Source organism: Streptomyces odontomachi (assembly GCF_024435355.1).
GTDB lineage: Bacteria > Actinomycetota > Actinomycetes > Streptomycetales > Streptomycetaceae > Streptomyces > Streptomyces odontomachi.
Map to the genome: position 1 here is coordinate 1 of NZ_JAMJWG010000039.1, position 42,220 is coordinate 42,220.

The following is a 42,220-nucleotide window of genomic DNA, read 5'->3' on the forward strand; positions in this document are numbered from 1 at the left end:
ACTGGTGAGCACCAGGTGCCGCACCCCGTGAGCCGTCACCAGATGCCGGGCCAGCAACGCACCGAGGGCACCCGTGCCCCCGGTTACCAGGACCGTGCCGTCCGCACGGAACCGGGTCGCCGTGCCCTCTTCCGGGCCGGCGGCGACCAGTCGCGGCGCCGCGACCGTCCCGCCGCGCAGGGCGAGCTGGGGTTCTCCGAGGGCCAGGGCGGCGGGCAGGGCACGCAGGGACGCGGCGAGCGCGCCGTCAGCGGCATCACGCTCGCGACCGGTGCCGGGGTCCGCCGGGACGAAGTCGACGTCGGCCAGGACGAAGCGACCCGGCTGCTCGGACTGCGCGGTCCGGATCAGCCCCCACAGGGCGGCCGCCCCCAGGTCGTGCACGTCGTCGCCGTCGGCGGTGGCCACCGCGCCGCCGGTGAGGACCGCGACGGGGTAGGCGGCCGTCTCGTCGGTGGCCGTCTCGTCGGTGAGGAACGCCTGGATCACGCCGAGGGCGTCGGCGGTCACCGTGTGGGCACGTGCGGGCGTCGCGTCGTGCGCGCCGGTGACCGGTACGACGGCGAGGGCCGGTACCTGCTCGTCGGCGCGCAGGGCCGGCACGTCCGGGTATCCGACCGCGTCGACGCCCGCCGTGCGCAGCGCGTCGACCAGTGCGCCGTGCTCGGGCCGCCGGCCGACGACCGCCCAGCGTGGCCGGGCGGCGGCGGGCGTGTCGGTGCGCGCGGGCGTGACCGGTTGCCACTCCACCCGGTAGAGCTCCTGGGCCGCCGAGGTCTGCGCGGCGGCCATCTGGTCGGCGCCCACGGCACGCATCGCCAGCGAACCGATGGTGACCGCGGGCGCGCCGGTGTGGTCGACGATCGCGAGCGACACCGTGTCAGCGGTGGGCCGGGTCAGGCGCACCCGGAGCCGGGTCGCCCCCGTGGTGTGCAGGGCCACGCCGCTCCACGAGAACGGCACCCGGATGCTGTCGTCCGCCGGCCGCTCCCCGAGCACCAGCGCGGCGGGCTGCAACGCGGAGTCGAGCAGCCCCGGGTGCACGCCGTAGCCGCCGGGGTCGGCGCCGGCCGGCAGCTCCACCTCGCCGTAGGTGGTGTCGCCGTCCTGCCAGGCGGCACGCAGGCTGCGGAAGAGCGGGCCGTAGCCGAATCCCGCGTCGACGATGCGGGTGTAGAACTCCGTCATGTCGAGCGCGGTGGCGTCCTCGGGCGGCCAGACGGAGCCGTCGAACTCGTCGAACGAGCCCTCCGGTGCACCGGCGCCGAGGGACCCGGTCGCGTGCACGGTCCAGTCGGCGCCCGCCGGTGCCTCCTCCGGGCGCGAGTACACCACGAACGTCCTGCTGCCGGCGCCGTCCGCCGCGTCCACCGCCAGGCGCACCTGGAGGGCGCCCTGCTCGGGCAGGGCCAGGAAGACCTGGTGGGTGAGTTCCTCGAGCTGGTCGCAGCCGACGGTCCGTGCCACGTGCAGCAGCAGGTCGACGAAGGCGACACCGGGCAGGATGTACGCCCCGTGGACCTCGTGCTCGGCCGCCCAGGCCGGGTGGTCGGCCGAGATCCGGCCGGTGAACAGGTGTCCCTTGCCGTCGGGCAGTTCGGTGACGGCGGCCAGCAGCGGATGGCCGGCGGCGCTCAGCCCGAGCGTGCCGGCGCCGGCGATCCCGCCGCCCGCCGCCAGCCAGTAGCGGTCGCGCTGGAACGGGTACGTCGGCAACTCCGGCGTCACGCTGCGGCCGGCGGCCGGGACGAGGGGCGCCCAGTCGACGGGCACCCCGGCGACGTGGACGGCGGCCAGGGCCGTGAGGAAGGTGACGGTCTCGGGGTGGCCGGTGCGCAGCGCCGCGACGGCCACCACGTCCTCGTCCGCCGCGCCGGTCCCGCCGGCACCGTCGGCGTCGTCGAGTGTCGTGCGCACCAGCGCGGACAGCACCGGGTCGGGGCCCAGCTCCAGGTACGTGCGCGCCCCCGCGTCCCGCAGGGCACGCACGCCGTCCGCGAAACGCACCGGCCGGCGGATGTGCCCGCTCCAGTAGGCGGGGTCCGTCAGCTCGGCTGCGGTGGCCAGTTCGCCCGTCACGTTCGACACCACGGGGATGACCGGATCGTGGAAGGTGAGGGTGGCCGCGATCTCCTCGAACTCGGCCAGCACCCCGTCCATGTGCGCCGAGTGGAACGCATGGCTCACCGTCAGGGCGCGGGTCTTGCGGCCCAGCCCTGCGAAGTGGCCGGCCAGCTTCGCCACGGCGTCCGCGTCGCCGGAGAGCACCGTGGAGTCGGGGGAGTTGAGCGCGGCGATCGACACGCCGGGCGCGTCCGCGAGCAGCGGCAGCAGCTCCTCCTCGGTCGCCTGCACCGCGACCATCGCGCCACCCGGCTGCGCGGCCTGCATCAACCGGCCACGGGCCGCCACCAGCGCCCCCGCATCGGCCAGTGACAGCACCCCGGCCAGGTGCGCGGCGGTCAGCTCGCCCACCGAGTGCCCGGCGAGCACGTCCGCGCGCACCCCGAAGGACTCCACCAGCCGGTACGACGCCACTTCCAGCGCGAACAGGGCGGGCTGGGTGTACCGCGTCTGGTCGAGCAGCTCGCCGTCCTCGAACACCACCTGGCGCAACGGGCGCTCCAGATGCGGGTCGACCGCCGCGCACACCGCGTCGAAGGCCGTGGCGAACACCGGATGGGTCGCGTACAGCTCGCGGCCCATGCCCGGCCGCTGGGCGCCCTGCCCGGTGAACAGCACCGCCAGCCTGCCGCCCCGTGCCGCGCCCGACACCACGCGCTTTGCGCCGGTGCCGGCGCTGAGCGAGGTGAGGCCGGCGAGGAGGTCGTCGCGTCCGGTGCCGAGCAGCACGGCCCGGTGGTCGAAGGTGCCACGGCCGGCGAGGAGCGCATGCGCGATCTCGGCCGTGCCCGCCTCGGGGTGGCCGGTCGCGTACGCGTGCAGCCGGCCGGCGAGGTCCCGCAGGGCCGGTTCGGTCCTCGCGGAGAGCAGCCAGGGGGTCGGCGCCGCGGCCTCGGAAGTGTCCGTGGCCGCCGACGCGGAGGTGTCCGTGGCCGCCGACGCGGAGGTGTCCGTGGCCGCCGACGCGGAGGTGTCCGTGGCCGCCGACTCGGCCGGATCCAAGGTCGTCGACTCGGCCGGATCCACGGCCGCCCGCTCACTCGGTGCCGCCGCGGTCTGCTCGGTCGTGGGCTGCGGTCCGGCTTCCAGGATGAGGTGCGCGTTGGTGCCGCTGATGCCGAACGACGACACCGCCGCCCGCCGCGCACGACCCGCCTCGGGCCACGCACGCTCCTCCGTCAGCAGCTCGACGCCGCCGTCCGCCCACTCCACGTGCGGCGTCGGCGCGTCCACGTGCAGGGTCTTCGGCAGCACCCCGCGCCGCATCGCCTCCACCATCTTGATCACACCGCCGATGCCGGCGGCGGCCTGCGCATGCCCGATGTTCGACTTCAGCGATCCCAGCCACAACGGCCGCTCCGGGTCACGGTCCCGCCCGTACGTGGCGATCAGCGCCTGTGCCTCGATCGGGTCGCCCAGCTTCGTGCCGGTCCCGTGCGCCTCCACCGCGTCCACGTCGGCCGCCGCCAGGCCGGCGCTGGCCAGCGCCGCCCGGATCACCCGCTCCTGGGAGGGCCCGTTGGGGGCGGTCAGGCCGTTGCTGGCGCCGTCCTGGTTCACGGCCGAGCCGCGGATCACCGCGAGCACCGGGTGCCCGGCGGCCTCGGCGTCCGACAGCCGCTCCAGCAGTACGAGACCCGCGCCCTCGGCCCAGCTGGTGCCGTCCGACGCGGCGGCGAACGGCTTGCAGCGGCCGTCGGCGGCGAGGCCGCGCTGGTGGCCGAACTCGACGAACATGCCCGGGGTCGACATCACCGTCACACCGCCGGCCAGCGCCAGCCCGCACTCGCCCTGCCGCAGCGCCTGCGCCGCCAGGTGCAGCGCGACCAGCGACGACGAGCACGCGGTGTCGACGGTGACCGCCGGGCCCTCGAACCCCAGGGCGTAGGAGAGCCGGCCGGACGCCACGCTGGTGGTGGTGCCGGTCAGCAGATAGCCGCCGTAGCCGTCGGTGCCCTCGTGCAGGCGGGGGCCGTACTCGGTCGGCATCGCGCCGACGAAGACTCCGGCGCGGCTGCCACGCAGCGTCGCCGGGTCGATCCCGGCGCGTTCGAACGCCTCCCAGCCGATCTCCAGCAGCAGCCGCTGCTGGGGGTCCATGGCGGTCGCCTCGCGGGGGCTGATGCCGAAGAAGTCGGCGTCGAAGCGGTCGGCGTCGTACAGGAAGCCGCCGCGCCGGGCGTAGGTCTTGCCGGGGGTGCCGGGCTCCGGGTCGTAGAGGTCGGCGAGGTTCCAGCCGCGGTCCTCGGGGAAGTCGCCGATGGCGTCGACGCCGTCGGCGACCAGCCGCCACAGCTCCTCGGGGCTGCCGGCGCCACCGGGGAACCGGCAGGCCATGCCGACCACGGCGATCGGCTCGTCGCCGACCCTCGCGCCCTCGTCGGTGACCTTGCGGGCGGTGCCGAGGAGTTCGCCGGTCAGGTGCCGGGCGAGCACGTCGGGGGTGGGCTGGTTGTAGACCAGCGCGGACGGCAACCGCAGGCCGGTGGCGGTGGCGAGCCGGTCGCGGAGCTCGACGGCGCCGGGCGAGTCGAAGCCGAGCTCCTTGAAGGTGCGGGTGGCGTCCACCGCGTCGGCACTCAGGTGGCCCAGCACGATGGCCGCGTGGGAGCGCACCAGGTCCAGGACGACTTCGTACTGCTCCGTCCGCTCGAGACCGAGCAGCCGGGCGGCCCACGCGGTGGCCGGCGCGGGGCGCGCCTCGGCCGCCTCGTCCGAAGACGCGGTGGACGCGGTGGACTCGGCGGACTGTGCCGCGTCGTCCGGGCGGGCGGCGCCGGCCGCCGGCAGGACGGCGGCCGCGGTGTCGCCGTCCCCGGTCGTGGGCCAGAAGCGCTGCCGCTGGAAGGCGTAGCCGGGCAGCTCGACCCGGCGCTGTGCGGCGTCTTCGAGGAGCGCGGTCCAGTCGACGGCGACGCCCTGGACGTGCAGCCCGGCGGCCGCGGTCAGGAAGGACCGCCAGGAGTCCTCGCCGCGCCGCAGGGTGCCGGTGACCACGGTCGGGTCGGCCGCTCCGTCCCGGCCGGGGGTGTCCTGGACGGCGGCGTCCTGGACGGCGGTGTCCTCCAGCGTCTCGTTGAGCGCGAAGGTGAGCACGCCGTGCGGGCTGCTCTCGACGAACGTGCCGTGTCCCGCGGCCCGCAGGGCGCGCACCGCACGGTCGAAGCGCACCGGTCGGCGCAGGTTCGTGTACCAGTACGCGGCGTCCAGGGCCGCGGTGTCGAGCACGTCGCCGGTGACGGCGGAGTAGAAGGGGATGCTGCCGGTCCGCGGGGTGATGGGGGCCAGCTCGCACAGCAGCCGGTCGCGGATCGCCTCGACCTGCGGCGAGTGGGAGGCGTAGTCCACCTGGATCCGGCGGATCCGCACGGTGTCGTCGGCCGCGTGCGCGGCGACGAGTTCGCCGACGGCCTCGGCGTCGCCGGCCACCACGGTCGCCGACGAGCCGTTGACGGCGGCGACGGCGAGCCGGCCGTCCCAGGGGGCGATGAGGTCCTTGGCCCGGTCGGCGGGCACGGCGAGCGAGGCCATGCCGCCGCGCCCGGCGAGCGCCGTGATGGCCTGGCTGCGCAGGCACACCACGCGGGCGGCGTCGGCGAGCGAGAGCGCGCCCGCGATGTGCGCTGCGGCGATCTCGCCCTGGGAGTGGCCGACGACGGCGTCCGGGCGCACGCCCACGGACTCCCACAGCCGGGCGAGCGACACCATCACCGCGAACAGCGTCGGCTGGACGACGTCCACGGCGTCGAGTCCGGGGGCGCCCGCGCGGCCGTGCAGGACGTCGAGCAGGGACCAGTCGGTGTACTCGGCGAGGGCGACGGCGCACTCCTCCAGCGCCGCGCGGAACACCGGCGCGTGCTCCAGCAGCTCCCTGGCCATGCCGTCCCACTGGGTGCCCTGACCGGGGAAGACGAAGACGGTCGGCCCCGGCCGGCCGGTGCGGCCCCGTACGGTTGCGCGGGCGGCCTGGCCCTGTCCAAGCTGGTCGAGCCCGGCCAGCAGCTCGGTGGGGTCGGTGCCGATGACGACGGCGCGCTCTTCGAAGGCGGTGCGGGTGGTGGCCAGCGCGCGGGCGACGGCGGCCGGTTCGACGGCCGGCGCGCCCTGCACGGCGGCGTGCAGCCGGGCGGCCTGCGCGCGCAGCGCGGCCTCGGTGCGGCCCGACAACAGCCAGGGCAGCGCCCGGCCGGCCGGCCAGGACGGCTCCGGTGTCGCGGGGGCCCCGGACGTCTCGGGAGCGGGCGGTTCGGCGAGGACGACATGGCAGTTGGTGCCGCCGACGCCGAACGAGCTGACCCCGGCGACCAGCGGCTGCTCGGGTGCCGGCCACGGTCCGCCGCGCTGCTGGACCGTCAGCCGGAGCGCGTCGAGGTCGATGCGCGGGTTGGGGCGCTCGTAGTTGAGGGAGGCGGGCAGCCGGCGGTGGTGGATGCTGAGGGCCGTCTTGATCAGGCCGACGATGCCCGCCGCGCCCTCCAGGTGACCGACGTTGGTCTTCACGGAGCCGACGTGCAACGGGCGCTGCCGCGCGCCGTCCGAGCCGAGTGCCTCGCCCAGCGCTGCGGCCTCGATCGGGTCGCCCACCGGGGTGCCGGTGCCGTGCAGTTCGACGTACTGGACGGCCGCGGGCGCGAGACGGGACCGCTCGACGGCCGCCCGGACGACCTCGGCCTGCGCCCGGGTGCTGGGCACCGTGATGCCGTCGGTGGCACCGTCGTTGTTGGTGGCGGTGCCGCGGATCACGCAGTACACGAAGTCGCCGTCGGCCACCGCCTGCGCCAGCGGCTTGAGGACGACGACGCCGCCGCCCTCGCCGCGTACGTAGCCGTTGGCCCGGGCGTCGAAGGTGTGGCAGCGGCCGTCCGGCGAGAGCGCCCCGAAGCCGGCCGAGCGTGCCGTGCTGTCCGGGCCGATGACCAGGTTGACGCCGCCGACGAGGGCGGTCGTGGACTCGCCGCGCCGCAGGCTCTCCACAGCCATGTGGACGGCCAGCAGCGACGAGGCCTGCGCGGCGTCGAGGGTGAGGCTGGGACCGCGCAGGCCCAGGGTGTAGGAGACCCGGTTGGCGATGATGCCGCGCTGGACGCCGGTGAAGGCGTGCCGGCCGGGGTGCTCGCCGCTCTGCCGCAGGAGTGCCGCGTAGTCGTCCCAGATGGCGCCGACGAAGACGCCGGTGCGGGTGCCGTGCAGCCGGGCCGGTGGCAGCCCGGCGTCCTCCAGCGCCTCCCAGCTCAGTTCCAGCATCAGCCGCTGCTGCGGGTCCATCGCCACCGCCTCGCGCGGCGCGATGCCGAAGAAGGCCGCGTCGAACCGGTCGACCTCCGGCAGGTAGCCGCCGCGGCCACCGGGTCCGTCGGCGGCGGCGGCGCCGAACCGGTCGGCGGGCGCGTCCCCGATGGCGTCGCGCGCCTCGGACAGCAGCCGCCAGAACGCCGCGGGATCAGGTGCCTGCGGAAGCCGGCAGGCCAGGCCGATGACCGCCACCGCGTCATCCGCTGTGGGGGGCAGTTCGTGCTGGGGACCGAGAGCACTAGCCATCGCTTGCGCTGCCTCCTACGGGATGGGCCGGTCGCGTCTTCGGGTTCAGGACGCGCATCGTGACCACCGTCGTGGCGGTTCCTAAGCACGACCTTTGCGGGGTCTAAGGGCTGACCCGTCATCCGCAGCGGATCAGCGAGCGAGGTCAGATGCGGTCGATCGCAAGGCAGAGGATCGCCCTCTTGGCGGGTCGGCCCTTAGGGCGGTGGGCCCGTTTTCGGGCAGCACGGAGCCCGGACTGTGAGGGTCAGTCCGGGCTCCGTGACCTGCGGTGATGTGGTCGGGTGCGGTCCTAGCCGGCGGCGGGCCCGCTGAGGCGGATCGCGGCGGTGGGGCACTGGCTGACGGCCTCCCGCACGGCGTCGGGTGCCGCGTCGGGGTCGGCGCCGTCGACCACGATGACGAGCCCGTCCTCGTCCTGGTCGAAGACGTCGGGGGCGGCCATCACGCAGCTGCCGGTGCCCTGGCAGAGACTCTGGTCGGCGTGGACGCTCACAGCACGTCCTCCTTCGGGTCCCAGGCGATCGGGAGCGAGGTGAGCGCCTGGACGCCGGCCGAGTCGGACATCGGCAGGTCGGCCACGTCCGCGGTGAGCCGCAGCGAGGGCAGCCGGGTGAACAGGGTCTTGAAGGCGATCTCCAGCTCCACGCGCGCCAGCGACTGCCCGATGCAGTTGTGGACGCCGTGACCGAACGCCAGGTGGTGCTTGGCCGACCGGGTCACATCCAGCACGTCGGGGTCGTCGAAGACGGTCGCGTCCCGGTTGACCAGGCCGTTGGGGATGATGACGCCCTCGCCGGCGCGGATCACCTCGCCGGCGATCTCGATGTCGGCGGCGGCGACCCGGCGGGTGTTGAGGTCGGAGACCGACGTGATGCGGAGGATCTCCTCGATCGCGTTGTTCCACAGGTCGGGGTCGGCCTGGAGCTTCGCGAGCTGTTCGGGGTTCTCCAGCAGGCAGACGGTGCCGTTGGCGATGGTGGAGGCGGTGGTCTCCTGGGCGGCGACCAGCAGCACCAGCGCCAGGGTGATCATGTCGCGGGGCTCCAGCTCGCCCTTGGCGACCCGCTCGGTCGCCAGCACGCCCATCAGGCCGGGGCCGGGCTCCTTGATCTGCTGCTCGACGACCTTGCCGAGGTAGCCGAAGATCTCGCCGAGCGCCTGCTTGAGCTGCTGGTCGTCGAGGGTGGTGCGCTCCTGCGTGATCCGGTAGCTGAGCCGCTGGAAGATCTCCCGGTCCTCGTAGGGGATGTCCAGCACATCGCAGATGACCATCGACGGCACGTGCACCGCGAAGTCCTTGACCAGGTCGGCGCTGGGCCCGCCCTTCTCCATGGCGTCGATGAGGCCGTTCACCGTCTCCTGGATGAACGGGCGCATCTCCTGGATGCGGCGCACCGCGAACGCCGGGATCAGCATCCTGCGGTGCACGGTGTGCTCCGGCGGGTCCATCTCGGCGAGGGTCTTGAACGGGCGGGGCATCCGCTCCGGGGGCGTGTAGGCGGGGAACCCCTTGTGCTGCTTCTCCGCCGACAGCCGGTTGTCGCCGAGCAGGGCGCGCGCCTCGGCGTGCCGGGTGACGATCCACGCCGGCCCGTCGAACAGCGCGACCTTGCGCAGCACGGGCCCGTCGCGCAGCTCGGCGTATCCGTCGGGCAGCAGGTGGGGACAGGTGCGGGCCATCGGGAAGGCCGGCGCATCGGCCGTTTCGGGGATCGCCGTGGCATCCGTCGTCATGGGTGCGATGTCTCCTTGGTCGGGTCCGCGTTCAGCGGCGGTCAGCGGGGGTCCCCCAAGGGGGCCCTGCGCCGGGTGGATCAGGTGGGTCAGCCCGCGGCGCACAGCACCCGGTCGTCGGCGAGCAGGATCGCCTGGTGCAGCTCGCGCAGCGCGGAGCAGGGCTCCAGGCCCAGTTCGTTGATGAGCGTGCTGCGTGCCGCCTGGTACACCTTGAGGGCGTCGGCACGGCGGTCGGAGCGGTACAGGGCGAGCATCAGCTGCCGGTAGAAGGTCTCGCGCAGCGGGCTCTCCGCGGTCAGCGAGTACAGCGGGCCGACCAGTTCACGGTGCAGGCCCAGCTGGAGGCGTGCTTCCACCAGCATCTCGGTGCAGTCCATGCGCACTTCGGTGAGCCAGGTGGTGAAGGCGCTGAGGATGGGGCCGTGGCCGATGTCCCCCAGCACGGGGCCGCGCCACAGGGCGAGGCCCTGCTGGAAGCGGGCGACGGCCTCTTCGTGGCGGTGTTCCCGCATCAGGGCGCGGCCCTGCTCGGTCAGGTCGAGGAAGACCTGGTAATCGAGTCCGCCGTCCTCCAGGGTCAGCATGTATCCGGGCGAGCGGGTCACGATGGGGCTCTGTTCGGCGCCGGCCCGGTTCAGGAACTTCCGCAGTTCCGACACGTACACGTAAAGGGTGGCGGTGGCGCGCCGCGGCAGCCGTTCTCCCCAGATCTCCATCATGAGCTGGTCGGCCGTGACAATGCGATTGGCGCGTATCAGGAGGATGGCGAGGAGCATCTCCACCTTCGGTGCGCCGATGTGGGCGCTGCCGTTGTCAGCGCTGACCCGGAGCCGTCCCAGGACCTCGTACTTCACGAATGGCTCCCATCAGTGGACACGAAGCGAAGGGAATTGCGGATGATGCCGGAAATCATCTCGACGACTTCTTCCTGGTGTTCTTCGAGGTAGAAATGCCCGCCGGGGAAGACACGCTGCGCGAACGCGGCGGCGGTGTGCTCGCGCCAGGCGTCCGCCTGCGCGGCGTCGGTGTGCGGGTCCTGGTCGCCGACCAGCATGGTGATCGGGCAGTCGAGCGGCGGTCCCGGGCGGTACGTGTGGGTCTCGATGGCCCGGTAGTCGCCGCGCACCGTCGGCATGATCGCCGCGAGCAGGTCCGCGTCGTCGAGCCAGGCCGGATCGGTGCCGCCCACCTCGCGCAGCTCCCGTACCACGCCGGCGTCGTCGCGCAGGTGGACGGTGCCGGCCGGGATCCTGGACGGGGCGGGGTAGCCGGAGGCGATGAGGTGGACCGGGCCGCCGCCGAGGCGCTGCTGGCAGCGTCGGGCCACCTCGAAGGCGACGATGGAGCCCATGCTGTGCCCGAAGAACAGGTAGGGGCCGGGTGCGGTGAGCCGCGGCAGCAGCGCGTCATAGACGCCGTCCGCGAGGTCGGGGATGTTCTCGATGCAGGGTTCGGACCGCCGGTCCTGACGCCCGGGGTATTGCAGGGCAAGGACCTCGATGTCAGGAGTGAGCGCCTGCGACATGGGGTAGTAGTAGCTCGCGGAACCTCCGGCGTGCGGAAAGACCACAAGACGGATGGCGTTCTCCGAAGACGGGTGGAATTGCCTGACCCATTCGCCCTTCTTCCTTTGTTTCACAGCCATCCTGTGCTCCTTCCGAGCGGCGGGGAAGGTACGGCAGTTATGCCGGAAGTCCGCCGATTGGCCCTGTGAATACGGCGAGTCTAGGCAGCTGACAAGCGCTTTCGGTACCCCGATTCGCCCCCCTAGCAGGCATGAATCGGGGTACCGTCGCGACCCCCTACCGCAGCCCCTATTACCGCCGGGAAAGGCGGATAGGGGGATTCCCGTACCCGGGTTGCGGGCTGGTCAGCTGTCGCGGATGTGCTCGGCGAGTTCGGCCGGCGACGGCGCGGAGAACAGGTCGGCGAGCTTGACGGTGACCTGGGTCGACTCCTCGATCTTCTGGAGGAGTTGGGCACCGAGCAGCGAGTGGCCGCCGTGGGTGAAGAAGTTGGTGTCGGCGTCGATGTCGTCGCGCTTCAGCAGCTGACGGTACAGCGCGACGATGTCGCCGGTCAGCTGGTCGCAGGGCGCGCCGTCCCCGGCCGTCCCGCCGGGTTCGTCGTCGCTGCCGGTGCCGGCCAGCGCTTCCAGGGCGAGGTAGTCGACCTTCTCGTTGGCGTTGGTGGGCAGGGTGTCGATGACGGTGAACTCCTGTGGTAGGGCGGAGTGGGGCAGCTCGCCGCGTGCGTGCTCCCACAGTTCGTCGCGCATGTCGTCGGCGCCGCTGTCGGCGGGCACCACGAAGACGACCAGGCGGCCGTCCGCGCTGCGGTCGCCGACCACCACGGCCGCGGCGGCGCGCACCTTCGGGTGGGCGAGGACGGCGGCCTCGACCTCGCCCAGCTCGATCCGGTTGCCGCGCAGTTTGACCTGGCGGTCCGAGCGGCCGAAGATCTCCAGGTTGCCGTCGGGCCGCCAGCGGCCGGTGTCGCCGCTGCGGTAGTACCGGCCGTGCACCGGGTGGTCGCCGAACCGGGCCTCGTTGAGTTCGGGCCGCTCGTGGTAGCCGAGCGAGACCCCGGCGCCGGCGATGACGATCTCGCCGCGCACCCCGATCGGCAGTTCCCGGCCGTCGGGTGCGACGACCATCACGCGGATGTTCCAGATCGGCTTGCCGATGTGCGGGCGTTCGCCCAGGTCGCCTTCGAGGACGCCCCAGGTGCACCAGGTGATGGTCTCGGTCGGGCCGTAGGCGTGGTGCAGGATGCAGCCGGTGGCCAGCAGCCGCTCGCCCAGGGGGGTCGGCAGTGGCTCGGCACCGATGACGACCTGCCGTCCCGCGAGGACGTCTTCGACGTCGTCGAGGACCAGTCGCCAGGTGGTCGGGGTGGCCTGGAGGATGCCGGGCTGGTGGCGCTCGATCAGCTCGCGCAGCAGCCGCCCGTCGGTGCGTGCCTCGTCCGGAGCGATCACGATCCGGCCGCCGGAGTACAGCGGCACGTAGTGCTCCAGGTTCGCCATGTCGAACGCGAACGTGGTCATCCACAGGGTGACGTCGTCGGCGGTGGCCCCGAACCGCACGGTGTAGTCGGCCGCGATGTTGGAGATGGCCCGGTGCGGCAGCCAGGCGCCCTTGGGCCGGCCGCTGGAGCCGGACGTGTAGATCAGGTAGGCGGGTGACTCCGGGTCGATGCCCAGCGGCGAGGCGAGCCGGTCGACGTCGGAGCCGGTCGCGCCCACCGGCTCCAGGGGCAGCCGGACGGTGTCCCGGTCCTCGGGCAGCGGCAGGTCGCGGTCGGTGAGGACGACCCGGGCACCGGAGTCGGACAGCAGGTACGCCACCCGCTGGGCCGGATGCTCCGGGTCGACGGGCAGGTAGGCGGCGCCGGTGAGCCAGATGCCGAGGACGGTGGCGGTGAGTTCGGGCGAGCGGGCCGCGGCCAGCGCGACGACGTCTCCGATGGCCACTCCGGCGCGCAGCAGCGCGGCGCGGGTGCGCAGCGCCGCGTCCCACAGCTGGGCGTAGCTGACGGTCCGGTCGCCCTGCTGCACGGCGATGGCGTCCGGGGTGCGGTCGACGTGTCCGAGGACGGCTTCGGCGACGCCTACCGGGGTGAAGGTGTGGTCGGTGTCGTTGGCCGCGTCGATGACCTGGTGGTCGTGGGCGCTCCACACGTCGATCTCGCCGGTGGGCCGGTCGACGTCCGTGGCGCAGGCCACCAGCAGCGCGTCGTAGCGGGCGAGCAGGGCGCGCACCTCGGCCTCGTCGAACTTGTCGGTGCCGTAGCGTGCGATGACCTCGATGCCGTCCTCGGAGGAGGCGAGGAAGAACTCCAGGTCGAACTTGCTGTAGCCGTTCTCGACCACCAGCGGCCTGGCCCGGTCGCCGGCGATCTCGAAGTCGCTGCCCAGGCCGAGGCTCGGGAAGTAGTTGAAGAGGTGGCGGCAGAGCCGGTTGCGCCAGGAGGATCCGGCGCGCGGCACCAGGTCGGAGATGCTGTCGACCGGCACGTTCAGGTGGGCCAGCGCATCGAAGTAGGTGTCGCGCGCCCGGCGCACCAGCGCCTTGAAGCTCTCCGCGGGATCCACCTGCACGCGCAGCGGCAGCACGTTGGTGTGGTGGCCGACCAGACCGGGGTCCGTCTTGGGCCGTACGCTCACCGGCGAACCCACGGTGATGTCGGGTCCGGCGCCGTGCGACGTGAGCAGCAGGTAGTACCCGGCCAGCAGTACCACGGCCTCGGGTGCGCGCGCGCTGCGCTGCAACCCGGCCACGGCCGTGCGGGCCTGGTCGGAGAGCCGGTGGGTGACCTGGTCGCCCTTGAGTGTGGGGTCGGCTCCGTCGGGGGCGCCGCAGGCCATCTCGAGGGCGGCGGGGTCGAAGTCGGCGAGCTGGGTGCGCCAGTAGTCCAGGCTCTCGGGCCGCGGCTCGGGCTCGCTGAACGCGGGCACCACCTCCCGCAGCCGGCTGGGCGCCGCGCCGCCGGCCGCGAGGGCGTCGTACGCCGCCACCAGCTCCTCGAGGAGCGTCTTGCCCGAGATGATGTCGTACACAAGGTGGTGGAAGGCGAGCGCGACCACATGCCCGTCGGGGTGGTGGAACAGCCCGGCGCGCACCAGCGGCCGTCCGTCGAGGGCGAACCGCCGGGTGACGTAGGGGCGCAGCGCGAGCGCGATGTCACCGTCCGGGGCGAAGTCCTCGAACTCCTCCACGGTCACGGTGAACTCGCCGGCCGGTACGACCGACTTCATCAGCTCGGCCCCGGAGGTGAAGTAGACCGTCCGCAGCACCTCGTGGCGTTCGACGAGGACCTTGAGCGCGGACTCCAGCAGGGCCGGCTCCAGCTTCCCCTCCGTCTGGAAGGCCAGGGACAGGTTGTTCGCCGCGCTGCCCGGGACCAGCCGCTCCAGCAGCCACATCGCCTCCTCTTTGCGCGTGGCCACACGAAGGTCGCGGGTGGACCGGTCGGCGGATGCGGCGGATGCGGCGGATTTCACTCCGGACCCCAATGGAAGCTCCCCTTGAAAGGCGGTGCGAACTGCGTTCTCATACTTCACCCTGTATTTCAGGGGGACGATACAAGGGGCCCGGGTGGCGCTGGTACCCCTAAGAAGGGCACCCTGAGGGGTGTTTTCCACGGGCACCCCTATGAGCGATCAGGACGCAGACTAGGGGCGCTAGGGGTATGCCTTTCCTTGCTTTTCTCCGACTACGCTTGCGAGCCGTACTTGTTGGCTCGCGAACCCGAGGAGTGGGGATGGCGGAATCCGGCGAATGGAAAGTCCTGAAGGCCGGCGGTGAATCCGGCGGTGTCGTGCTCGCCGTTGATTTCGACACCACAGGACGGCCGGAGGCCCGTTTCTCCGACCTGGCCGCCAACCTGGCCACCGACCTGGCCGTGTGGGAAACGGTTCCGCCGGTCCACGGCACCGCACCCACCGGCTCGGGCGCCGGCTACGTCGACTACTGGTCCGGGCCGATCGAGTCAGAGAAGCCGCTGGTCAAGGCGGTTATGGGGTTCTGCGCCGGGTCGGTGTACGCGGCCGCGCTGACCGAGCGGATCAGCCGGTTCCAGGAGCATGCCCCGCAGCTCCTGGTGTTCGACCCGGAGATCTCCGTACCGCAGACCCTGATGTGGCAGTACCACAAAGTGGTGGGATTCATGTCGTCGGTCATTTCGGCCGAAGACGTCGCCGCCGCGCGTGCCGCCGGACAGCGTGTGCACGATGAGACCATGCAGCGCGTGGTGGCACGGGCAAGCCAGATCCGCGAATTGAAGGACGGTCTCATCCGGCTTATCCGCGAGATCGGGGAACCCGCGTTCGCCGGGGTCGGGCTCGACAGGACACGGCGTGAGGAACTGTTCAGCGTATTCGAGTCCTTCCTGTGCTACCTCGCGGCGGCCAGTGAAATCGACCCGTTCACGCAGTGGCGTTCAGCGACCGCTTTCTCGTCGGCCAGTCCGCTGAGCGGACTGCGCGCGATGCGGGCTTCCGGTGTCGCCGGCTCGGAATCCCTTTCGGTGGCGCGTGAATACGAGATCGACGTGGAGCACGGCGTGCTGCTGGCCGACAAGGACCTGGCAGGTCTGGTCGCCGACGTCCTCGGCGCCTGATCCGGTCGCCGGTCGCCGGGTTGCGGGCGGGGCCCGGGGTGGGCAGCTTGCGGTCGGCCGCCCGCCCTGGGGCCCGTGCCGCCGGGCGGCTTGCCGCACCGTCAGACGGCCTGCACCGCCGGACGGGCCGTTCCGGCGAGCAGGGCGGCGACGAGGGAGTCCTCGACGTTGCCGCCGGTGAGCAGTACCCCGATGTCCCGGCCGCGCCAGCGGGGCAGCCGGGAGATCCGCAACGCCACGGCGAGCGCGGTGGCCGCTGCCGGTTCCACGAGGAGCCGGGCCTGGAGCACCGCGGCACACATCGCCTCGGCGATCTCGGGCTCCTCGACGGTGTGCACGTCGGACACGGCGGTGGAGCAGATGTCGAAGGGCAGTTGGCCGACCCGGTCCGGGCGCAGCCCGTCGGCGATCGTCGGGTGCGCGGCGACGGTGACCGGCGCACCCGTCGCCAACGCCTCGGTGAGCGCCGGGACGGCCGCCGGCTCGGCCGCCACCACCTCCACCTGCTCGCCCGTCACGGCCAGGCACGCCCCGGCGACCGCGCTGCCCCCGCCGACCGGCAGCACCACGGCGTCGAGTCGGGCCCCGGCCTCCCGCACCTGCTGGAGGAGTTCGGCGGTCGCGGTGCCCTGCCCCCGCACCACGTCCGGGTCCTGGTAGGGGTCGACCACGTCCAGGCCGCGTGCGTCGCGCAGTTCGTCGACCACCGCGATGCGCTCCGCCAGGGTGGTGCCGGCCGCCAGCACCTCGGCGCCGGCCTCGCGGATGCGGCGCACCTTGGTCGGCGCCGCGTCGCTCGGCAGCACCAGCGTGGCGGGCACGCCCAGCTGACCGGCGGCCAGCGCGACGGAGATCGCATGGTTGCCGGTGCTCTGCGCAACGACCCCACGGCTGCCCGCGGCCACCAGTCGCTCCACGGCGAGCAGTGCGCCACGCACCTTGAAGGAGCCACCACGCTGGAGGTTCTCGGCCTTCAGCCAGAGCCGGGCCGCACCGCGCCGGTCCAGGTCGTCGCTGCGCACCACCGGGGTCCGGGTCACCCGGCCGGCCAGCCGTCGCTGGGCGTCGAGCACGGCACTGCGGCCGAGCGGTGGATCCACCACCGCGAGGCTCGCCTCGTTCTCGGGCATCGGACCTCCATCCATGCACGTCGGCAGGGCTCAGGTCACGACCTCCAGACGGCGGCACGCCGCTCGGACACGGTCCACCTTGAGCGCCGGTGGCTCATGCTGAGGACGACTTCTAAAATTTGTCCAAGTTCCGCCTGACGCCGGTTGAGCTGTGTGTGACAAGGTCACATCAGAACGCCACCAGGCGGCCCCCCAAAACGGAAAATCTTCCTATCTCGTCCGATGATTTTCGCGACTGCAAATTCCTCGAACCGGGCGATCCGGAATGAAGAATTCCCGATGAACTCTCCAGGGAATGAATTCTCCGGCCACTCCTGATCGTGCACTTTATGTGCCGATTTGCCCGCTACGGCAGATCCCGCCTATACCCCGGCAGCCCCGAAAGCGGCACCCCACATGTACAACATTTTAGGATTAGCTGTCATTATTTTAAATTTGACGGCCCTTCGATCCTGGTCATACATTCACTCGCGATTCGGCTCATCGCTCGGAGGTGCGACATCTGCCCAAAGTTCGGCGCTTAGCGTCCGGACGTGTACTGATCGTCATCCCGGCCCGGCACCGGTGCGCACAGGGGCCGTCGACGTCAGTACGTACACCAGCCCTCAGCCATCGGCCTCATCATTGCCGACCATGGAGGCACGACGCTTTCTTTTATTTTATTTGATGTAAAGCAGATTCGCAGCACGGGGGGAACTGTTGATGCTGGAACACGTCAAAAACAGAAAAAGAGAGCTCGCCGAGACAGAGGAAATGCTACGCGCCAGCATGCTCGGAAGATGCCGGGTCGCGCTGGCGAGTGGCGCGGTGGGCAGCGGCAAGACCGAGCTGCTGCACGCCTTCACCGAACGCGCCATGGAGCTGGGCGCGACCGTGCTGACCGTGCCGGCCTCCCCCACCGAGCGCAACACCCCGGCCGCCGTCCTGCGCCAGCTGCTGAGCAGCATCGAGGCGGCGGGCGAGGACACCGGGGCCCTGCGTGACCTGCTGGAACAGTGCGGAAGCAAGGCAGCGGGCACGGCGCCCGACACATCGACGACCACCTCGGCGGCGCGCTCGACCACCGCGCCCCAAGCGGTTCCCGCGGCCTTCCTGGACGGCCTCTACCACGCGCTCGCCCGGCTTTCCGCCGCCCGGCCGCTGGTCATCGCCATCGACGATGTGCAGTACGCCGACGGCGTCTCGCTCTCCTGTCTCCGTTCGCTTATGCAGCAATTGCGCTTTGCACGCGTACTGTTCGTCCTCACCGAGTCCGAGCACGACCAGTGGCGCAATCCGCTCTTCCGGGTGGAGTTGCTGCGCCAGCCCGGCTTCTGCCGCATCCGGCTGGCGCCCATGCCGCCGGAGGAGATCCGGAGCATGCTCTCCCAGAGCCTCGGGCCGCGTCTCGCCGCCGCCTGGAGCGACGAGTGCCGGGCCGTCAGCGGCGGCAATCCACTCCTGGTCAGGGCGCTGCTCGACGACTGCGAGATGGCCACGGCGGTCACCGGCCTGCCCCGGCCGCGCGGCGGGCTGCCGGTCGGCGACTCGTTCGGCCAGGCGGTCCTGGCCTGCCTGTACCGCGGCAACTCCACCATGCTGGCGGTGGCCCGCGCCCTGGCCCTGCTGGACACCGACGGTTCCGTGGACCTGGTCACCCGGCTGCTGGGCCTCGAGCCCGCCGAGGTCGACCAGGCCATGCGGGGGCTGGCCCATGCCGGCGTCGTCGAGGACGGGCGGCTGCGCCACGAGCGGGCCCGCGCCGCCATCGTCGAGGACCTCCCCGCGCAGCAGCGCACCGCCCTGCACCTGGCCGCGCTGCGCCTGCTGTACGAGATCGGCGCACCGGCCACCAGCGTCGCCCGCCATCTCGTGGCCGCCCGGCACACCGACGACCCGTGGGTGGTCGACGTCCTGCGGGCCGCCGCGGAACAGGAACTCCGCAGCCAGCGCCCCGAGCAGGCCATCTCCTTCCTGGAACTGGCGGAGTCCGCGGCGTCCTCCGAGGACGACCGGCTGGAGATCGCGATGATGCTGCTGCGCGCCGAGTGGCGGGTCAACCCCGCGCTGTCCGCCGACCGTCTCACCCAGCTGATCACGGCGCTTCAGGACGGTCGGCTGGGCCGCATCCACACCGGGCTGCTGGTGTACTCGGTGCTGGTGTACTCGCTGCTGTGGCACGGCCGGACGGACGACGTGGCCACCGTGCTCTCCCTGCTCGGCAAGTCCGCGGAGCAGTGCCCGCAGAGCGCCATGGAGCTGCATGCGCTGGTGCGCTGGCTGCGCACCTCCTATCCGGCCGCCCTCGACCAGTGGCTCTCCCCCAGCACCTCCGACCCCGGCACCCGGAGCCTGTTCAGCGCCCGCCCCCGGTCGGCCGGGCTGCTGTCCATCCTGCTCAGCGAGGGCGGTGACGCGGACGCCGCCGGCGCGGCCGAGCGGATGCTGCATCAGCTGGAGCCCGACGAAGGCACCATCGCACCGGTCGAAAGTGCCTTGTACACGCTTATCTACGCAGGTCATCCGGACCGCACCGCCGCCTGGTGCGACCGGCTGCTGGACGGGGCGAAGGTGCAGCAGGCGCCGGTCTGGAGCGCGATGGTCTCCGCGGCCCGGGCCGAGGCCGCCATCCGGCTCGGCGACCTGGTGTCCGCCGAGTTCCACGGCACCGCGGCCCTCGACCGCCTTCCGCCCCGTGGCTGGGGCACCGCGGTGGGCGCCCCGATGGCCCCGCTGATGCTCGCCAAGAGCGCCATGGGCAAGCACGAGGACGCCGCGGCGCTGCTCGGCCATCTGCTGCCGGGCGGCGCCATGGAGACCCGCTACGGACTGCACTACCTCTACGCACGCGGTCACCACTACCTGATGACCAAGAAGCTCCAGGCCGCCCTCGCCGACTTCCTCATGTGCGGGGAGCTGATGGACCGCTGGAGCATCGACCTGCCCTCCATCGTGCCGTGGCGGTCCGCGGCCGCCGCCACCCTGGTGCACCTGGGCGAGCCCGAACGGGCCCGTGGTCTCGCCGAGGAGCAGCTGGTCAAGCCCTGTGCCGGGCAGTCGCGTTGCCGTGGCATCTCGCTGCGGGTGCTGGCCAGGGTCAGCGAGCGGCGGCACCGTGCGTCGATGCTGCGGGAGGCGGTCACCCACCTGCGCGGCTCCGGTGACCAGTTGGAGCTGGCGCACGCGCTGGCCGAGCTCGGCTTCGCGCATGCCGCGCTCGGGGAGGACGAGCACGCGCGCGGCGTGTTCCGCCAGGCGCTCCGGCTGGCCGACGAATGCCGTGCGGAGCCGTTGCGCAAGACGCTGCTCAGCCGGCTGCCGGACTCGCTGCCGGCCACGCCGGTCGCGCGCGCCACCCCGCACGACGACATCATCGCGCTCAGCGAAGCCGAGGAGCGGGTCGCCACGCTCGCCTCGCTCGGCTTCACCAACCGCGAGATCGCGGGCAAGCTCTACATCACCATCAGCACCGTCGAGCAGCATCTGACCCGGGTGTACCGCAAGCTGCGGGTGCGCAGCCGCACCGAACTCCAGGCCACCCTGCGCAAGAACCCGGCGCGTGCGGCGTCCTGACGGCACCCGTTCGGGAACCGGGCCACCGGCTGCGTCAGTAGGAGCGCTGCAACTGCTCGCGGTGGGCGTCGGCCATCTCCGTGAACATGGCGACCACCTTGCTGTTCAGGGGGGCCAGCGCGGCGGCGGGCACGGTGTCGACCTCCAGCGAACGACGCAGCACCTCGGAGAGCAGCCGGGCCCGTTCCTCCACCGGCAGCGCGTCCTCGTCGCTGCTGCGGGGGTCGTCCAGGAACCCCCGGGTGACGTTCACCAGGATGTGCCCGGCCTGCTTGACGGTGCGGTCCGCGCGGAGGATGCCCTGCTCGGCGACGAGCTGGAGATAGTTGGTGTTCTCCGCGAGCTCCTGCTGCGCGGAGCGCACCGAGTCGTCCCCCGCGAGGTTGCCGAGCACCACCGGGTCGGACAGCAGCAGCGCGTTGACCAGCGGCCGGCGCGTGACCTCCAGGAAGATCAGGTACATCAGCCGGTGCGGCAGCGCCAGCTCGTCGTCCTTGCCCAGCTCCACCAGCAGCTGGTCGAAGAGCCGCAGCGCCTCACGCTGGAGCACCGCCCAGAACAACGCCTCGCGGGTCTTCCAGTGCAGGTAGACGGTGCCCTTGCCGACCCCGGCGCGGCCCGCCACGTCGTCGATCGTCACCCGGCGGTACCCGTGCAGTTCGAGCAGCTCAGCTGTGACGTCCAGGATTCGCTCCGCACGCTGCTGCCGCGCGGTGGAACCAGCGGGAAGCCGGGCGGAACTGTTCTCTCTCACGACTGACACGACCAACTTTCACACACGATCAACCTGGGGCTGCCTGCTCAGTATGCCCCTCCGGTCCCTGCGTACCGGATCCGTGTCAGGCCGGCGTCACCGGTGGTGCGGCGGGCCGGGCGGGAGGCGCAGGAGAACACTTGACTAAGGTTCGAAATTAGTCAAGCGTAGAAAACTCTCTTGTACGTCACCCGGAGGTCCGAGTTCCGATGATCGAAGTACGCGGACTCAGCAAGCACTTCGGCGACACGGTGGCCGTCGACGGTCTCGACTTCACCGTGCGCCCCGGCGAGGTCACCGGATTCCTCGGTCCGAACGGGGCCGGCAAGACCACCACCCTGCGCATGATCCTGGGCCTGGACGCCCCCACCGCCGGCACCGTCACCTTCCGCGGCAGGACCTTCGCCGAGCTGCCCGCTCCCCTGCGCGAGGTGGGCGTCCTGCTGGACGCCCGCGCGGTGCACCCCAGCCGCACCGCGGCGCAACACCTGCGCGCGCTCGCGCTGAGCAACGAGATCGACCTCGCCCGGGTGCCGCAGGTACTGGAGGCGGTGGGCCTGGAGCAGGCGGCGGACCAGCGGGCCGCCGCGTTCTCCCTCGGGATGCTGCAACGCCTGGGCCTGGCCGCCGCGCTCCTCGGCGACCCCACCACCCTGGTGCTCGACGAACCGCTCAACGGCCTCGACCCCGAGGGCATCGTCTGGTTCCGCCGTCTGATGCGCCGCCTGGCCGCCGAGGGCCGCACGGTACTGGTCTCCAGCCACCTCATGGCGGAGATGGCGCTCACCGCCGACCACCTGCTCGTGATCGGCGCGGGACGGCTGCTCGCCGACACCGGAGTCAAGGAGTTCATCGACGCCAACGCACGGGTGGAGACCATCGTCCGGACGCCCGACGCCGAGAGCTTCGGCAGCCGCCTGGCCGACGCGGGCGCGACGATACGGCCGCTCGGTGCCGAGGAGTTCGCGGTGACCGGCCTGGAGAGCGCCAAGATCGGCGCGATGGCCGCCGCCCAGGGCGTCGAACTGCACCAGCTCGCCACCCGCCGGCGCTCGCTGGAGGAGGCGTTCATGGAGCTCACCGGCGAGACCACCGCACACGCGTCACGCGAACTCGCCCCGGGAGCAGGGGCGGAGCCCGCGTACCCGTTGCCGGAGAGCGAGCCGGCCGACCAGGGCGACCCCGAGCCCGGCGAGGACACCGCACAGCCGACGCGCCCGACCCGGCCGGAGCGCCCCGCGCAGCCGACGCAGCCCGCGCAGCCGGGGTCGTCAGGGCGAGCGGGACGAGCGGGGCGCGGCGGCTGGCGGGCGAAGCTGGGCGGAGTGCTGCCCGGGGCGCGGGCCGGACGCGGCCGCCCGGCGCGCCCGGTGTCGCGGCAGCCCGGGTTCGGCTCTGCGGTGCGCTCGGAGTGGGTCAAGCTGGTGACGTCGCGGCAGGCCCGTTTCCTGGCGCTCGGCACCGTCGTCGCAGGTGCCGGTCTCGCCGTGCTCACCAGCAACTCGGCAGCCGCCGACTACGTGACCATGTCCGCCTCCGACCGCCTCTCCTTCGACCCCGTCGAGGTCAGCCTGCGCGGCCACCTGGTCGCCCAGCTGACGGTCAGCCTGCTCGGGGCGCTGTGCATCACCTCCGAGTACACCACCGGGACGATCACCAGCAGCCTCACCGCGGTCCCCCAGCGCGGCCGGCTGCTGGCGGCCAAGGCGGCGGTGGTCACCGCGGTGGTCGTGCCCACGAGCCTGGCGGCGATGGTCGGCGGCTTCCTCGGCGGCCAGGCGCTGCTCGCGAAGAACGGCGCGCCGCACCTCGCGCTCACCGATCCGGAGGCACTGCGTGCGGTGCTCGGCGGCAGCGCCTACCTGACCGTCGCCGGGCTGCTGGGGCTCGGACTCGGCGGCCTGGTGCGCAGCGCCACGGGCACCACGGGTGCGCTGTTCGGCACGATGCTGATGGTGCCCGCGGTCTCGCCCGCGCTGCCCGGCAAGCTGTCGGAACTGGCCCAGAAGTACTGGCCCACGCGCGCCGGCACCCAGGTCATGACCGTGGTGCGGGACCCGGGGCTGCTCGACCCGGCGACCGGGCTCACCGTGATGGCGGTGGTCACCGGAGGGCTGATGGGCGCCTGCTACGTCGTCTTCCGGCACCGCGACGCCTGACACATGGCCTGACGCGCGGCCTGACGCGACGCCACACGATGCGCGGGTGCGCGGGTGCGCGGGGTGGGGACGCGGGGACACGACTGCACCTGCACACGCCCCCCGCGCACCCGCCCCGCGCCGCCGCAGCGCCCCAACACCCGTGCCCGAAACGCCCCCTGAACGGCCGTGAGCCGGCCGGCAAGATCGTCGCCCCTACGATTGACTAGATTTCAAATCCAGTCATACAGTGTCCGAAGAGGCTCACCACGCTATGCGGGAGTGCGCCCCGTCTTATGCAGTGCGCCTGCGGCACGACGGCGCGCGACAGCGGAGCAAGAAAGAGGAGCCATTTCATGGCCATCGCCACGCCCTCGGAGCAGGGCCGGACGAGTCCCCCGGAGACCACCCGCGCACAGTGGTGGGCTCTGGCGGCACTCACGGCCAGCGTGCTCGTGGTCGGCCTGGACAGCTACATCCTGTACACCGCGCTGCCGACCCTCTCCTCGTCCCTGGGCGCATCCACCACCCAACTCCAGTGGATCCAGACGGCGTACACCCTGACCTGGGCCGGACTGCTGCTGCCGATCGGCAAGCTCGGCGACCGGATCGGGCTGCGCCTGATGCTGCTGGCCGGCCTGGTCGTCTTCGGTGTCTCCTCCGTGCTCGCCAGCCAGGCCGACTCGGCCGGAGCCCTGATCGCGCTGCGCGCCACGATGGGCGCCGGAGCCGCGGTGATCATGCCGATGGTGCTGGCCCTGCTGCCCGCGCTCTTCCCGGACGCGGCCGCCCGGCGCAAGGCCGTCGCGGTGACCACGATCGGGGCGATGCTCGGCCTGCCGCTCGGCCCGCTGCTGGCCGGCTGGCTGCTCACCCACTTCAGCTGGGGCTCGGTCTTCCTCATCAACGGCCCCGTCGTGCTGGCCAGCCTGATCGGCGTGTTCTTCCTGGTGCCGGAGAGCAAGGACCCGGCGAAGCCGCGGATCGACTGGCTCGGCGCCGTCCTGTCGGCGGCCGGTGTGATGGGCGTCGTCTACGGCATCATCGAGCAGCCCACGTACGGCTGGGACACCCAGGTGCTCGCCCCGCTCATCGGCGGTGTGGTGCTGATCGCCGTGTTCCTGATGTGGCAGCGCCGGGTGAGCGAACCCCTGGTCGACCTGAAGCTGCTGCGGAACCGCACCTTCACCTGGGGCACCGTCGCCTTCGCCGTCATCAGCTTCTCGATGAGCGGCATCATGTTCATCGTCAGCCCGTTCCTCCAGGTGGTCCTGGACAACGACCCGCAGGGCACCGGTCTGCGGCTGCTGCCGATGATCGGCGCGGTGCTCGCCGGCGCCGGGGTCAGCGACACGTACGCGTCCAAGTTCGGCACCAAGGCGGTCCTGCCGTTCGGCATGGTGGTCAGCGCGGTCGGCCTGGTCCTGCTCACGCTGGTGCACGCGGACAGCGGCTACGGCCCGGTCGCCCTGGCGCTGGTGGTCTTCGGACTCGGCCTCGGTGTGAGCATGCCGCTCGCGGCCGACAGCGTACTCGACGCGCTGGCCCCCGAGCAGACCGGCATGGGCAACGCGCTGTCACGGACGATGCAGAGCTTCGGCTCCGCGCTCGGCGCCGCCAGCCTCGGCAGCCTGCTCAACGGCGCCTTCCGGGGCAGGCTCGACGGCACGCTGGACACCCTCGGCCTGACCGGCGCCGCGCACGACGGTGCGCGTTCCGGGATCGCCGGCGCCCACACCGTCGCCGCCCACCTGCCCGGGCAGGCCGCCCGGACCCTGGCCGAGGCCGCCAACCGCGCGTACGCCCACGGCATGCTGGAGGCGGCCGTCACCAGCGCCACCATGTCCGTGCTCGGCGGCCTGCTGGTCTTCTGGCTGCTGCCCAAGGTCGCCGCCACCCCGTCGGCGAAGACCACGGAGATGGCCATGGCCGCCGCTTCCCCCGACCGCTGACCCACCCAGACACGAAGGCGCCCGCGCCCCCACCCCCGTTGGGAGCGGTCGCCTTCGGCCCGGCCCGAAATCCCCCGACGGGTCGGTGAAAGGCGACCGGCGGCCGAGCGCCGGTCGCCTTTCCTTTTCCCCTCTTCCCCTCTCACCCGGGCGTCCGCCGCGCCCGGACACCGGTCGCGCACCGACGGCTCGTCACTGCTTGCCGGTGCCGACGGGGTCCACCATGACCTTGTCGCCGGTGTCGGCGGAGACCGGGACGCTGAAGCTGACCGACAGGGCCTTGTAGTGGGTCTCGTTGGGCGGGGTGACGTGCAGGGCGCTGACGTACACGCCGGTCCCACCGGAGTTGTTCGGCGGGTAGTGCAGGGTGAAGCGGGTCGTGTCGCCGGTCTGGAGGGCGACGCCCGGCGCTGCGAGGGTGCTGCGGTTGGCGCTGAGCGGCTCGGAGGTGTCCTGGGACATCAGGTCGACCCCGGGGAAGCCCTTGAGCGAGCAGGCCTCGCCGGTGTTCTTGAGGCTGATGATGAGCTCGCCCTCGCCCATCCCGTGGGAGGAGCTGAAGGCGAGGTTCGCGGTCTTGCACGTCCCGGTGGTGACCTGCCCGCCACCGCTGCCGTCCGCGGACCCCCCGTCGGCGGACTCGCCGGCGCTGCTCGTGTCGCTGCCGCTGCCGCTGTCGTCCGATGCGTCGCTGCCGCCCGAGGTCTGGTCGGTCGAGCCGCCCGAGGACGCGGCGGAGGAGGCGGAGTCGTTCGCACCCGCGGCGTCGTCGTCGCCCTGGCAGGCGGTGAGCGAGAGGCTCGCGGCGAGGGCCAGGGCGGCGAGGGTGATCTTCTGAACGCGCATCGTTTCTTCCTTTGCGTGACGGGTCGGTGCCGTGGGCTCGGTATGAGCGAGCGTTGCTGACCAGCCAGAGCGGCTCGGCGAAGGCCACGTTCCGCCCCACCGACCCCGGATACCTGCCTGTGACACACGACTGCGCGCGGCTGCGGGGAACCACCGCCGGCGCCCACCCTCCGACGCCGCTCGCGCACCCGGCGCCCGTATCGCCGTTCGGCCCGGAAAACGGGGCCTCGGGCGGCACTCGGGACGTCTCGCCGGTGCGCGCGCCGCACCCCGGAGAGCCGGTTTCGGCGGCCGTCGCGGTGACTCTCCACGCCGCTCGACCGCTGGTACCGACCTGTGACCGGCCGACCATTGATCGGCACCGCCGCCACGACCTCTCCACCCCACCCACCTCCTTCCCCCGCTGACCGGCCGCCCCGAACTGCCTGGCCCGCGCACCCGACGCGGCCTAGAGTGGGCCTACTTCGACGAGACGTTCCCCAGAAGCACGCCGCAGAGCGGGCGCGTCCCACCTCGCCGAGCGAGGTGCCGGAGGGGCGGCAGCGGACTTTGTCGACCCTTCCTACCGGAGGTCCTCTTCATGAACGTCGGTATAGGCCTGCCCATCGGCGACCCGACCACCCTGCTCACCTGGGCGCAACGCGCCGACGCCGGGCCCTTCAGCACGCTGGGCCTGCTCGACCGGCTCGTCTACGACAACCCCGAGCCCCTCGTCGCGCTCGCCCTCCTCGCGGGCGCCACCTCCCGCATCCGCGTGCAGACCGAGGTGCTGCTCGCCCCGCTGCGCGACACCGCGCTGCTCGCCAAGCAGGCCGCCACGGTGGACCGGATGACCGGTGGCCGCCTGGTCCTGGGCCTGGGCATCGGCGGCCGGGACGACGACCACCAGGTCACGGGCGTCGACATGCGCACCCGGGGCCGCCGCCTGGACGAGCAGATGGCGGTGCTGCGGCGCCTGTGGTCCGGTGCGCCGTACGGTGCCGGCGTCGGCCCGATCGGGCCCGCGCCCGCCCGGCCCGGTGGCCCCGAAGTGCTCTTCGGCGGTTTCAAGCCCGCCGCACTCGAACGGGTCGCGCGCTGGGGCGACGGCTTCCTGGCCGCTGCGGCGCCGTCCTGGGCCGGCGGCCTGTTCGACACCGTCCGCGGCTTCTGGCAGCGGCACGGCCGCGACGGCGAGCCCCGCATCGTCGCGCAGGTCAACGTCGCGCTCGGCCCGCAGGACGTGATCGACGACGCCCGGACGGCCATGCACGCCTACTACGCCTTCACCGGCATGGCGGACCGGATGGTCGCCGGCCTGCTCACCACGCCCGCCGAGATCCGCGGGGCCGTCGCGGCCTTCGGCGACCTCGGTGCCGACGAGGTCATGCTCTACTGCTACGGCCTCGACCCGGACCAGGTGGATCGCGTCGCGGACGCGTTGTAGCCGGCGATGATGACGCCGCTGGCCGTCGGGGTCACGTCGGCGACGTCGAACGCGGCCGGGCTGAAGCCGTCGGGGAACAGGCGGTGGCCGGCGCCCAGGACGAGGGGATGGATGCAGAGCAGGTACTCGTCGATGAGGCCGAGCGGGGCGAGGGACCTGATCAGCGCGCCGCTGCCCATGATGTGCAGGTCGTCGCCCGGGGTCTTCTTGAGCTCGGCGACCGCTGCCGGGACGTCACCGCTGAGCAGCGAGGAGTTGGGCCACGGCAGGGGGTCGGTCAGGCTGCGGGAGGCGACGAACTTGGGGGCGTTGTTGAGGGCGTCGCGGAACGGGCTGTCCTGGGTGTTCCAGTGGCCCAGGACGTCCTGGTAGGTGCGGCGGCCCAGCAGGTACCCGCTGCTGGCGGACAGCCGCCGGCCCCATGCCCTGCCGATGGCGTCGTCCCCGGCCCGCTCGGCGGCCCAGCCGCCCTGGGTGAAGCCGTCTCGGGTGTCCTCGTCACTGCGGCCGGGTCCCTGCATGACGCCGTCCAGGGTGACGTGGTTGATGACGACGATCCTCATGGCGCTCCTTCGTCTACGGGCGTGTCTCCTGGCGAAATCCGAGCACGCTTCGGCCACGCCCGTGGCCGCACCGCACTCCACGTCATCCATGACTGCCGATCGCGGCGAAACTCATCGGCCGCCGCGGAACGTGCGGCCTGGCCGGCCCGGCGTCCGGGCGATGGCTCGACGCCGGGCGCCGGTGGCTCACCGCCGGCACCCGCTGGTGCTCGACGTCCCGTGCGGTGGTCGATCACTCCCGGTCAACGAGTCCAGGAGCGCACGCCCCTGCGGCCACGCACCGAGGCCGCTGGTGGAGTTGATGTGCCCGAGCCCGTCCGCCACGTGCCGTCGCGCCTGCCAGCGTGCCGCGAAGTCGACGGTCGCCTCCGGGGCGCAGTAGGGGTCGTCGCTGCTGCCCACCACCAGGGCCGGGCACGGCAACGGTCGTGTGGACGTCTCGATGAACGTCGCGGCCGGCTGGGAGGTACGCACCCGGCTGGCGAACACCTCCCCGCGCGGGTCGGGCGGCGCGACCAGGAAGGCGCCGGCCACCGGACCCGACGCGTTCCCGTCCAGCCATCTGGCCGCCGCCCAGCAGCCCAGGCTGTGGGCGACCAGCACGACAGGGCGGTCGTGCCGGGAGACCTCGTCGTGGGCCACCTGGACGGCTTCGACCCAGTCGTCGAGATCGGGCACGGACCACGAGGCCGGAGCGATCCTGACCGCCGCGGGGCCCCACTCCCGTTCCCACAGGCTCTGCCAGTGCTGCTCGTCGGAGCCGTCGATACCGGGGATGATGAGGTACGCAACCACTGCCTGCCACCGTTCACTCGTCGTCGCCATTGCGGTCCCGGGGGTGCCTGAGGCAGATCCTGCCGGACGCAACCGAACGGCGACTTCGAGCCAAGTGATCTCAAGGGAGATGGTGCGGACAACGATGGAATCACTCGACCGGATCGACCGCGACATCCTCGCCCTGCTCCAGGTCGAAGGCCGCCTGACCGGCGCCGAGGTGGGCCGCCGTGTGGGGCTCTCGCAGCCGGCGGCCAGTGCGCGCATCCAACGGCTCGAGAAGAGCGGCGTCATCACCGGCTACCGGGCCGTCGTCGCCCCCGCGGCACTCGGTCTGAACATCCACGCCGTCATCCGGCTGCGCACCGCGCCCGCCCAGCTCTCCCACGCCCTGGACCTCGCTTCCCGTACCCCCGAGATCACCTCCGTCCTCAGGGTCACCGGCGAGGACTGCCTCATCTTCGACGTGCACTGCCCACGGGCGGAACGCCTGGAAGGAATAGTCGACGCGCTGTCCCGGCACGGCCAGGTCATCACCTCCCTCGTGCTCCGCGCCTACGCCGGGAAACCGCTGACGGACGCGACGTGGACCCCGTCGTGACCCGGGACGACTTCTGTTGAGGAGCATCAGCGTGCGGGACGTCGCGTTCGGCAGTGGAGCCGTTCGGCTGGCCGGTTCGCTGAGCGTGCCGGGGGGTCGGGCCGGTGCCGGCGTTGCGGGCGTCGTGCTGGTCGGTGGGTCAGGGCCGACCGACCGGGACAACGGCGGGTACTTCCTGCCGTTGCGGCGGCACCTGCTGCGAGCCGGACTCGCCGTGCTGTCCTACGACAAGCGTGGGGTCGGCGGGTCGTCCGGCGACTGGCGTGCCGCGACCATGGACGACCTGGCGGCCGACGCGACAGCCGCGTTGGCGTGCCTGCGCGCCCAGCCCGGGATCAGGCCCGAGGCGACGGGGCTCTTCGGCCACAGCGAGGGCGGCTGGGTCGCCCTGCACGCCTCGGCGGCCCGGGACGACGTGCCCTGGGTCATCACCAACAGCTGCCCGGGAGTGAGCCCGGCCGTGCAGGAACGCCATGCGCTGGCCAACCGCCTACGGGCGGCCCACGGGGATCGTGGGGATCCGCACGCGGACAGCGACCGCGCGCTGGCCCTGTACGACCGTCTGGTTCGAGCGGGCCGGCGCGATGCCGACTTCCGGACGGTGGCACGGTTCGTCGACGACGCGGGCGGGCCGGCACGGCTGGCCGAGTTCTGGGACGGCATGGACGAACGCCTGTGGACGTTCCTGAAACGGATGCAGGACCACGACCCGGCCTCGGACCTGCGCGCGCTGCGCTGCCCGCAGTTGGCGCTCTTCGGCGGCGCTGACCCGCTGGTCCCGATCGCGGACAGCGTCCACAGGTTCACCCTGGCCGCCTGCCACCCGGCACGCGCGCGGCAGGCCACGCTGACCGTGGAGGTGTTCCCCGGCGCCGACCACCGGGTGCAGGTGCGGGACCCGGGCGGCCGCGCGCTTGCGCCGGGCTATCTCGACACGGTGACCCGCTGGCTTGCCGGCCGGTGACGGCCTGCGCTGGGGGCGCCGCCACCGGCCTCAAGGCAGCCGCCTGCCTCAGTCGGACTCCGCCCCCGCCGCCACCGCAGCGTCGACCTCCTGGCGGCGGGCGTCGAGTTCGGCCTCCGCCTCGGCCTTGGAGAAGCCTTCGGCGATCTCCTCGTCCTGGCGCATCAGGGCGTCCAGGTCGGAGCGTGCCGCGTCCAGGACGCCGATGTCGGCGTAGGCCGCCTGCACCTTGTCGCCCCACAGGCCGATGTCGCGGACGCAGGGGACGATACGGCTGAAGAGGAGGGACTGGTAGATCGTGTAGATCTCGGAGGTCTCCAGGTGCTTGACGCACTCGTCGACCGGCAGCCCGACGCGCTCGAAGACCTCCTTCGCCTGGAACCGGTCCCGCATCAGGTAGCAGCCCTCGACCACGAACTCCTCGCGCTCGGCGCGCTCCTTCTCGGTGATCTGGCTGTAGTAGTCCCTGAGCGCGAGCCGGCCGAAGGCGACGTGGCGGGCCTCGTCCTGCATGACGAACGCGAGGAGCTGCTTGACCATGGGGTTGGTCGCCAGGTCCCGGTACACGCCGAAGGTCGCCAGGGCCAGGCCCTCGATGAGGACCTGCATCCCGAGGTACGGCATGTCCCAGCGGCCGTCGCTGAGGGCGTCGGAGAGCAGCCGGGCCAGTCCGTCGTTGATCGGGTACAGCATGCCGATCTTCTCGTTGGCGAACTTCGAGAACAGCTCGACGTGCCGTGCCTCGTCCATCACCTGGGTGGCCGCGTAGAACTTGGCATCGAGGTCGGGAACGGATTCGACGACCCGGGCCGCGACGGACATCGCGCCCTGCTCGCCGTGCAGGAACTGGCTGAATATCCACGAGCAGTTGTGCCGCCGCAGAATGTCGAGTTCCTTGGCGGGCATGCGCTCGTAACGCTCGTAGCCCTTCAGGGGGTTGAATTCGTCCGGGAGACCGAGCGGGTTGTTCTCATCTACCGGGAGGTCCCAGTCGATACGGGTCTGGGCGTCCCACTGCTTGTCCTTTCCCTTCTGGTAGAGGTTGAGAAGCCGCTCGCGGCCCCCGTCGTACTCCCAGGTGAACCTGGTGGCACCCGCCGCCGGCACGTCCCAGGTGTCCGCGCTGACCGGGCTGGTGTACTTGTCCAAACTGCTCATGTGCGGCTTTCCTCAGTCTTTCAGGGAGAAGTGCGTGGTGAAGACGGTGGTGGTGGCGTCCTCACGGCCGACGACGGTGATCGAACGGGTGCCGGACCTCCCGCGGTAGCGGCCGCTGACGCCGAACGCCCTGAAGACCTGCGGCTCCCCCGCGATGATCGACTGGATGTCGACGACACCGGTGTAGTAAATGCTGCCGTCGGCGAATTCATCGGTGCCCGACACCTGTTCCTTGACCCGCTTGTCGTTCGGGTCCAGGTACACCAGACCGAATCCGTCGGGCGTCTTCGCGATCTGGGCGCCCTCGGAATCGAGCAGTTCGGCGTGGAAGGTCACTACGGTTCCGGGGCCTTCCTTTCCGCCTTCGGGAAGGTGCATCGTCACGTGCGACACCTCTTTGATGTCGCTGATGACGATTTCCTCGGTCGCGTGGTCAGACATGGTGACTCCTGGATTTCGAAGGGGTGAGGGTGGTCCTGCCGGATGGGGCGACGTCATGGGGCGGCACCCGACCGCGTGTCCGGTCGTGCGTCGGATCGGGAACCCGGTCGGGAATCTGATCGCGCGATCGTGCGCGCGCCGCCCGGCAACCGCCCCCGGGCGCGCGCCGTCCGCCACATCAGGCCGATCGCCAGGCTGCGCAGGTCCCGTACGCCGCGCATCCGCAGCAGTGCGCGCGCCGACCACAGCTTGCTCTCGGTGACGTGCTCGGGTGAGGCGTGCACGTCGTCGTGGACCAGGACGTCGAGGTCGCGTACGTGGCTGCGGAGCAGTTCGACGTCGGCGGCGGGGATGATCTCGTCGCGTGCGCTGGCCACGTAGGCCACCGGGATGTCCAGCCGGGCGAGGCGTTCCGCGGGCAGCGCCCAGTCGTGCAGCCCTTCGGGTCCCGTGCCGGTCAGGTGGGTGAGCGCGGCCACGGTGATGCGCGGCAGCCGGGACTGCCAGTCGGTGTCGGTGAAGAAGGCAGAGATCGGCGCGCCCGCCGTCACCACTCCCCTGATCCGCGGGTCGTCCATGGCACAGCGCAGCGCCAGGTGGCCGCTGAAGCTGAGCGCGAGCGCGTAGGTGTGGCGCACGTCGGCCTGGTCGGACAGCGCGTCGAGCAGCCCGGACAGGAAGCGCCAGCTGTCGGCGTCGTAGGGCACGGCGTTCTCGCCGATGCCGGGCAGGTCGACGACGACGGCCGCCATGCCGAGCCGGCGGAACACCGGCAGCGCGGGCGCCCACTGCTCCTTGACGCTGACGTTGCCGCCCATGAGGACGAGCAGCGGTCGGCGGTGGTCGGGCGACAGGCCGGTCTGCCAGCAGGCGACACGGTGACCGTCGATGTCCGTTTCGAAGCGGTGGATGTCGCTGCCGGAGCTGCCGGAGCGCCAGCGGTCCAGGGCGGCCACGGCCTGCTCGGCGGCCTCCTTGCGCGCCGGCCCGTCCTCGTAGGGGAAGCGGGCCATGATGTGGTGGCGGCACGCTTCGAGGTGCCGGCCGGCCGCCTCCAGGGTGCGGGCCTCGGCGCTCCACTCGCCGGTCCACGAGCCGGGTCCCGTGCCGTCGTCGGTGATCCGGTCCAGGATCCGTTCGACGTCCGGTATCTGCTGGCCCCGGGCGTGCACCCGGACGAACTCCTTGAGTTCCGCGATGTCGTTCATGCTCGCCCCGCCTTCACGATGGGCTCCCCCGCGCGCCGGTGAACCCCTGCGGTGCCGGTCGTCATGCGAGCTCCGGCGCGGCGGGGACGGCGCCGAACCAGCGGGCCAGGGCGGCCTCGGGTCCCGCGTCGGTCGCGTCGCCGGCGCCGCGCTCGGTGCCGGTGCCGGTGGCCCAGGCGACCCGGCCGTCCGGGCGGAGCAGCACCGCGGCGGCCGGGATCTCCGCCGCGGGCTCGGCGCGGGCCTCGGTGACGCGGTCCTTGAGCTCCGACAGGTCCGGGACCGGCACCGCGCCGTCCGACAGGTCGAGGTACACGCCGAGACCGGGGTGGAGCAGGCGCGCGACGGTGGTCGTGCCGCCCGGCGTGACCAGCTCGGTGTTGACGAGCCGGCGGCCCACCAGCGGGTGCTGCCCCTCGTCGGCGGCCGGGTAGCGCACGGCGAGACCGCAGCTGAGGTTGATCAGGTACTCGTTGACCTCGGGCAGCTTGACCATCTCGCCGAACAGCTCGCGCAGGGAGCGGATGCTGTCGACCGGGTGGGTCAGGGCGACCTGGGCCCGGGTGGCCATGCAGGCACGGGTGCCGACCGGGTGGCGTTCGTCGTGGTAGCTGTCCAGCAGGCCGTCGGGAGCGTGTCCTGCGAGGGCTGCGGCCAGTTTCCAGCCGAGGTTCAGCGCGTCCTCCAGGCCGGTGTTGAGGGCCAGGCCGCTGAGCGGGAAGTGGGTGTGCGCGGCGTCGCCGGCCAGGAAGACGCGGTCCTTGCGGTAGCGGTCGGCCTGCCGGGTGACGTTGTGCCAGCGGGAGAGCCACAGCGGACGGCCGGTGGTCAGCGGGCGGCCGGTGAGACGCTCCGCCAGGGCACGCATCTCGGCCTCGTCGGGGTCCTGTTCGGGGTGCGCGGGCGCGGTGCCGAACTCGCCCATGGCGATCCGGATGGCGCGCTCGCCGACCTGCGCCAGCATGAACGGGCCACGGTCCTGCTGGTGGGCGCCGACGCGCTGGAACAGCTCGTCGTCCGGCTCGACCTCGAGGTCGCCGGCGATACCGTGGAAGGGCAGGTCCTCGCCGGGGAACTCGATCTGCGACAGGGTGCGCACGGTGCTGCCGGTGCCGTCGCAGCCGACCAGGTAGCCGCCGGTCAGCCGGGACGTGCCGGAGGCGGACCGCACGGTGACGGTGACCTGCTCGGCGTCCTGCTCGACGCCGATGATCTCGTGGCCCCGCCGGACGGTCGCACCGAGCGCGACGGCGTGTGCTTCGAGGCGCCGCTCCAGGTTGGACTGGCTGACGATGAAGGTGTTGTTGTGCCGCTCGGCCAGCGCTTCCGGGTCGAGCTGGTAGCCGGCGAAGTACGCCAGCGGCCACTCGAAGCCGTCCTCGCGGATCGCCGACATCACGGCCCGCTGGTCGAGGAGTTCCACGGTGGCGGAGTTCAGGGCGTTGCCGAGCGCCTGGCCCAGCTGCTCCTCGTGCCGTTCCAGGACGACGGTCTCGACGCCGTGCAGGCGCAGTTCGCAGGCGAGCAGCAGCCCGACGGGTCCGGCCCCGGCGACGATGACGGTGTGGTTCATCAGGAACTCCTTCGGGCGGCCGGGTGGGCCGCGGTGGGGTCGGGCAGCAGGTCGAGCAGGGCGTGTGCCAGGTCGAGCAGGGTCGGGGTGTCGTAGATGAGGGACGGGGTCAGTTCGATGCCGGCGTCCTTCATCCGGGAGACCAGTTCCATCGCGGTGAGCGAGGAGAAGCCGAAGTCCATGAGGTCGGTGCCGGCGTCGACCTGACCCGGCTCCAGGGCCAGCACCAGGGCGACCTCGGTCCGCAGATGGTCCAGCAGGACGCGGGCCCGGTCGGCCTCCGGTGCCAGCGCCAGCCGTTCGAGGATGCCCAGGGGCGCCGCGGAACCGCGGTCCTCGGCCGCTGCGGCACGGGCCGCGCGGGCTTCCGGGATCTCCTGGAACAGTCCGCCGCGGAAGTCCGCCGCGAGCACCGCCCAGTCGATGTCCGCGACCACCAGCTGCCCCGGGGTGCCGTCGGCCGCGCGCCCGAGCACGTCCATCGCGGCCCGAGCGTCCAGGGGCCGCAGCCCCGCGGTACAGGCGCCGGGTCCGGCCGTGCTGCCGGTCGCGGCAGAGCCGTCCGCACGGTCGGTGAGCGGGCCGTGGGCGACCGCGAGGGCCGGGTCTCCGGCGGCGCGGCGGCGGGCGGCGAGGGTGTCGCAGTACGCGGTGAGGGCCGCCTGACCGGAACCGCCGAGCATCCCGCACGCCGGCGAGAGCAGCACGAACGCCGACAGTCCCGCACCCCGGGTCAGCTCGTCCAGCCGGGCGGCGGCCGCCCGGTACCGGACCGCCTCGCCCGGTGCGACGGGCAGATCGGGGTCGTCGTCGCCGCAGGCCACGTGGACGACGCCGGACAGCGGCCGGTCGGCGGTGACGGTCCCGAGCAGCGCGGTCAGCGCCGTCCGGTCGGCGGGGTCGCACGCGGCGCTGGTCACCTCGGCGCCCCGGGCGCGCAGTTCGGCCTCCAGCGCCGTGACGTCCGCGTCGGGTCGGGTGGCGAGCAGCAGGTGCGGGGCGCCGTGCCGGGCCAGCCAGCGGGCGGCGTGCCGGCCCACGACGGTGGTGGCGCCGGTCACCAGCACGGTTCCGGTCGGGCTCCAGCCACCGGGCCTGCGCGGCACGCGCACCATGCGACGGGCGAGCAGCCCGGCCGGACGCAGCGCCACCTGGTCCTCGCCGGCCGGTGCGGTCAGCGTCGCCGCGAGCCGCCGGCGGGCAGCCGCGTCCAGGACGGGGGGCAGGTCGACCAGGCCCCGGTACCGGTCCGGGTGGCGCGCGAGGAGCGCGGGAGCCGCGCCCCACACCCCGGCGGCCGCCGGGTCGCCCGGCACGTCCGTGGGCGTCGCGGCCACCGCGTCCCGGGTCACCACCCACACCGGGGCGTCCAGGCCGGTGGCGTCCAGCGCCTGGAGGGCCGCGGTGGGGCCGGCCACCGGGTCGTACGGCGCGGGGGCGTGCCGGGCGGGGGCCGGCGCGGGGGCGTGCGCCGCCAAGTCGTCCGGCGCCGAGCCGTCCGCCGTCTCGCCGGTGGCGACCAGGAGCACGCCGTGCACCGGCTCCGGGGTCTCGTCGACCGTCTGCCGCAGCAGGTCCCGCAGCGTGTCGGCGTCGGCCGGGTGCGGCACGTGCAGGGTCCCGGCGCTCGCACCGCACGCGGTCAGGGCTGCGGCGAGGTCGTCCGGCACGGTGGTGGCCGCCGTTGCTGCCGTGCCGGACGGCTCGGGCGCGAGGACCAGCCAACGTCCCGTCAGCGGGGGCGCGGGGACGTCGGCGAGGGGATGCCAGTCGGCGCGGTACAGGCTGGAGGCGCCGCGGCGGTAGGCCGACAGCACCGGCAGCAGCGTCTCCAGCGCGGCGCGCTCCGCGTCGGTGGGGTCCAGGAGGGCGTCCAGGCCGGCGGCGTCCAGGTCGCCCACCGCCGCCCAGAAACCGGGCTCGGCACCGTCGCCGTGCTCCTGGGCGGTGCCGGCTTCGGAGGCCGGGGAGAGCCAGTACGGGCGTCGCTGGAACGGGTACGTCGGCAGCTCCGTCGCGGTGTCACCGCGGCCCAGGACCGCCGCCCAGTCGACCGGGCCGCCGGCGGTGTGCACACCGGCGACCGCGGTGAGGACGGTGACCGTCTCCGGGCGGCGGGACGCGAGCGTCGCGAGGAGCACCGGAGCCGCCTCGTCGTCCGCGGCACCCGGGACGTCCGAGGCGTGCGTGAGGGTGTCGCGGACGAACCCGGTGAGCACCGGATCGGGGCCCAGCTCCACGAACGTGGTGACACCGGCGTCGTGCAGCGCGCGCAGCCCGTCCGCGAACCGCACCGGGCGGCGCACGTGCTCGGCCCAGTACCCGGGGTCGGCGAGTTGCCCGGCGGTCACCGGGCGGCCGGTGACGTTGGAGACGAGGGTCGGCCGCGGCGGGTGGCAGGTGATGCCGGCGCCGATGTCCCGCAGCCCGGGCAGGGCCGTGTCCATGTGCGCGGAGTGGAACGCATGGCTGACCTGGAGCCGTTTCGTCCGGCGGCCCAGCGCCGCGAAGTGCTCGGCGACGGCGGCCACCGCCGGGCCACCGGAGATCACCGTGGCGCGGGGCCCGTTGAGCGCGGCCAGGGCCACCTCGTCGCCGAGGTGCGGCAGCAGCTCCTCCTCGGTGGCCTCGACGGCGACCATGGTGCCGCCGGCCGGTGCCTCCTGCATCAGCCGGGCACGTTCGGAGACCAGCGCGCAGGCGTCGGGCAGGGTCAGCACCCCGGCGGCGTGGGCAGCGGCCAGCTCACCGATGGAGTGACCGGCCACGCAGTCCGCCGTCACGCCCCACGACTCCAGCAGCCTGAACAGCGCGATCTCCAGCGCGAAGAGACCGGTCTGGGCGTACCGGGTCTCGTGCAGCAGCGCTGCGTCGGCGGTGCCCGGCTCGGCGAACACCACCGCGCGCAGGGGCCGTTCGAGGTCCCGGTCGAGCAGCGCCGCCACCTCGTCGAACGCGGCGGCGAAGGCGGGCTGACCGGCGTACAGCTCCCGTCCCATGCCGGGGCGTTGGGCGCCCTGGCCGGTGAAGAGGAACGCCGTCCGGCCCGACCGTGCCGCCCCGCGCACGACCGCCGGTGACGCCTCGCCCGACGCGAGTGCGTCGAGCGCCGCCGTGAACTCGTCGGGGCGCGCCGCGACGACGGCAGCGCGCTGCGCGAAGTGCGTACGTCCGTGGGCCAGCCCGCGCGCCACGGCCGGCGGATCCTGCTCCGGCAGGTCCCGCAGCCGGGCCGCCAGCTCCCGCAGCGCCTCGTCCGACCGGGCCGACAGCACCCACGGCACCGTCCGGGGCGCTCCTTCCTGAGAAGCGCCGTCGACCGCCCCAGACGTCTCCGCTGCCTCCGCTGCCTCCGCTGCTTCAGACGTCCCGGACACCTCCGGTGCCTCCAGGATGACGTGCGCGTTCGTGCCGCTGATGCCGAAGGACGACACCGCCGCCCGGCGCGGGCGTCCGTCGGCAGGCCAGTCACGCGCCTGCCTGAGGAGGCGTACGGCGCCGCTGTCCCAGTCGACGTGCGGGGTCGGCTCGGCAGCGTGCAGCGTCGCCGGGAGGGTGCCGTGCCGCATCGCCTGCACCATCTTGATCACGCCGGCCACACCCGCCGCCGCCTGGGTGTGCCCGATGTTGGACTTGACCGAGCCGAGCCAGAGCGGCCGTGCGGCGTCCCGGTCCTGGCCGTACGTGGCGAGCAGCGCCTGGGCCTCGATCGGGTCGCCGAGCGTGGTTCCGGTGCCGTGCGCCTCGACGGCGTCCACCTCGGACGGGGTGAGCCGGGCGCCGGCCAGCGCCTGCCGGATCAACCGCTCCTGCGAGGGCCCGTTGGGTGCGGTCAGCCCGTTGCTTGCGCCGTCCTGGTTGACCGCCGACCCGCGGATCACGGCCAGCACGGGGTGCCCGTTGGCCTCCGCGTCGCTCAGCCGCTCCAGGAGCAGCACCCCTCCGCCCTCGCCCCAGCCGGTGCCGTCGGCACCCGCGGCGAACGACTTGCACCGGCCGTCCCGGGCCAGGCCGCGTTGCCTGCTGAACTCGATGAACACCCCGGGCGTGGCCATCACGGTGACGCCGCCGGCCAGCGCCATCGTGCACGCGCCGTCCCGCAGCGCCTGCACCGCCAGGTGCATCGCCACCAGCGACGACGAGCACGCGGTGTCGACGGTGACCGCGGGGCCCTCCAGACCGAACGTGTACGAGATCCGCCCGGAGGCGAGGCTGCCGGCACTGCCGGTGCCGAGCAGGCCCTCGGCCTCCTGGGGTGTGCGGTGCATCAGACGGCCCGCGTAGTCGTCGTACATCACCCCGGCGAACACGCCGACGGAGCTGCCCTTCAGCTCGGCCGGCACGATCCCGGCGCGCTCGAAGCACTCCCAGACGATCTCCAGGAGCAGCCGCTGCTGCGGGTCGATGGCCGCCGCCTCGCGCGGGCTGATCCCGAAGAACGCCGGGTCGAAGTGGTCGGCGTCGTAGAGGAACCCACCTTCGCGCGCGTAGCTGGTGCCCGAGCGTTCCGGGTCCGGGTCGTACAGGTCGGCCAGCGGCCAGCCGCGGTCCCCGGGGAACCCGGAGATCGTGTCGACGCCGTCCCGCACCACCCGCCACAGGTCGTCCGGGGTGCGCACCCCGCCCGGGTAGCGGCAGCCCATCGCCACGATCGCGATGGGCTCCCGGGCCGCCGACTCGACCTGCCGCAGCCGCTCCCGGGTCTTCTGGAGGTCGGCCGTGACCCATTTCAGATAGTCGACGAGCTTCTCCTGGCTCGGTGCGTCCGCCTGGCTCGATGCGTCCGCCTGGTTCATCGCCTTCGCCTGCTTCTCGTTCGTCTGCGTCTCGTTCGTCATGGGGTCCGGCCTTTCCAGCGGGCGCCGCGTGGGGAGGTCACTGGGCGGCCCGCCCCAACTCGCGGTCGATGAAGTCCAGTACCTCTGCGGCGGAGGCGGAACTGAGCGCGTCCGTGGTCTCCTCGGCGGAGACCGGCCGCTGCGGCGTCTCGTCGAGCCGTTCGACCAGGGCACGCAGCCGCATGGTCAGCTGGGTCCGCACCCCGCTGTCCCGGTCCATCCCGAGCAGGGCCGTCTCCAGCCGCGCCAGGTCCGACTGCACGGCCGCCGCGCCGCCCCCGTCACCGAGGCGCCCGGCGAGGTACTCGGCGAGTGACGTGGCGGTCGGGTAGTCGAAGACGATCGTGGCAGGCAGCCGCAGTCCGGCGTCGGCGGCGAGCCGGTTGCGGAACTCGACCGCGGTCAGCGAGTCGAAGCCGAGTTCCTGGAACGGGCGCCCCGGATCGACGGCGTCCGCGCCGGCGTGCCCGAGGACGGCGGCGATGTGCCCGCACACCGTCTCCAGCACCAGTGCGCCGCGTTCCTCCGCCGCCACCGCGGCGAGCCGCTCCGGAAGGCCGGTGGTGACGGCACTCGCGCGCCGTGCGGGCGCCGGGACCAGGGCGCGCAGGATGCCGGGCAGGGTGCCGCCGGCCGCCTGCTGCCGCAGGACGGGCATGTTCAGCCGGGCCGTGACACAGGTGGCGTGGCCCGCGGCGAGCGCCGCGTCGAGGAGGTCCAGCGCCTCACCGGTCGGCAACGGCGCGACACCGCCCCGGCTCAGCCGGGCCAGGTCCGCCTGGTCGAGGCCGCCGGTCAGCGCACTGCTCTGCTCCCACAGGCCCCAGGCCAACGAGACCGCCGGCAGGCCCTCGGCCCTGCGATACCGGGCCAGCGCGTCCAACCAGGCGTTCGCCGCGGCGTAGCTCGCCTGGCCGGGGCTGCCGAACGTGCCGGCGATCGAGGAGAACATCACGAAGGCCGTCAGGTCGCTCTCGCGGGTCAGCTCGTGCAGGTGCCAGGCCGCGTCGACCTTCGGCCGCAGCACCCCGGCGAGACGCTCGGCCGTCAGCGCCGGCAGGACGCCGTCGTCCAGGACGCCCGCGGTGTGCACCACCGCACCGACCGGATGCTCCGCCAGCACCGCGGCGAGCGCGGCACGGTCCGCCACGTCACACGCCACGACCAGCGCTTCGGCACCCGATTCCCGTAGCTCGGCGACGAGTTCGCGCGCCCCGTCGGCGGCCGGCCCGCGCCGGCTCAGCAGGAGCAGCCGCCGTACCCCGTACGCGGCGACCAGATGCCGGGCGGTGTGCGCCGCGAGGGTGCCGGTGCCGCCGGTGACGAGCACGGTGCCGTCAGGCCCGAACGGTGCCGTGGCCGACGTCTCGTCCGAAGCCGGCGCCGACCCCTCTCCCGAGGCACCGGGCGCGGCCTTGACCAGCCGCGGCACCGCCGCCCTGCCGTCCCGGACCACCACCTGCGCCGCACCCGCCGCCAGCACCCCGGCCAGCCCGGTCAGCGACGCGGGTCGCCCGTCGTGGTCGACGAGGACGATCCGGTCCGGGTTCTCCGACTGCGCGGTCCGCACGAGACCCCACACCGCGGCCGCCGCCAGGTCCACGCCCCCACCCGGCTCGGGAACGGCACCCGGCTCCGCAACGGCACCCGAGGTGGCGACGAGGAGCCGCGCACCGGCCGCCTCCTCGTCCGCCAGGAACCGCTGCACTACACCGAGGACGTGAGCGGTGAGCCGATGGGCACGGGCGACGGGGTCGCCGGCATCGGCGTCGGCGTCCGCATCGGCATCGGCATCGGGGGCGGCGGGATCGAGCGTGGCGAGCCCGGAAGCGTCAAGACCGGACGCTTGCAGCGCCGCCAGGACCCCGCTGCCACCGATGACCGCCCAGGGCCCGTCCGCCTCGTCCGCCCGCCCGGTGCCGGTCGAGGACAGCGGCGCCCACTCGACGCGGTACACCGGATCCTGACCTGCGCTCCGCAGCGCCGCCAACTGCTCGGCACTGATCGGCCGCAACGTCAGCGACTCGACGTCCGCCACCGCCTGCCCGGTCTCGTCGGCGAGGCTCAGCCGGTACTCGTCCTGGCTGTCCGGCACGGGTGCGACGGTGACCCGCAGCGTCCGCGCCCCCGAGGCGTACAGCGTGACCCCGCCCCACGCGAACGGCAGCCGCGTCCCGGAGCCCGCACCGTCACCGCCCGCCGTCAACGCGATCGCGTGCAGCGCGGCGTCGAGCAGGGCCGGGTGGATCGGATGCTCATGGTGCGCCGTACCGTCCGGCAGCTCGACGGTCGCGTACACGGCGCCGCCCTCTCCCTGCCACGCCTGGGCCAGCCCCTGGAACACCGGCCCGTACGTGAGCCCGGCACCGGTCATGTCCTGGTAAAGGCGGCCGGTGTCGACCGGTGCCGCCCCCGCGGGCGGCCAGACGGACACCACGGGCGCGGCGGCCACGGGCCGATCGGCAACGGTGCCGTGCGCATGGCGCGTCCACGGTTCGTCCGTCCGGTCCACGGCCGCCGGACGGGTGTGGATGGTCAACGCCCGCCGGTTGTCACCGTCCGCCGGTTCCACCCGCATCTGGACTTCCAGGCTGCTCTGCCCGGTGAGCGCGACGGGCGCTTCCAGCACCAGGTCCTCGACGTGGTTGCCGCCGGTCGCGGCCGCCGCGTACAGCGCGAGATCGGTGTACGCGGTGCCCGGGAGGAGAACGGTGTCGAGTACCGCGTGGTCGGCGATCCAGGGGTGGGTCTGGAGGTTGAGGGAGCCGGTGAACAGA

24 protein-coding genes are annotated in these 42,220 nt (G+C 72.9%); 7 read left to right on the forward strand and 17 right to left on the reverse strand.

The annotated features are described in order from the left end of the window. The 6 genes from NQO67_RS41145 to NQO67_RS41170 form a co-directional block, all read right to left on the reverse strand. A partial coding sequence (locus NQO67_RS41145) for a type I polyketide synthase (protein ID WP_255955709.1) occupies window positions 1–7,662 on the reverse strand: 7,662 nt, incomplete at its 3' end. 292 nt (window positions 7,663–7,954) lie between these two features. Continuing rightward, window positions 7,955–8,158, reverse strand: a complete 204-nt coding sequence (locus NQO67_RS41150) for a ferredoxin (protein ID WP_255955711.1) — start codon at window positions 8,156–8,158, stop codon at window positions 7,955–7,957. Further along, the gene (locus NQO67_RS41155) at window positions 8,155–9,399 is read right to left on the reverse strand and encodes a cytochrome P450 (RefSeq protein WP_255955712.1); all 1,245 of its coding nucleotides are present in this window, start codon (window positions 9,397–9,399) and stop codon (window positions 8,155–8,157) included. The genes NQO67_RS41150 and NQO67_RS41155 overlap by 4 nt, the downstream gene beginning before the upstream one ends. An 89-nt stretch (window positions 9,400–9,488) precedes the next feature. Beyond that, entirely contained in the window at window positions 9,489–10,256 is a 768-nt protein-coding gene (locus tag NQO67_RS41160; protein WP_255955713.1) for an AfsR/SARP family transcriptional regulator, read from the reverse strand. Then, window positions 10,253–11,047: a thioesterase II family protein gene (locus NQO67_RS41165; RefSeq protein WP_255955714.1), complete on the reverse strand. Its 795-nt coding sequence runs from the start codon at window positions 11,045–11,047 to the stop codon at window positions 10,253–10,255. Before NQO67_RS41165 ends, NQO67_RS41160 begins: the two co-directional genes overlap by 4 nt. Before the next feature lie 225 nt (window positions 11,048–11,272). Next, window positions 11,273–14,353: a non-ribosomal peptide synthetase gene (locus tag NQO67_RS41170; RefSeq protein WP_255955715.1), complete on the reverse strand. Its 3,081-nt coding sequence runs from the start codon at window positions 14,351–14,353 to the stop codon at window positions 11,273–11,275. A 314-nt stretch (window positions 14,354–14,667) separates the two neighbouring features. Between NQO67_RS41170 and NQO67_RS41175 the strand changes: the two genes are divergently transcribed. Next, window positions 14,668–15,525 (forward strand): hypothetical protein, encoded by an 858-nt coding sequence (locus NQO67_RS41175; protein WP_255955716.1) that lies wholly within the window; start codon window positions 14,668–14,670, stop codon window positions 15,523–15,525. 101 nt (window positions 15,526–15,626) lie between these two features. Here the strand turns inward: NQO67_RS41175 and NQO67_RS41180 are convergent, their stop codons facing one another. After that, complete coding sequence (locus NQO67_RS41180) at window positions 15,627–16,655, reverse strand: threonine ammonia-lyase (RefSeq protein ID WP_255955717.1); 1,029 nt, start codon at window positions 16,653–16,655, stop codon at window positions 15,627–15,629. Window positions 16,656–17,357: 702 nt separating this feature from the next. On the opposite strand from NQO67_RS41180, the gene NQO67_RS41185 reads away from it, so the two are divergent. Then, on the forward strand, window positions 17,358–20,207 hold the full coding sequence (locus tag NQO67_RS41185) for a helix-turn-helix transcriptional regulator (RefSeq protein ID WP_255955718.1): 2,850 nt from the start codon (window positions 17,358–17,360) through the stop codon (window positions 20,205–20,207). 34 nt (window positions 20,208–20,241) lie between these two features. Here NQO67_RS41185 and NQO67_RS41190 read toward each other — a convergent pair whose 3' ends face one another. Next, window positions 20,242–20,961 (reverse strand): TetR/AcrR family transcriptional regulator, encoded by a 720-nt coding sequence (locus NQO67_RS41190; protein WP_255955719.1) that lies wholly within the window; start codon window positions 20,959–20,961, stop codon window positions 20,242–20,244. 209 nt (window positions 20,962–21,170) lie between these two features. On the opposite strand from NQO67_RS41190, the gene NQO67_RS44475 reads away from it, so the two are divergent. Further along, complete coding sequence (locus NQO67_RS44475; protein WP_308295747.1) at window positions 21,171–23,120, forward strand: ABC transporter ATP-binding protein; 1,950 nt, start codon at window positions 21,171–21,173, stop codon at window positions 23,118–23,120. 335 nt (window positions 23,121–23,455) lie between these two features. Beyond that, the gene (locus tag NQO67_RS41200; RefSeq protein ID WP_255955720.1) at window positions 23,456–25,051 is read left to right on the forward strand and encodes an MFS transporter; all 1,596 of its coding nucleotides are present in this window, start codon (window positions 23,456–23,458) and stop codon (window positions 25,049–25,051) included. A gap of 192 nt (window positions 25,052–25,243) precedes the next feature. On the opposite strand, the gene NQO67_RS41205 is transcribed toward NQO67_RS41200, so the two are convergent. Beyond that, complete coding sequence (locus NQO67_RS41205) at window positions 25,244–25,897, reverse strand: DUF4232 domain-containing protein (protein WP_255955721.1); 654 nt, start codon at window positions 25,895–25,897, stop codon at window positions 25,244–25,246. 580 nt (window positions 25,898–26,477) lie between these two features. Here NQO67_RS41205 and NQO67_RS41210 point away from each other — a divergent pair. Next, window positions 26,478–27,323: an LLM class flavin-dependent oxidoreductase gene (locus tag NQO67_RS41210; RefSeq protein WP_255955722.1), complete on the forward strand. Its 846-nt coding sequence runs from the start codon at window positions 26,478–26,480 to the stop codon at window positions 27,321–27,323. Here NQO67_RS41210 and NQO67_RS41215 read toward each other — a convergent pair. Beyond that, a complete protein-coding gene (locus NQO67_RS41215) occupies window positions 27,275–27,886 on the reverse strand; it encodes a dihydrofolate reductase family protein (RefSeq protein WP_255955723.1) in 612 nt (203 codons plus the stop codon). The two genes, NQO67_RS41210 and NQO67_RS41215, sit on opposite strands and share 49 nt — an antisense overlap. A 186-nt stretch (window positions 27,887–28,072) precedes the next feature. Then, a complete protein-coding gene (locus tag NQO67_RS41220) occupies window positions 28,073–28,681 on the reverse strand; it encodes an RBBP9/YdeN family alpha/beta hydrolase (RefSeq protein ID WP_255955724.1) in 609 nt (202 codons plus the stop codon). Window positions 28,682–28,805: 124 nt separating this feature from the next. Between NQO67_RS41220 and NQO67_RS41225 the strand changes: the two genes are divergently transcribed. Beyond that, entirely contained in the window at window positions 28,806–29,261 is a 456-nt protein-coding gene (locus NQO67_RS41225; protein ID WP_255955725.1) for an Lrp/AsnC family transcriptional regulator, read from the forward strand. A 31-nt stretch (window positions 29,262–29,292) separates the two neighbouring features. Beyond that, window positions 29,293–30,225, forward strand: coding sequence for an alpha/beta hydrolase family protein (locus NQO67_RS41230; protein WP_255955726.1), 933 nt, complete (start codon window positions 29,293–29,295; stop codon window positions 30,223–30,225). A 48-nt stretch (window positions 30,226–30,273) separates the two neighbouring features. On the opposite strand, the gene NQO67_RS41235 is transcribed toward NQO67_RS41230, so the two are convergent. The 6 genes from NQO67_RS41235 to NQO67_RS41260 all read right to left on the reverse strand — a co-directional run. Then, on the reverse strand, window positions 30,274–31,383 hold the full coding sequence (locus NQO67_RS41235) for a ferritin-like domain-containing protein (RefSeq protein WP_255955727.1): 1,110 nt from the start codon (window positions 31,381–31,383) through the stop codon (window positions 30,274–30,276). 12 nt (window positions 31,384–31,395) lie between these two features. Beyond that, window positions 31,396–31,824: an allene oxide cyclase barrel-like domain-containing protein gene (locus tag NQO67_RS41240; RefSeq protein WP_255955728.1), complete on the reverse strand. Its 429-nt coding sequence runs from the start codon at window positions 31,822–31,824 to the stop codon at window positions 31,396–31,398. A 53-nt stretch (window positions 31,825–31,877) separates the two neighbouring features. Continuing rightward, window positions 31,878–33,032: an alpha/beta fold hydrolase gene (locus NQO67_RS41245; protein ID WP_255955729.1), complete on the reverse strand. Its 1,155-nt coding sequence runs from the start codon at window positions 33,030–33,032 to the stop codon at window positions 31,878–31,880. Between the two features lie 61 nt (window positions 33,033–33,093). Then, a complete protein-coding gene (locus tag NQO67_RS41250; protein ID WP_255955730.1) occupies window positions 33,094–34,605 on the reverse strand; it encodes an FAD-dependent monooxygenase in 1,512 nt (503 codons plus the stop codon). After that, window positions 34,605–39,443, reverse strand: a complete 4,839-nt coding sequence (locus NQO67_RS41255; protein ID WP_255955731.1) for a type I polyketide synthase — start codon at window positions 39,441–39,443, stop codon at window positions 34,605–34,607. The genes NQO67_RS41250 and NQO67_RS41255 overlap by 1 nt, the downstream gene beginning before the upstream one ends. A gap of 37 nt (window positions 39,444–39,480) precedes the next feature. After that, a partial coding sequence (locus tag NQO67_RS41260; protein WP_255955732.1) for a type I polyketide synthase occupies window positions 39,481–42,220 on the reverse strand: 2,740 nt, incomplete at its 5' end.

What these genes read in the sequence shown, in the direction of transcription:
- NQO67_RS41225 (WP_255955725.1), top strand. Translation starts at nt 28,806, where the DNA reads ATGGAATCACTCGACCGGATCGACCGCGACATCCTCGCCCTGCTCCAG.
- NQO67_RS41180 (WP_255955717.1), bottom strand. Translation starts at nt 16,655, where the DNA reads ATGCCCGAGAACGAGGCGAGCCTCGCGGTGGTGGATCCACCGCTCGGC.
- NQO67_RS41185 (WP_255955718.1), top strand. Translation starts at nt 17,358, where the DNA reads ATGCTGGAACACGTCAAAAACAGAAAAAGAGAGCTCGCCGAGACAGAG.
- NQO67_RS41200 (WP_255955720.1), top strand. Translation starts at nt 23,456, where the DNA reads ATGGCCATCGCCACGCCCTCGGAGCAGGGCCGGACGAGTCCCCCGGAG.
- NQO67_RS41255 (WP_255955731.1), bottom strand. Translation starts at nt 39,443, where the DNA reads ATGACGAACGAGACGCAGACGAACGAGAAGCAGGCGAAGGCGATGAAC.
- NQO67_RS44475 (WP_308295747.1), top strand. Translation starts at nt 21,171, where the DNA reads ATGATCGAAGTACGCGGACTCAGCAAGCACTTCGGCGACACGGTGGCC.
- NQO67_RS41240 (WP_255955728.1), bottom strand. Translation starts at nt 31,824, where the DNA reads ATGTCTGACCACGCGACCGAGGAAATCGTCATCAGCGACATCAAAGAG.
- NQO67_RS41250 (WP_255955730.1), bottom strand. Translation starts at nt 34,605, where the DNA reads ATGAACCACACCGTCATCGTCGCCGGGGCCGGACCCGTCGGGCTGCTG.
- NQO67_RS41245 (WP_255955729.1), bottom strand. Translation starts at nt 33,032, where the DNA reads ATGAACGACATCGCGGAACTCAAGGAGTTCGTCCGGGTGCACGCCCGG.
- NQO67_RS41175 (WP_255955716.1), top strand. Translation starts at nt 14,668, where the DNA reads ATGGCGGAATCCGGCGAATGGAAAGTCCTGAAGGCCGGCGGTGAATCC.
- NQO67_RS41205 (WP_255955721.1), bottom strand. Translation starts at nt 25,897, where the DNA reads ATGCGCGTTCAGAAGATCACCCTCGCCGCCCTGGCCCTCGCCGCGAGC.
- NQO67_RS41165 (WP_255955714.1), bottom strand. Translation starts at nt 11,047, where the DNA reads ATGGCTGTGAAACAAAGGAAGAAGGGCGAATGGGTCAGGCAATTCCAC.
- NQO67_RS41155 (WP_255955712.1), bottom strand. Translation starts at nt 9,399, where the DNA reads ATGACGACGGATGCCACGGCGATCCCCGAAACGGCCGATGCGCCGGCC.
- NQO67_RS41215 (WP_255955723.1), bottom strand. Translation starts at nt 27,886, where the DNA reads ATGAGGATCGTCGTCATCAACCACGTCACCCTGGACGGCGTCATGCAG.
- NQO67_RS41235 (WP_255955727.1), bottom strand. Translation starts at nt 31,383, where the DNA reads ATGAGCAGTTTGGACAAGTACACCAGCCCGGTCAGCGCGGACACCTGG.
- NQO67_RS41210 (WP_255955722.1), top strand. Translation starts at nt 26,478, where the DNA reads ATGAACGTCGGTATAGGCCTGCCCATCGGCGACCCGACCACCCTGCTC.